43 protein-coding genes and 10 pseudogenes (1 of these 53 running past the window's edge) are annotated in these 57,671 nt (G+C 38.4%); 27 read left to right on the forward strand and 26 right to left on the reverse strand.

Annotation, left to right across the window (positions count from 1 at the left end; translation table 11 throughout):
• Nucleotides 1–3: 3 nt before the first annotated feature.
• From tal to opcA, 4 genes and pseudogenes are all read left to right on the forward strand, one after another.
• Nucleotides 4–1,152, forward strand: a complete 1,149-nt coding sequence (tal, locus tag SAGCYANO_RS37905; protein WP_202224797.1) for a transaldolase — start codon at nt 4–6, stop codon at nt 1,150–1,152.
• A gap of 252 nt (nt 1,153–1,404) precedes the next feature.
• A complete protein-coding gene (locus tag SAGCYANO_RS37910; RefSeq protein ID WP_202224751.1) occupies nt 1,405–2,613 on the forward strand; it encodes an RNA-guided endonuclease TnpB family protein in 1,209 nt (402 codons plus the stop codon).
• Nucleotides 2,614–2,915: 302 nt separating this feature from the next.
• Nucleotides 2,916–4,442, forward strand: a pseudogene (gene zwf / locus SAGCYANO_RS37915) (glucose-6-phosphate dehydrogenase).
• A gap of 476 nt (nt 4,443–4,918) precedes the next feature.
• Nucleotides 4,919–6,241 carry a glucose-6-phosphate dehydrogenase assembly protein OpcA gene (gene opcA / locus SAGCYANO_RS37920; RefSeq protein WP_202224752.1) on the forward strand — a complete coding sequence of 441 codons (1,323 nt, stop codon included), beginning with the start codon at nt 4,919–4,921 and terminating at the stop codon, nt 6,239–6,241.
• A gap of 16 nt (nt 6,242–6,257) precedes the next feature.
• On the opposite strand, the gene SAGCYANO_RS37925 is transcribed toward opcA, so the two are convergent.
• The 5 genes from SAGCYANO_RS37925 to SAGCYANO_RS37945 all read right to left on the reverse strand — a co-directional run bounded on the left by SAGCYANO_RS37925 (nt 6,258) and on the right by SAGCYANO_RS37945 (nt 9,853).
• Nucleotides 6,258–6,416: a hypothetical protein gene (locus SAGCYANO_RS37925; protein ID WP_202224753.1), complete on the reverse strand. Its 159-nt coding sequence runs from the start codon at nt 6,414–6,416 to the stop codon at nt 6,258–6,260.
• A 27-nt stretch (nt 6,417–6,443) separates the two neighbouring features.
• Nucleotides 6,444–6,686, reverse strand: a complete 243-nt coding sequence (locus SAGCYANO_RS37930; protein ID WP_237397082.1) for an isopentenyl pyrophosphate isomerase — start codon at nt 6,684–6,686, stop codon at nt 6,444–6,446.
• A gap of 170 nt (nt 6,687–6,856) precedes the next feature.
• The gene (gene pyrR, locus SAGCYANO_RS37935) at nt 6,857–7,387 is read right to left on the reverse strand and encodes a bifunctional pyr operon transcriptional regulator/uracil phosphoribosyltransferase PyrR (RefSeq protein ID WP_202224754.1); all 531 of its coding nucleotides are present in this window, start codon (nt 7,385–7,387) and stop codon (nt 6,857–6,859) included.
• A 726-nt stretch (nt 7,388–8,113) separates the two neighbouring features.
• On the reverse strand, nt 8,114–9,127 hold the full coding sequence (gene cbiB / locus SAGCYANO_RS37940; protein ID WP_202224755.1) for an adenosylcobinamide-phosphate synthase CbiB: 1,014 nt from the start codon (nt 9,125–9,127) through the stop codon (nt 8,114–8,116).
• 282 nt (nt 9,128–9,409) lie between these two features.
• Entirely contained in the window at nt 9,410–9,853 is a 444-nt protein-coding gene (locus SAGCYANO_RS37945; protein ID WP_202224756.1) for an RrF2 family transcriptional regulator, read from the reverse strand.
• 312 nt (nt 9,854–10,165) lie between these two features.
• Here SAGCYANO_RS37945 and SAGCYANO_RS37950 point away from each other — a divergent pair, with 312 nt between their 5' ends.
• Nucleotides 10,166–10,597, forward strand: a complete 432-nt coding sequence (locus tag SAGCYANO_RS37950; RefSeq protein ID WP_202224757.1) for an AbrB family transcriptional regulator — start codon at nt 10,166–10,168, stop codon at nt 10,595–10,597.
• Between the two features lie 1,287 nt (nt 10,598–11,884).
• Here SAGCYANO_RS37950 and SAGCYANO_RS37955 read toward each other — a convergent pair.
• Complete coding sequence (locus SAGCYANO_RS37955) at nt 11,885–12,793, reverse strand: MoxR family ATPase (RefSeq protein ID WP_202224758.1); 909 nt, start codon at nt 12,791–12,793, stop codon at nt 11,885–11,887.
• 1,207 nt (nt 12,794–14,000) lie between these two features.
• Here SAGCYANO_RS37955 and SAGCYANO_RS37960 point away from each other — a divergent pair.
• The 5 genes and pseudogenes from SAGCYANO_RS37960 to SAGCYANO_RS37975 all read left to right on the forward strand — a co-directional run bounded on the left by SAGCYANO_RS37960 (nt 14,001) and on the right by SAGCYANO_RS37975 (nt 15,217).
• Nucleotides 14,001–14,165: a helix-turn-helix domain-containing protein gene (locus SAGCYANO_RS37960; RefSeq protein WP_237397083.1), complete on the forward strand. Its 165-nt coding sequence runs from the start codon at nt 14,001–14,003 to the stop codon at nt 14,163–14,165.
• On the forward strand, nt 14,132–14,293 hold the full coding sequence (locus SAGCYANO_RS37965; RefSeq protein WP_202224759.1) for a hypothetical protein: 162 nt from the start codon (nt 14,132–14,134) through the stop codon (nt 14,291–14,293). The genes SAGCYANO_RS37960 and SAGCYANO_RS37965 overlap by 34 nt, the downstream gene beginning before the upstream one ends.
• Nucleotides 14,293–14,586 carry a hypothetical protein gene (locus SAGCYANO_RS46625; protein WP_237397084.1) on the forward strand — a complete coding sequence of 98 codons (294 nt, stop codon included), beginning with the start codon at nt 14,293–14,295 and terminating at the stop codon, nt 14,584–14,586. The genes SAGCYANO_RS37965 and SAGCYANO_RS46625 overlap by 1 nt, the downstream gene beginning before the upstream one ends.
• Nucleotides 14,587–14,675: 89 nt before the next feature.
• Nucleotides 14,676–14,750 (forward strand): annotated as a pseudogene (locus SAGCYANO_RS46630) (hypothetical protein); the annotation flags it as partial.
• Between the two features lie 95 nt (nt 14,751–14,845).
• A complete protein-coding gene (locus tag SAGCYANO_RS37975) occupies nt 14,846–15,217 on the forward strand; it encodes an RNA-guided endonuclease TnpB family protein (RefSeq protein ID WP_202224760.1) in 372 nt (123 codons plus the stop codon).
• 139 nt (nt 15,218–15,356) lie between these two features.
• On the opposite strand, the gene SAGCYANO_RS37980 is transcribed toward SAGCYANO_RS37975, so the two are convergent.
• The 3 genes from SAGCYANO_RS37980 to SAGCYANO_RS37990 form a co-directional block, all read right to left on the reverse strand.
• Entirely contained in the window at nt 15,357–15,665 is a 309-nt protein-coding gene (locus SAGCYANO_RS37980; protein ID WP_202224761.1) for an RNA-binding protein, read from the reverse strand.
• A 1,395-nt stretch (nt 15,666–17,060) separates the two neighbouring features.
• A complete protein-coding gene (locus SAGCYANO_RS37985) occupies nt 17,061–18,146 on the reverse strand; it encodes a bifunctional riboflavin kinase/FAD synthetase (RefSeq protein WP_202224762.1) in 1,086 nt (361 codons plus the stop codon).
• A 102-nt stretch (nt 18,147–18,248) separates the two neighbouring features.
• Nucleotides 18,249–19,151 carry an MBL fold metallo-hydrolase gene (locus tag SAGCYANO_RS37990; protein ID WP_202224763.1) on the reverse strand — a complete coding sequence of 301 codons (903 nt, stop codon included), beginning with the start codon at nt 19,149–19,151 and terminating at the stop codon, nt 18,249–18,251.
• Between the two features lie 541 nt (nt 19,152–19,692).
• Between SAGCYANO_RS37990 and SAGCYANO_RS37995 the strand changes: the two are divergent.
• Nucleotides 19,693–21,013: pseudogene (locus tag SAGCYANO_RS37995) on the forward strand (RNA-guided endonuclease InsQ/TnpB family protein).
• A 55-nt stretch (nt 21,014–21,068) separates the two neighbouring features.
• On the opposite strand, the pseudogene SAGCYANO_RS46635 reads toward SAGCYANO_RS37995, so the two are convergent.
• The 7 genes and pseudogenes from SAGCYANO_RS46635 to SAGCYANO_RS38025 form a co-directional block, all read right to left on the reverse strand.
• Nucleotides 21,069–21,423, reverse strand: a pseudogene (locus SAGCYANO_RS46635) (IS5/IS1182 family transposase); the annotation flags it as partial.
• 165 nt (nt 21,424–21,588) lie between these two features.
• Nucleotides 21,589–21,969: pseudogene (locus tag SAGCYANO_RS46640) on the reverse strand (transposase); the annotation flags it as partial.
• Between the two features lie 76 nt (nt 21,970–22,045).
• Complete coding sequence (locus tag SAGCYANO_RS46645) at nt 22,046–22,348, reverse strand: transposase (protein ID WP_237397085.1); 303 nt, start codon at nt 22,346–22,348, stop codon at nt 22,046–22,048.
• 53 nt (nt 22,349–22,401) lie between these two features.
• A complete protein-coding gene (locus SAGCYANO_RS46650; protein ID WP_237397086.1) occupies nt 22,402–22,794 on the reverse strand; it encodes an IS5 family transposase in 393 nt (130 codons plus the stop codon).
• A 7-nt stretch (nt 22,795–22,801) separates the two neighbouring features.
• Nucleotides 22,802–22,960, reverse strand: coding sequence for a hypothetical protein (locus SAGCYANO_RS38015; RefSeq protein WP_202224766.1), 159 nt, complete (start codon nt 22,958–22,960; stop codon nt 22,802–22,804).
• A gap of 325 nt (nt 22,961–23,285) precedes the next feature.
• Nucleotides 23,286–24,635 carry a response regulator gene (locus SAGCYANO_RS38020; RefSeq protein ID WP_202224767.1) on the reverse strand — a complete coding sequence of 450 codons (1,350 nt, stop codon included), beginning with the start codon at nt 24,633–24,635 and terminating at the stop codon, nt 23,286–23,288.
• Nucleotides 24,636–25,486: 851 nt separating this feature from the next.
• Complete coding sequence (locus tag SAGCYANO_RS38025; protein WP_375340071.1) at nt 25,487–26,890, reverse strand: ATP-binding protein; 1,404 nt, start codon at nt 26,888–26,890, stop codon at nt 25,487–25,489.
• A 41-nt stretch (nt 26,891–26,931) separates the two neighbouring features.
• On the opposite strand from SAGCYANO_RS38025, the pseudogene SAGCYANO_RS38030 reads away from it, so the two are divergent.
• A pseudogene (locus tag SAGCYANO_RS38030) lies at nt 26,932–27,083 on the forward strand (transposase); the annotation flags it as partial.
• A 477-nt stretch (nt 27,084–27,560) separates the two neighbouring features.
• A pseudogene (locus SAGCYANO_RS38035) lies at nt 27,561–29,145 on the forward strand (IS1634 family transposase).
• Nucleotides 29,146–30,559: 1,414 nt separating this feature from the next.
• On the opposite strand, the gene SAGCYANO_RS38040 reads toward SAGCYANO_RS38035, so the two are convergent.
• Both SAGCYANO_RS38040 and SAGCYANO_RS38045 read right to left on the reverse strand, forming a co-directional pair.
• Complete coding sequence (locus SAGCYANO_RS38040; protein ID WP_202224768.1) at nt 30,560–30,712, reverse strand: hypothetical protein; 153 nt, start codon at nt 30,710–30,712, stop codon at nt 30,560–30,562.
• A gap of 158 nt (nt 30,713–30,870) precedes the next feature.
• Nucleotides 30,871–32,814, reverse strand: a complete 1,944-nt coding sequence (locus SAGCYANO_RS38045; RefSeq protein WP_375340072.1) for an ATP-binding protein — start codon at nt 32,812–32,814, stop codon at nt 30,871–30,873.
• Between the two features lie 507 nt (nt 32,815–33,321).
• Between SAGCYANO_RS38045 and SAGCYANO_RS38050 the strand changes: the two genes are divergently transcribed.
• Both SAGCYANO_RS38050 and SAGCYANO_RS38055 read left to right on the forward strand, forming a co-directional pair.
• Nucleotides 33,322–33,528, forward strand: a complete 207-nt coding sequence (locus SAGCYANO_RS38050; RefSeq protein ID WP_202224769.1) for a hypothetical protein — start codon at nt 33,322–33,324, stop codon at nt 33,526–33,528.
• Nucleotides 33,525–33,674: a hypothetical protein gene (locus SAGCYANO_RS38055; protein WP_237397088.1), complete on the forward strand. Its 150-nt coding sequence runs from the start codon at nt 33,525–33,527 to the stop codon at nt 33,672–33,674. The genes SAGCYANO_RS38050 and SAGCYANO_RS38055 overlap by 4 nt, the downstream gene beginning before the upstream one ends.
• Nucleotides 33,675–34,673: 999 nt before the next feature.
• Here SAGCYANO_RS38055 and SAGCYANO_RS38060 read toward each other — a convergent pair.
• Together SAGCYANO_RS38060 and SAGCYANO_RS38065 are read right to left on the reverse strand one after the other, a co-directional pair.
• Nucleotides 34,674–36,563, reverse strand: coding sequence for an AAA-like domain-containing protein (locus SAGCYANO_RS38060; RefSeq protein ID WP_202224771.1), 1,890 nt, complete (start codon nt 36,561–36,563; stop codon nt 34,674–34,676).
• Nucleotides 36,564–36,712: 149 nt separating this feature from the next.
• Nucleotides 36,713–37,969, reverse strand: a complete 1,257-nt coding sequence (locus tag SAGCYANO_RS38065) for an RNA-guided endonuclease TnpB family protein (RefSeq protein WP_202224772.1) — start codon at nt 37,967–37,969, stop codon at nt 36,713–36,715.
• Nucleotides 37,970–38,888: 919 nt separating this feature from the next.
• On the opposite strand from SAGCYANO_RS38065, the gene SAGCYANO_RS38070 reads away from it, so the two are divergent.
• From SAGCYANO_RS38070 to SAGCYANO_RS38080, 3 genes and pseudogenes are all read left to right on the forward strand, one after another.
• Nucleotides 38,889–39,449, forward strand: coding sequence for a DUF3747 domain-containing protein (locus tag SAGCYANO_RS38070; protein WP_237397094.1), 561 nt, complete (start codon nt 38,889–38,891; stop codon nt 39,447–39,449).
• 122 nt (nt 39,450–39,571) lie between these two features.
• Nucleotides 39,572–39,904: a hypothetical protein gene (locus SAGCYANO_RS38075; protein ID WP_237397089.1), complete on the forward strand. Its 333-nt coding sequence runs from the start codon at nt 39,572–39,574 to the stop codon at nt 39,902–39,904.
• Between the two features lie 531 nt (nt 39,905–40,435).
• Nucleotides 40,436–40,900: pseudogene (locus SAGCYANO_RS38080) on the forward strand (ferredoxin:protochlorophyllide reductase (ATP-dependent) subunit B); the annotation flags it as partial.
• Between the two features lie 83 nt (nt 40,901–40,983).
• Here the strand turns inward: SAGCYANO_RS38080 and SAGCYANO_RS38085 are convergent.
• Entirely contained in the window at nt 40,984–41,493 is a 510-nt protein-coding gene (locus tag SAGCYANO_RS38085; RefSeq protein ID WP_202224773.1) for a hypothetical protein, read from the reverse strand.
• A gap of 169 nt (nt 41,494–41,662) precedes the next feature.
• Here SAGCYANO_RS38085 and SAGCYANO_RS38090 point away from each other — a divergent pair, with 169 nt between their 5' ends.
• Nucleotides 41,663–42,034 carry a helix-turn-helix domain-containing protein gene (locus tag SAGCYANO_RS38090; protein WP_255502864.1) on the forward strand — a complete coding sequence of 124 codons (372 nt, stop codon included), beginning with the start codon at nt 41,663–41,665 and terminating at the stop codon, nt 42,032–42,034.
• Between the two features lie 59 nt (nt 42,035–42,093).
• Nucleotides 42,094–42,318: a hypothetical protein gene (locus SAGCYANO_RS38095; protein WP_202224775.1), complete on the forward strand. Its 225-nt coding sequence runs from the start codon at nt 42,094–42,096 to the stop codon at nt 42,316–42,318.
• A gap of 282 nt (nt 42,319–42,600) precedes the next feature.
• Here SAGCYANO_RS38095 and tnpA read toward each other — a convergent pair whose 3' ends face one another.
• Nucleotides 42,601–43,014, reverse strand: a complete 414-nt coding sequence (gene tnpA, locus SAGCYANO_RS38100; protein ID WP_202224803.1) for an IS200/IS605 family transposase — start codon at nt 43,012–43,014, stop codon at nt 42,601–42,603.
• Between the two features lie 80 nt (nt 43,015–43,094).
• Between tnpA and SAGCYANO_RS38105 the strand changes: the two genes are divergently transcribed.
• Entirely contained in the window at nt 43,095–44,489 is a 1,395-nt protein-coding gene (locus SAGCYANO_RS38105; protein WP_202224776.1) for an RNA-guided endonuclease TnpB family protein, read from the forward strand.
• 75 nt (nt 44,490–44,564) lie between these two features.
• On the opposite strand, the gene SAGCYANO_RS38110 is transcribed toward SAGCYANO_RS38105, so the two are convergent.
• Nucleotides 44,565–45,536 (reverse strand): protochlorophyllide reductase, encoded by a 972-nt coding sequence (locus SAGCYANO_RS38110; RefSeq protein ID WP_202224777.1) that lies wholly within the window; start codon nt 45,534–45,536, stop codon nt 44,565–44,567.
• Between the two features lie 672 nt (nt 45,537–46,208).
• Between SAGCYANO_RS38110 and SAGCYANO_RS38115 the strand changes: the two genes are divergently transcribed.
• From SAGCYANO_RS38115 to SAGCYANO_RS38130, 4 genes and pseudogenes are all read left to right on the forward strand, one after another.
• Entirely contained in the window at nt 46,209–47,321 is a 1,113-nt protein-coding gene (locus SAGCYANO_RS38115; protein ID WP_202224778.1) for a TRAP transporter substrate-binding protein, read from the forward strand.
• 678 nt (nt 47,322–47,999) lie between these two features.
• Nucleotides 48,000–49,085 carry a TRAP transporter substrate-binding protein gene (locus SAGCYANO_RS38120; protein WP_202224779.1) on the forward strand — a complete coding sequence of 362 codons (1,086 nt, stop codon included), beginning with the start codon at nt 48,000–48,002 and terminating at the stop codon, nt 49,083–49,085.
• Between the two features lie 179 nt (nt 49,086–49,264).
• A pseudogene (locus tag SAGCYANO_RS38125) lies at nt 49,265–50,349 on the forward strand (RNA-guided endonuclease InsQ/TnpB family protein).
• A gap of 261 nt (nt 50,350–50,610) precedes the next feature.
• Nucleotides 50,611–51,693, forward strand: a complete 1,083-nt coding sequence (locus tag SAGCYANO_RS38130; protein WP_202224780.1) for a TRAP transporter substrate-binding protein — start codon at nt 50,611–50,613, stop codon at nt 51,691–51,693.
• 372 nt (nt 51,694–52,065) lie between these two features.
• Here SAGCYANO_RS38130 and SAGCYANO_RS38135 read toward each other — a convergent pair whose 3' ends face one another.
• Nucleotides 52,066–52,800 carry a hypothetical protein gene (locus SAGCYANO_RS38135; RefSeq protein WP_202224781.1) on the reverse strand — a complete coding sequence of 245 codons (735 nt, stop codon included), beginning with the start codon at nt 52,798–52,800 and terminating at the stop codon, nt 52,066–52,068.
• An 84-nt stretch (nt 52,801–52,884) separates the two neighbouring features.
• On the reverse strand, nt 52,885–53,007 hold the full coding sequence (locus SAGCYANO_RS48555; protein WP_255502862.1) for a hypothetical protein: 123 nt from the start codon (nt 53,005–53,007) through the stop codon (nt 52,885–52,887).
• Between SAGCYANO_RS48555 and SAGCYANO_RS38140 the strand changes: the two genes are divergently transcribed.
• Entirely contained in the window at nt 53,001–53,147 is a 147-nt protein-coding gene (locus SAGCYANO_RS38140; protein WP_202224782.1) for a hypothetical protein, read from the forward strand. The genes SAGCYANO_RS48555 and SAGCYANO_RS38140 overlap by 7 nt on opposite strands.
• Nucleotides 53,148–53,541: 394 nt before the next feature.
• Nucleotides 53,542–55,256, forward strand: a pseudogene (locus SAGCYANO_RS51060) (IS1634 family transposase).
• Nucleotides 55,257–56,511: 1,255 nt separating this feature from the next.
• Here the strand turns inward: SAGCYANO_RS51060 and rlmD are convergent.
• Nucleotides 56,512–57,671, reverse strand: the 3' portion of a protein-coding gene (gene rlmD, locus SAGCYANO_RS38160; protein ID WP_237397092.1) for a 23S rRNA (uracil(1939)-C(5))-methyltransferase RlmD. It continues 277 nt past the right edge of the window; the window shows 1,160 of its 1,437 coding nt (coding positions 278–1,437); its start codon lies off the right edge, out of view; it ends in the stop codon at nt 56,512–56,514.

Consider the following 57,671-nt stretch of genomic DNA (forward strand, 5'->3'; position numbering starts at 1 on the left):
GCTATGACAACTAATCATTTGCTCGAAATCAAAGACTTTGGTCAGAGTATCTGGATGGATAATCTCAGTCGTAATATCATTGAGTCTGGGGAACTCAAAAATATGATTGCCCAGAAAGGGATTCGTGGTATAACTTCTAATCCCGCTATCTTTGAGAAAGCGATCGCTGGTAATGCTATCTATGATGCAGATATTGAAGCAGGTATCAGCGCTGGTAAGTCAGTGATGGATATCTACGAATCTCTAGTTTTTAAGGATATTCGTGATGCTTGCGATATATTTATGCCAGTTTACGAACAAACCAATGGATTAGATGGTTACATTAGTATTGAGGTTCCACCTACTATAGCTAAAGATACAGAAAGTACCATCACCGAAGCAATTCGTTATTACACTGCTATCGGCCGCGAAAACCTAATGATTAAAATTCCAGGTACACCCGAAGGTTTACCAGCAGTAACAAAAGTTATTAGTGAAGGAATTAATGTCAATGTAACTTTGCTATTTTCTGTAGAAAGCTATGTAAACACCGCTTGGGCCTATATTGAAGGTCTAGAAGCAAGAGCAGCTAAAGGAGAAGATGTCAGTAACATAGCTTCTGTGGCAAGTTTCTTTTTGAGTCGCATTGATAGTAATATTGACGGTACTATTGATAGCAAAATCAAGAATGTAACCGATAAAACTGTCAAGGCCAAATTAGAAACAGTTAAAGGAAAAGTAGCGATCGCTAATGCCAAAATAGCCTATCAAGAATACAAAAAAATAATTCAGAGCGATCGTTGGAAAGCTCTATCTGCAAAAGGTGCAACAATGCAAAGGCTATTATGGGCAAGTACTAGCACCAAAAATCCCACCTACAGTGATGTGATGTATGTGGATGAATTAATTGGGCCTGACACAGTAAATACTTTGCCACCCCAAACCATAGATGCTTGTGCTGACCACTGTCATGTTGATAACAGAGTAGAGACCAATATAGAAGAAGCGATCAAACTTATAGAAAGTCTTAAAGACCCCGATATTAATATCAATATCGACCAAGTTATGGACGAACTGCTAGCAGAAGGGATCGATAAATTTATCAAACCCTTTACTTCTTTAATTAACTCCCTAGAAGAAAAAGTCAAGAAATTAGCGCCTGTTTCAGGCTAGAAAATCCTATAGCAGGGAACAGGGAACAGGGAACAGTGGGAAAAGCATACGGTTCATCATAAATCTATATTCCTAATTCCTAGGAATTAAGCAACTCGTTCCTTGCTATCTAAAATAGAGCAAGAGGACTCCCGGTAAATCAGAGATTATACCGGGAGATGAATTACGACCAAAATCAAAACAGATAGATCAAGACTAGCCAAAGTCGCACCTTAACACCACACTAAAATAGAATTATGATATAATGCGAACATGATAACACTAACCTACGAATTTAAGTTAATCCCTTCTCAACAGCAGATAGCCATCATTGAAGATATGTTGGCAGTCATAAGAAAGGTGTGGAATTATGCCTTGAGAGAGCGTAAAGACTGGATTAACAGTAGGAAGTGTGCAGTTAACTGTTGTTCATTACATCAAGAATACATAATCCCAGGAGATACACCTTACCCTAACTACAACAGACAAGCAGCTAGCTTAACTAAAGCTAAGAAGACTAACCCAGAACTCAAAAGAACAAATGCTCAAGTCTTACAACAAGTTCTCAAGACTTTAGAAAAAGCATTTAACAATATGAAACAGCAGGGTTATGGTTTTCCTCGCTTTAAAAACAAGTACAGAATGCGGTCTTTTGTATTCCCTCAGTTTAAAAATAATCCCATCTCAAATGAGTACATAAAACTCCCACAAATTGGGTTAGTTCCGATGAGATTATCTCGCCCTATCCCAGAAGGATTTAAACTGAAACAGGTAAGAGTAGTCAGACGAGCAAGCGGGTATTTTGTCATGTTATCTCTACAAAGTCCTGTTAGTGTTCCGGACACCCCTGCTTCTGGACACCCGTTAGGGATTGATGTGGGACTTGATAAATTCTTAGCAACTTCTGATGGTGAATTGATTGAACGTCCAAAGTTTTTAACCAAACTACAAAGCGAGTTAAAATTACTGCAACGTAGATTAAAGTTAAAATCTAAGGGGTCAGCAAATCGACATAAGCTGAACCAAAATATAGCAAGACTTCACCAAAAAATATCAGACACCCGAAAAGACTTTCACTTTAAACTAGCTCATCATTTATGCGACCAAGCAGGAATGATATTTGTGGAAGACCTAGATTTTAGAACCTGGGCAAAAGGAATGTTAGGTAAACATACTTTAGATGCAGGGTTCGGTCAGTTATTCAATATCTTAGCTTGGGTATGCAGGAAACGAGGGGTATATTTTGGCAAAGTAGACTACAGATATACCAGTCAAATTTGTCCAAATTGTGGAGCGCATACAGGTAAAAAAGATTTGTCTGAACGTATCCATAAATGTCCTGAATGCCAATACGAAATCAACCGGGATGTAGCAGCAGCAAAAGTGATTTGTCATCGAGGTGTTACTGCGGCCGGACAGATCGTGGTTCAAAAAATTGACGATCGTTGGCGTACTGTCGGGGACTGGCAACAGTTTAGATAAGTGCCATTCAAGCTGTCACCCTAAATCGTGAGGTTTAGGAATCTCCCGTTATAATCTTCGATTTAATGGTAGAGGATGTCAAATGTCATCAGTCATTTTCATGTCGGCGACAGCCGAAACGTGAAAAAAAAACGGTTTGACTGATGACCAAAAATTAAAATGAATGTAGCTAAAGACGCTGAATTATTAAATTATTTCCTATAAAACAATCATAGTGAATTGTTGTTAAATCATAAAATAGCACACCTCGGCAAAAACAAACAAGCTTCTATAAGTAACTAAATTAGAAGGAGTCAACATAGATGGTAGCATTATTAGAAAATCCCTTGCGGGTTGGGTTACAACAAGACCGAGTCCCAGAACCCCAGATTTTAATTATCTTCGGTGCTTCAGGGGACTTAACTCAAAGGAAACTCGTTCCAGCACTCTATCAAATGAAGCTAGAGCGGAGACTCCCCCCCGAACTAACAATAGTCGGAGTAGCACGCAGAGAATGGAGCCATGATTACTTCCGCGAACAAATGCGGACTGGCGTAGAAGAATTTGGTGGTGGATTACAATCTGAAGACCTCTGGAATGACTTTGCCAAAGGGATTTTTACTCTCCCGGTAATATCGACAAACCAGAAGATTACCAAAAACTAAAAGAATTTTTGAGTCAACTGGACGAAGAGAGGTACGCGAGGTAATCGCGTATTTTACTTATCTGTGGCACCACGCTTTTTTGGAGAAGCTGCTCAACAGTTAGGCGCAGCAGGAATGTTGGAAGACCCCAAAAAACACAGATTAGTAATTGAAAAACCTTTTGGTAGAGACCTCAGTTCAGCCCAGGTACTCAATAAAATCGTTCGTCAAGTTTGCCCAGAAGAGCAAATATATCGTATTGACCACTATCTAGGAAAAGAAACAGTTCAAAACTTAATGGTATTTCGATTTGCTAATGCCATTTTTGAACCCCTATGGAATCGTCAATTTGTCGATAATGTGCAAATTACTGTTGCAGAAACAGTAGGACTAGAAGGACGTGCGGGATATTATGAAACATCAGGTGCCTTGCGGGACATGGTACAAAACCATCTGATGCAACTATTCTCCCTCACAGCAATGGAACCTCCTAATTCCCTCGATGCTGACAGTATTCGTAACGAAAAAGTAAAAGTAGTTCAAGCAACCCATCTAGCAGACTTAGAGCGCCTAGAGCTTTCTGCAATTCGCGGCCAGTATACAAATGGCTGGATGAAAGGCAAAGATGTACCAGCTTATCGTGAAGAAGGAGGAGCAGACCCCAACTCCACCACACCTACTTATGCAGCACTGAAACTCTACATTGATAACTGGCGTTGGAAAGGAGTTCCATTTTATCTACGGACTGGTAAGCGAATGCCGAAAAAAGTATCAGAAATCGCGATTCAGTTCAAAGAAGTACCATATTTAATGTTCCAGTCAGCAGCTAAACAAGCAAATCCTAATGTATTGGCTTTGCGAATTCAGCCAAATGAAGGAATTTCTATGCGTTTCGAGGTAAAAACTCCAGGCAGTTCCCTGCGGACTCGTTCAGTAGATATGGATTTCCGTTACGATACTGCTTTTGGTAAACCGAGTACAGATGCTTACAGTCGATTGTTGATTGATTGTATGTTAGGAGACCAAACACTATTTACTCATGGTGATGAAGTAGAAGCATCTTGGCGAGCATTAACACCAATATTAGGTATCTGGGATGCTCCAGCACCACCAGAGGCAATACCTTTATATGAAGCAGGTACATGGGGACCAGTTGAATCTGAACTTTTGCTCAACCGCGATGGTCGTCGTTGGCGCCGACTGTAAGTTTCAGTTATCAGTTATCAGTTATCAGTTATCAGTACCTTTAGCTGAGGCGTTGGGATTGAAATCTGAAATATTCTCTTTTTTGATACCCAGGACTTACGTAAATTGACTGTTAAACCACCATCAGTAGGGGCGAATGGCATTGGCTAACGCCAAGCTCCGCTAACGCCCTAACCATAAGTAGAGTCTCTGCGTAAGTTCTGATACCCTTAAAATGGGAGGCTTTAGACCAGGATTTTTCGGTAATATCATGCCCGCTACTTTTACCCAATGGATAATGGATAATTGATAATTAATCAATTTGGTTTAAAGCCTCTCATAATTGATAATTGATAATTGATAATTAGAGATACTTTTCATTATCCATTGTTAAAGAGGTAATTATCCATTATCCATTGTCCATTATCAATTAATGAAAGTTCCCTAGCGCTACGCGCTACAAATAACCATCAGTAAAGCATTTACAAACAAGAAAAATGAGTACAACACTTGTTGCCTTACAACAACCAAAAGATATTTCTCTCGGAGAAATTGAAGCAGAACTTAGTAAAATCTGGCTCGGTCAAAATGGAGGAAAAGCGACTTCGATCGCAACCAGAGCAGCTACTTTCAGCATGGTAATATATGAACCCGAAGAATTTCAGCAACTTTTGGCTGGTTTAGGATTCTACAAAGGTGAAATAGATGGTATTAACGGCAATGAGGCCCGTGATGCCATCAAAGAGGCTCAAAAAGCTTATCAGTTACCAATAACAGGTAGGGTAGACTCTGAGACTCTCGCCAAGTTACGCTCAGAATGGGCGGCAAAATCTCCAGAAACTCGGCAATTCCCCAACATGGATGCTAGAGGATTTAGCATTAGTGAAGTAATTGCAGATCAAAATCCCTGTCGAGTCATCACACTATGTCCTACTTTTGGGGAAGATACAGGGGTAACAGCACAAGTTTCTGCTTATTGCCCAGTAAAGAAAAAGCAGTCTTCATTAACTTGCTGTGAATACATTACCCTACGTGGAACTAAAGAAGCACTGGAAAGGGTGAGTGATGTCGTGACATCATTGATGATTCCTGACCTGCCCAAATTTGTTTGGTGGAAAGCTACTCCCAACCCAGAACAAGAATTATTCCGAAACCTTTGTGAAAATAGCAATTGCATTATTCTGGATTCATCTTATTTTAGCGATGCAGATTCAGAATTTCTCAAAATGCAAGAGCTAATCGAAAATCAAACATATATTGCTGACTTAAATTGGCACCGTCTATCTGCATGGCAAGAGTTAGCTGCTGCTACTTTCGACCCACCACAACGTCGTGCTGCTTTGTGTGAAATTGATAAAATTACTCTTGACTATGAAAAAGGGAATGCTGCTCAAGCACTAATGTTTTTGGGTTGGTTTGCTAGTCGTCTTGATTGGCAACCCACAGCTTATACTGAGACTGGTGGTGATTATGACATCGTTCATGTCAAGTTTACCAGTCCTACGGATAAGGAGATTTTAGCTGAGTTAGCAGCAATTCCTACTGCTGATTATGGTGAAATTCCTGGAGATTTAGTGGGTGTGCGTTTGGGGTCTAGTAATCCTAATGCCGACTGTTGCACAATTTTGTGTTCTGAAGATACTGGTTGTATGCGATTAGAAGCAGGTGGTAGTGCTCAATCTTGTCGTACAGAGCAAGTCAGTGCTTTGAGCGATCAGAAAGCAGAATATTTGATGGCTCAACAGTTACAACGTTGGGGTCGGGAAGTTTTATATGAAGAGAGTTTGGCTATAACTGCTGACATTCTCAAGTTACGTTAAAGAAGTACTTCAGCGGTTAGCACCGAGAGCGATCGGCAGATTTTTTAGCTTGAAGAAACCGTAGGGGCGTTACGAAGTATGCGCAAGCAAACGGCCGTTTGCCCCTACAAACTGTTTTACAGCGCTTTTCAAATTGATGAACCACATCTTCACGCATCAAACCTTGTAGGGACATTCCATGGAACGTCCCTACTACTGTGGTCTACCCAAATGAAAACCGCTGTAAATCAACAATCTGAGCACCATTGCCAACTATTTCTCCATCTCCCCACGTTCCCCTCCAGGGAGGGGTTAGGGGTGGGTTCCCATCTCCCCATCTCCCCATCTCCCCATCTCCCCATCTCCCCATCTCCCCATCTCCCCATCTCCCCATCTCCCCATCTCCCCATCTCCCCATCTCCCCATCTCCCCATCTCCCCATCTCCCCATCTCCCCATCTCCCCACACTCCTCACACTCCTCACACTTTCTAGTGCAGGATGGCAGAAATAACTAACCAGTCACAAAATCCTAAAAGCCTTACCAATCAATACTTTTGAGGGCGTTAGCGGAGCTTGGCGCTAGCCAATGCCATTCGCCCCTACGACTTTTGACTTTTGACTTCCGCGTAGCGGCACTAGCGAAATAACTCCACACCATCTCTCCCATCAATATCTTGCACATAAACTTTGACTTTCTCTTCTCTAGAAGTGGGTAGCTTCTTACCTGTAAAATCTGGATGAATTGGTAGTTCCCGATGACCTCTATCAACCAAAACAACTAATTTAATTGCTTCTGGGCGACCATATTCAATAACTGCATTCAAAGCAGCTCGCACTGTTCGACCTTTATAGATCACATCGTCAACTAAAACTACAATCTTACCAGTAATATCACCAGGAATTTCAGTTCTAGCTGGAGTTCGCATTCCCGTTATATTCAAGTCATCTCGATAAAAAGTAATATCCAATGCTCCCACAGGTATCTTGACTTGCTCTAGCAATTCAATTTGATTTGCTAATATTTTTGCTAGCGGTACTCCTCTAGTATAAATGCCTAACAACACCAGTTGAGACAAATCTCCCGCATTTTCAATTACTTGGGATGCAAGACGAGTAACAGTACGCCGTAACTCCTGTGCTGATAAAATTTCTACAGTATTGCTCATATATTCCACCACCTTAATGAAGTCAGAAGTCAGAAGTCAAACGAAGTCAGAAGTCAGAAGTCAGAAGTCAGAAGTTGTTTTTGTAATGGTGATTTACAGCAGTTTTCATTATTAAGTAGACTAAAAAGTTCTTTTTTAGGACTTACGCAGATACGCTATATATAGTACTCATAACTATTGTCCAATAGTTACTGGAATCTATACACAGTGTCTTTGCGTAAGTCCTGTTTTTGCTTAGGGAGTAGGGAGTAGGGAGTAGGGAGCAGAAAAATGCTTTGACCACTGTATTCTATCTATATTGAAAACCTTGAAAACCGCTATAAGCTCACCTCCAAAAACATTTCGCCAATTAAGGCGGGGTATTAGACCCAATTATTTTGATAAATAGGGTTTGCTGATTAAATCTCAAATAATTACCAGATAAAGATTTTAGCCTTTTTAGGTATTGAAAAAGTACATGGTTTTCAGCTCTTCATGGTCAAAAAGGAGTGCATTTTTAGCGCATAGTTGGGCAAAAAATTCTCCCTACTCCCTACTCCCCGCTCCCCTACTCCTTAAAAAGACTTTTTCAGCAAGCCCTAAATAATATCATGTCCCCTGGGGCGCGTTTGTGTAAAACCAAGGGTGAATATCTACAGGAAATTTACGTTTTTTCATACTTTTAAGCCTTCTTCCCTCTTCCCTCTTCCCTCTTCCTTCTTCCTTCTTCCTTCTTCCTTACCTTCACTATACAATATCGGTGCTACCGGACATGATATAACAGATCAAAAATAACCCCAACCAAATTAGAAAGCAATATCGAGTTAACTGCAATGCTCGATCGATAATTTCTGGTGTAATTGGATAGATGGGGTCTCCTAATAGTGGTTTATGTTTAATCACTCCCTGATACAAGTTTGTACCACCTACCTGCACTCCCAAGGTTGCAGCATAAGCACATTCACTCCAACCAGCATTAGGACTAGGGTCTTTCACCGCATCCCTTTGACATATTCTCCAAACATATAAAGGTTTACCAGAGAGCAAAGCTATAGTCAGCACATTTAGACGACAGGGTAGCCAAGTTAAAACGTCCTCTAGTTTGGCACTAAACCATCCTATATGAGTATAGGGTGCTTCTTTGTACCCGACCATCGAATCTAATGTACTAGCAGCTTTGTAGGCAAATGCCAAAGGTACGCTACCTACACCTGGTATGATGGCTCCCACTAAAGCGTAAAATAAAGGTGCAATTACTCCATCTGTTGCATTTTCTGTTACTGTTTCAAAAATTGCTCGAAATATTTCCGATTTTGATAAATTTTCTGTATCTCTACCTACATACATACTTAATTTTTGACGTGCTTGAATTAAATTGTTACTTCTTACCAGTTCAAGTACCTCGTTAGCTGCCATACTTAAACTTTTTCCGGCAAAACAGCTAGCTAATAAAATACTCTCTGTTATTACTGTTAATAAAGAAAATTGGACAAAGTTTATTCGTAAAGCTTGAATAATTAACCAACAGATAATTCCACTGCCAAAAACAAGAGCGATCGCTAGTAGTATTCCTGCCAATCTAAGTATAAATACGCCAGAGTTATCTTGATGAGGTTTAGTGAGTTTAAATATTTGTTTAGTGTAATGAGTAATTATCCAACCTAAGATATTTACAGGATGTGGCCAACTCCAAGGATCGCCAATCAAATAATCTAGGCAAGCAGCTATGAAAAGAATAATTAAAGTATGGTTGGCATTCACAGGAATTCAATAGTTATAAATTTGTTTTAATAAGTAATCATTGTGAATCATAGTAAGCATTCAGCCGTCAGCTATTAGCTATCAGCTATTAATGTTGGGAAAGGTAAAAGCAACCTTTGAAATTGAGGAAAGAATAAAAAGTTACTGTTAAAGTCTCCAGACCTAACCTGAGAAGTAATTATTCATTATTAATTGCTTAAGTGCTGAGTGCTAATAGCTGAATGCTTACGAATAATATACTACCGATTAAGTATTACAACTTGAGAGTCAAGCTATCAACAATTAAACCACAAAACTCGTTTCTTCTCCTACTACAGCTTGCCAACTACGGACATCATAGTATAAGTCTTCTAGAGAAATATTGTAAAGTGCTTCAGAAAGTTTTTTATCTAATCTATGCCAGATAGAATAAGTAACCCAGTCTTCTGCCTGTTTATTATCAGGAACATATCTAGGTAAAGGTTTGATTGTTTCACCAACAGATTCTAGTATTTGTCCTAAAGATATTTGAGCAGGTAATTTAGCTAATTGATATCCTCCTTGAGCACCACGAACTGATTTAACTAAACCAGTACGGCGCATCTCTATTAATAACTTTTCAAGATAGGCTATAGGTATGTCTTGACGTAGTGCAATTTCTTTGACAGATATGGGAGTATTACTTTGTTGTAAACTCAAATCTAAAAGAGCCTTAACACTGTAATGTCCACGAGTAGTTAACTTCATTGTCTTATGTTTAATTTAAAGGGACTTCAGGAATTTATAGCTATAACTATATCAATAGGCCCTTCAACTAAATAGGTGAATAGTTGATAGTTGATAGCACAATGCTTAATATTACATACTATAGATATGATTGCTGACTATAATCAACACCTCTTCTCAGAATATTGTGTGAAAAATTCGATCGAATATGTGAAATAATTAGATAATTAGTGTAATATAGTTTTACGAGCAAATATTTGTTTATCGTTTCTTGGAATTTAAACAAACCAAGATAAAAAATGATAACTGTAGTAAAATGTTAGGACTGAAAATATGGCTAAAAAGAAAAATATTGAACCCTTATCTGGAGAAGATTTACTGAAAAAAGTCAAAGACTTAGGTAATCAAAGTAAGGAAAAGAAGGCGAGAGAATGTGGCTACTACACTGTTACTAAAAATGGTGTTGAAAGAGTTAACATGATGAAGTTTTTGAATGCTTTGATTGATGCTGAGGGTATTCAATTAGATAGTAAACAGAATGGTAATGGCCGTGGAGGACGCTCTGCTAGCTATAGAATTAGTGTACAATCCAACGGTAATTTACTAATTGGTGCGGCTTACACTAAAATAATGGAATTAAAGCCAGGAGATGAGTTTGAGATTTCTTTGGGACGTAAACATATTCATCTACGTCAAGTAGAAGCAGGTGAAGTTGTGGAAGAAGATGAAGATGAGGAAGAAGAATTATCAGCAGCAGCATCTTAAGTTAAGGCTACATACTTACTTAATATATTCTCTATTTCACTGATGTTCTTCACTTTAAGCATCAAGAACTATAGCTATTGATGCTTGTTGCACCAATAGCTGTACCATCACTTTTTTGTAAATACTTCTTCTGATCGTCAATATGTCATACTAATTTAGTATCTTCGTGGTCTTTGTCTATAGAAAGTGTCACAAAGATTGCGTTACAGCAGAAGGAGTAAGGAAAAGGGAAAAATATTGCGTTGTCTGAGTTTTAAGCTTTTGATCTATCTGCGCCCTTTCCTTTGACTGCTATGTATATTGGTATAATAATAATTGCGTTCACTATGAGAAGGCAAATGTTTTTTGGTGCAATCTTTTTTTATCTTCTTTTTTGACCACGATGTTTACAAGGAGTAAAAAAATTGAATAAAGCTCAGAGATGACTTTTCTCTGAAACACTCATATATTTCACTTAGCGAAATACAACTATATTTGCCGGGCAAAATATTATACCGACTAGCAAAAATCAGGTTTTAGAGTCAGAAGTCTATTTTCTTCTACTTTCTACCCTATGCCTACTGCTTTTCTTTAACAATAAATATTAATATAGCGTTTCTCAGGCTAGTGAGGTACTTTTATCTTTCTTCCCTGTTGCCTGTTGCCTAGAATTTTGTACCTCACCAGTATGGGAATTGCTATACTTACCTATTTATACTAAATCCGGCGATCAAAAATACTTGATTAGGATATAATATCAAGTCTCATTAATTAGCGATAATAAAAATGTGTTCTCTGATAAATTTCTCCCTATTCCCTGTTCCCTGTTCCCTGTTCCCTAAAATTTTTATTGTGGGCCTTAAAGAGACATGATATAAGATTAAATCCTCTCCCAATCTCCCCATTTGCACAATCATGATACTCTATAAACCGGATTTAATATTACCTGTATGTTCTAATTAGGGCTTACTGATTAAATCTAAAAGTATTTATAGATAAAGGTTTTAGCCTTTTTAAGTATCAAAAAGTGCGAGGTTTTAAGTGGTAATGGTTCAATTTAGGAGCGGATTTTGGTCAAGATTTGGGCAGAAAAATCATTCTTACAATTCTTACTTCTACCTCCTCGCTCCCGATCCATTTCTCCTGTCTTCCCCTCCCCTCCCAGGAGGGGTTAGGGGTGGGTTGTCTCCTGTCTCCTACCCCTACTAAAAGACTTTCCATACGCAAACCCTAATGAATTTGACCAAACCTAGTTAACTATCAAATAGCTAACCGTACTTCTAGCGATCAAAAACCGAAAACTCAAGCTTAGGAAACCATTACAGAAGTCAGTAATCTTTCCACAATTGTTTGAGCACGTCTTCCTCCTGCTGGTATCAAACGATGGGAAAGGACATAGGGAGAAAGAAACTTCACATCATCAGGAATAGCGTAATCTCTTCCAGCAAGAAACCCTAAAGCTTGAGCTGCTCGATGCAAAGCAACTGTTCCACGAGGACTAACACCCAGGGTAATTTCTTCATCTTCCCGTGTTGCTCTGACTAATCGGAGAATATATTTTTGTAAAGACTCATCTACTTTCACTAGACTACACAAACGACGCAACTCTTCAACTTCCTCTAAAGTAATACAAGCTTTTAACGTACTTACCCCTACTCCCTCAGAAATTCTTTGTAGCATCTGTAACTCTTCAGACTCTGTAGGATAGCCTAATGTCAGAGATAAACTAAAACGATCCATTTGTGCTTCCGGTAGTGGAAATGTCCCCTGATATTCAATAGGGTTTTGAGTTGCAATGACAAAAAATGGCTTAGGAACAGAACGTGAAACCCCATCTATAGTAACCTGTTTTTCCTCCATCACTTCCAATAGAGCAGACTGAGTACGGGGAGTAGCACGATTAATTTCATCTGTCAATAGTACATTGGCAAACACCGGACCTGGTAGAAATTCAAATTCTCCACTGCGAGGGTTCCAAATATTAGTACCAGTAATATCGGTAGGTAGTAAATCAGGAGTACATTGAACTCGCTGAAACTTTCCAGCGATCGAATAAGCTAGAGATTTAGCTAATAAGGTCTTACCCACACCGGGAACATCTTCTAAAAGAACATGACCCTCCGAAAGCAGTGCCACTAATACTAAGTTAATGGCATCTTCTTTTCCCACAATAGTCTGACGAAGATTTTGTTTCAGCTTTTCAATACTTTCTTTCATAAAATTATGATTTGCTATCTATAGAAATCCTATTTCAGTTGTAATATTTTGGTGCTAAGGGCGGACCGCAGAGAGCTTCTACGTTAGTTTTAGGGCCAGAAAACTGGGGCATAACTATCGTTCATGCTGATACAGGAGTTCAGAAGTCAAGTATGGGAGCTGTCGGATTGGCGATGTACATAATTTCAAAGTTTTCAGTTAAAATTAACTTTTATAATAATTTTCACAACCTATTTAGGATTGCTATATAAATAATTACTTCGATCACGAAAGGCAGAGGACAGGAGTCAGAATTCCCTTCTGCCTTCTGCCTTCTGCCTTCTGCCTTCTGCCTTTCCTGATAATCTTATATCTTTAGTAATGGCACTACTATAATAACTAATATTTAGTAATTTTTGTTAGTTGAATTAATTTTGGATCGGTAAATATTGGCTTAAAGTCCTAAATATCCTGGTTTTTAACTCCTAAATTACCACTCTTTCATTCATTGAAAAAATTAACAGACTTGTAGAAAAAGTCTAGCACAATCAACAGCAAAGATAAACATCAAAAAATTAAGGCCAAAAATTTTATTTTGACAATTTCTTGAGATTTAATACTTAAAAGCGCGATCGCGCTATTTACCAGAAAATTGGGTTTAAAGCCTCGCCCATAAGCGGGCGACTTTTTATTTTATTTGCAAGTGAATTGAATATATGCTACAGTTTTATTAGTTGCCGGGGGGCACGCCTCCTCCGGAAGAGCTACGAATTGCGGAAACTCGTGCGCAGACGTGGAGGGAAGCGTAACACACCCCCATGCCCTCCCGGGAGGGGAGCAAGAGGAGTAGATACAGCACCCTGTGTTAGCGGAGCTATGCCCCAGCAAAGCGTCAACCCACCGAGGAGCTACGGCTCGGTAGGAATCCCCGCACCTTTAGGCCGGGGATTATGTCAAATCAGAAAAATTATCGATCCAATTGTAATTAATACTGAAGATATAAAAGGAACAGGATGAATTCCTATCCCTTGAATTGAATCTAATTTCATCTCAACGTTGGTTGGAGACCCGCGCCCTCCTGTCACGGGAGCGTCATAAGGGAATGCCAATCAATAAGAGCGATTTTGCAGATAATCTGTTAAAATGTAAACGTTAGATAAGTAAGCAGTCAATAGTTGAAAAAGCGTACAAATTTAGGTTTTACCCAACTCCACAACAGGAAAATCTGTTGCGGAGGACGTTGGGTTGTGTACGCTTGGTCTACAACCAAGCTTTAGATGCTAGAACTCAAGCTTGGTATGAACTCCAAGAAAGAGGTAGGGGCGAACGGCCGTTCGCCCCTACAAGCAAACTTCAGCTATGCTTACGAATTGGAAAAAGCAGGAAGATTTAGATTTTCTGACACAAGTAAGCTGTGTACCATTGCAGCAAGGTTTGAGGCATCTACAAACAGCTTTTACCAACTTCTTTACTGGACGTGCCAAATATCCCAACTTTAAGAAAAAGCGCGCCGGGTGGTAGTGCAGAATTTACGCTCATCAGCGTTCAAGTGGAAAGATGGTCAAGTCTACCTAGCTAAATGTGCTGAACCATTACCGATCAGATGGAGTAGGCAACTGCCCCAAAACTGTGTACCAAGTACAATTACCGTAAAACTTGACCCCTCTGGGAGATGGTCAGTGTCCCTGAGAGTCAATGACCCTAGAGATTTAAAACTGAACTCAGTAACCAAACAAGTTGGTATTGATTTAGGAATTATTAGTTTAGTTACTACCAGTGATGGAGAAACAGTTGCTAACCCTAAGAATCATTAACAAATTACACAAAAAACTGAGGTTAGCTCAGGAAGTCTCTATCTAGAAAAAGCAAGGGGTCTAATAACTATCAAAAAGCTAGGCTTAAAGTAACTAGGATACACGCAAAAATCAAAGATTCAAGGCTTGACTATACTCATAGGCGCGCCCACTCAACTGATTAGAGAAAATCAAACTATTGTAGTTGAAGATTTAGCAGTAAAAACATGGTCAAGAATCATAACCCACCCCCATCCCCTCCCGGGAGGGAGCAAGAGGGGTGGGTAGTGATGCCAACTGGTCAGAATTAGTTAGGCAATTAGAATACAAAGCAGAATGGTACGGTCGTCAACTAATTAAAATTGACAGGTATTTCCCTAGTTCTAAGCGTTGTTCTAATTGTGGTCATGTAGTGGAAAAATTACCTCTAAATATTAGAGAGTGGGATTGTCCTGAATGTGCAGTTCACCATGATCGGGACATAAACACAAGTATCAATATTTTGCGGATGGGAACCCGCGTCGGCGTCAGACGCAAGCGGTCAGACCCCGCGCCGCCGACAGCTCGCTTGCGGAATGCTGACCAAGAGAGGGAACACCCACGCTCGAAGGCTGCGGGAGGAGCAGTGTCAGTCTGTGGAGCGTGCTTTTAGACCATCTGAGTAGTAAATCCTGGAAGGCGGGTGTTATGTCAGCGCGTCGCGGCGAGAAACACAAAGCCCCTAACAGCGATGTTAGGGAATCCCGCGCTGTCTGGTAAGAGCAGCGTCGGGAGGATGTCAATATGAGAGTTTAGTATTCACGAGGGAATTTCTCTCCTCCCCCTTTTCTTCCACCACCACCAGATGACCCTCGACCTTCTCGTGGCCTGGCCTTATTGACCTTGAGAGTACGTCCCATCCATTCAGCGCCATCAAGTGCTTCTATGGCTGATGTCTCTTCATCTTCTGTCTCCATTTCTACAAAAGCAAAGCCCCTGGGGCGACCAGTGTCACGGTCTGAAGGAACTTGAACTCGCTTAACACTACCATATTCCTTGAAGACATCTCTGATATCTTCTTCTGTTGCATCGTAGGAAAGGTTTCCAACGTAAACTGACATAATTGACCTCCAAAATAAAATGCCATCTAGAGAGATTTCGGAAGGCCAGCAATGCCAGATGAAACATCACAAAAAAGCTCACCACTGAAAGCAAAAACTGTAACCTATACCTATTTCTCGAACTAGATTATATCATAGACAGTTTTGGCTAAAAATTATACAAATTAAAACTTTAGTCCAACTTAAAACTACCAGTAAAACTTTTTAAATTTTAGCTACATAGAAGTTTGATAAAATGTCTAGGCTAAATTATTCATCAAATTTTACAAATCAAATAGGAATGCTATATTTTTTTAGCTTTGCATAATTTATTGTTGATATGTTCGACCAATAGACATTTCCAACGATCAAAAATAACATCAATTATCCCACATAAATTATCAATGCTTTCCGTCCTACTTCCTACTCCCTCTTTTCTAAAGATGTCTAATAATTAGGGTTTGTTGAAAAAGTATCCATGGGTTCGGGGAGGAGTCAACCCACCCCTAACCCCGACCGTGGAGGGGAGGGGAAGTCAGGAGTAGTAGGGGCGTTAACGATAGTTATGCGAAGCTAACGGCCGGAAAGCTGGCGCAAAGCTCCGAATGGCATCGGTACAGGAGGAACGGGGAATTATAGAAGAGATAGTAGGAAGAATCTTCAATAATTGATAATTGATAATTACCTCTCCCTAAAAGGAAGAGTATTGAATAAAAGGAAAATTAATTCATTGTTTCTCCTTTAAAGGAGAGGATTTTTACCTTAATTATTCGGTAAGAGTGATTTTTCTGTCCAACTATTGACCAAAATTCGCTCCTAAATTGAACCATTACCACCTAAAACCTCGCACTTTTTGATACTTAAAAAGGCCAATACCTTGATCTGTCAAGACTTTTAGATTAGATCGGTAAGCCCTAATTAATTAGGGTACGGGTGAAAAAATTGGTTGGTGGGCGTAGGACACGGGGACGCACCAGACGCGGGGACGCGGAGATGGGAGAACAGGCAATGGTTTTGGCAATTTTATGTGAAGAAATTTTGTTGAATTTCAGCAGGAAATTTCAGTAAATTGATGCCAATAAGAGCCAATAACTTAGGAGATAAATTGAATATAAAAAGCTCAATTACCGTAAGCTTTCTGACTTTTAGCTTTATGAGCGCAAGCCCTAATTAAAAACCAACGTTCGATTAAAGTGATACAACATTTACCAATAACTAAACTATTTTTCATTGAAACAACTACATTTTTATATAGTGAACTACCCCAACTTGCTACGCTGAAGTTGAAGCTTCTGAACTCACAGGGGAATGCCTCAAGATTTTCTGAAAGTGGTCGCTCCCGCAGATTCTTCACTGGTCGCAATTCATCCCAACTATAATGGAGGGATGGGGAATTTTTGCGACATTGAGTTAAATTTATTTAGTATTACTTACGAGTATACTTCTAGCAACTGCACAGTCTTCTTTAATCTTTGCTTTGAGTAAATCTAAAGAAGCAAATTTTTGTTCAGGTCTTAAAAACTCAATCAAATTTACTCTTAGAGTCTGACCATATAAATCTCCAGACCAATTTAACAAGTGAATTTCTGTAGTCGGGTGTAGACCATTTAGTGTGGGGCGACAACCAACATTCATTACTCCTAAGTAGGGGCGATCGCCAGAATAATTTTCCTGAAGTTGCTTCTGTTCAAAGATATAGACCTCCACAGCATAAACTCCAAAACGAGGCAAAAATTTTTGTGGCGGTAGCTGTAGATTAGCTGTCGGAAACCCTAAAGTTCTACCTAATTTTTGCCCTTCTACCACCTGACCGACTAAACTGTAGGGACGACCTAATAAACGATTGGATTTTTTTAAGTCTCCTTGTTCAAGAGCTTGGCGAATTATAGAACTACTAATGCGTTCTCCATTTTCACAAGTGTATAGAGGTACAATAGTAGATTCTATATTATAGTTAGCTGCAATAGTCTGTAAATCTGTTGCTTTTCCTGCTCTGTTTCGCCCAAAGCGGAAGTCCCATCCTACACTTACTTTACTTGCTTTTAAGTGTTTTACCAGAATTTTTTCTACAAATTGAGTAGGAGTTAAATTTGCCAATTCTTGGTCAAATTTCAGTAATACTACCTGTTCTACTCCCATCTGTTCAAAAAGAGCTAATTTTTCATCTAGTGGAGCTAACAATTTTTTTGGCTTTCCACTAAAAAACTCTTGGGGATGAGGATTAAAAGTGACAACAGTTGAATAAATTTTTGGTTCTTGGCAATCATCATTTTTGTCCAATTCTCTTTGGCAATACCATGATGAATTCAATAATTGAAGCTTTGTGTCTTTGTCTACTTCTGTATCTGTTTGTGATGGATAAACATAGAGTGAATTTTTTCTAGTATCTAATTTTAAAGTTGGTTGAACTACTTGCCTATGTCCTCGATGTAAACCATCAAAGTTTCCCAAGGCCACGGTAGTTGGAGTTAATACTGTAGCTAAAGAAGAAGTTACCCACACACCTTATATTTTGATTAATTGAATTATTTTCTACTACATTTAATCTTTGTTCATCTATATTTTTTGTCAGCTTACTCACAAAATTAAAATTAAGCTCAAACTTTACATTTTTTTGGAGTGTTTTACTACTGAATTATTGTCTTCACTATTGCTTGGACGAATTAATTGAATTGACAAACCTTCTCTTGCCATCAAGCTATTTGGAAATTTTTCTGCTACTTGCTCTCCTACTTTATCTAAGAAATCATCATTATGTATAGGGTCATGGTGAAAAATCACTAATTTTTTAACTTGAGCCGCTTTAGCAATTTTTACAGCTTCCTGCCAAGTTGAATGTCCCCAACCTATTTTACTAGATTTGTCGGAATAATATTCTTCATCTGTATAAGTAGCGTCGTAGATTAATACATCTGCTTGACGAGCCAAAAATAAAACATTTTCATCAAAACGATCAGGAAAATGTTCTGTGTCAGTAACATAAGCTGCAGTGTATCCTTGCCAGTTGATACGATATCCTACTGCTTCTCCAGGGTGGTTGAGCAAAGCATTTTCTACAACTATATCACCAATTTGAACTGGCTGACTTATTTCCAAATCGAAAAACTTAAGTTCAGCCCCCATAATTTGCAAAGGTACAGGAAAATTAGGGTTGAGCATTTGGTCATTAAGCCTCTGTTGAATAGTAGCTCCATTCGGAGCAACCGCTCCATATATATAGAAACGATTTTTTTTCACAAAAGCAGGTGCAAAAAAAGGAAAGCCTTGAATATGATCCCAGTGGGTATGGGTAAAAAACATATGGGCTTCTACGGGCATTTGAGAGAGCAGGGATTGACCCAAAACTCTTAGGCCAGTTCCACCATCAAAAATCAGGCGATGTCCACCCACTCGCATTTCTACACAAGGAGTATTACCCCCATATCTTACTGTTTCTGCTCCGGGAGAAGCAATACTACCTCTTACGCCCCAAAATTGAACTGTGAATTGATTTTGTTTAACCGACATGAGTTTTATCGCAGAATTTCTTTAGTAAGTCCATCGAGGAGATTTTACTTATGAGTCAAATTTTTGCCATAATAAAATGGCTTTATATTTAAGTTTAATTATATATTTTAATATATATTAACTTTTATCCTAAATTAATCTAGCAAAATTTTGGGTGGAAGATGAGAGCTAGGATTTTTATTTCTGCTGAGATTAAATGACTCGCTGAATTTTTATCGGCCATCTTCTACATCTACAGATTATTTAGAATTCTACTATTGTAATAACTTAGTAAATTAATTTTGACAGTAAAATTTTTTCGATCAACTCATCGCTTTTCAACCTACTTATGTATTAACAGTGTAACTTTTACCGAAAAAGTTCGAGAGCTTGAAAGCCCTGTGACTTCAGTCCAGGGATGAAAAGCGATACGGCGGTTGCCTCAAGGGGAGGAGCTACGCTATCAACCGCCAGTAAACATATTCTATTACTATTGGGTATTTTACTCTATCTGTGTTAGAGTAAATATATATAGAGAAAGGGGGTAAATGGTCGATGCCTTATGATGCATGAATTCAAGATTAAAGCTAAAAAAAATCAATATGCTGCCATTGATGAAGCAATTCGTACAGGTCAATTTATCCGCAATAAATGTATCAGATTGTGGATGGATGAAAGAGGTACAGGAAAAGCAAAATTATATAGATATTGCAGATTATTAGCTAAAGAATTTGCTTTTGCGAATAAACTTAATTCACAAGCAAGACAAGCAATGGCTGAAAGGGCATGGTCATCTATCTCTAGATTCTACGATAACTGTCAGAAAAAAATATCAGGGCTCAAAGGATATCCAAAATTTAAGAAACATTCTCGCTCAATTGAATATAAAAACACAGGCTGGAAATTATCAGAAGATAGAAAATATATAACTTTTACAGATAAGCTAGATATAGGAAAACTCAAGTTAAAAGGGACTTGGGATTTGCATTTTTATCAGCTAGAACAGATCAAACGAGTCAGGTTAATCAAAAGAGCAGATGGTTATTATTGTCAGTTCTTAATTCAAGCAGATATTAATGTAGAAACTACTCCTACCCAAAAAACAACAGGAATTGATTTAGGGTTAAATTATTTCATAGCTGATAGTTCTGGAAATGTGGTTGAATCTCCAAAATACTATCGAAAAGCATCAAAAAAACTAAGCCGATTAAATAGAAGAAAGTCTAGGAAATATCGGAATCCAGGTAAAGGAAAAAAGGGAGCAAAAATGGTAAAAGCTCCCAAACAACGACAGTCAAATAATTATCACAAAGCTAGAGTTCGATATGCACGGAAACATTTAAAAGTAAGTAGGCAGCGTGAAGAGTTTGTCAAGAGAGTGGCCAACTGCGTCATCCAGTCTAATGATTTGGTTGCCTACGTAGGCGCGGAGCGACGTGCCGGAGGAAGATTTGAATGTAAAAGGCATGGTAAAAAATCGGCATTTAGCTAAGTCGATAAATGATGCAGGATGGTCAACTTTTAGGCGTTGGTTAGAACATTTTGGTAGAAAGTATGGAAAAGTAACTGTAGCGGTTGCGCCACATAATACTAGCCAAAACTGTTCTAGTTGCGGTCAGACAGTCAAGAAGTCTCTATCAACTCGCACCCACATTTGTCATCATTGTGGGTTTGTAGAAGACAGAGACGTAAATGCAGCGTTGAACATTCTGCAAAAAGGACTTTCTACGGTGGGGCACACCGAAAGTAACGCTTGGGGAGACACACCCTCTAGTTGTGTTGGAGAAATCCTGCATGATTATGGTGAGTCGTTGTTCGCGCAGCGTTGCGACAGCAAACCAAGAATCCCCGTCGCTTTAGCGCGGGGAGTGTCAAAATCCTAACAGGCTTTGTTGCATGAATGTTGCGATCGCAACTTCTCCCCAGAAGAGAAGTTAATTAGTGAAGAGCGAATTCTACTTTGTAGCTTTCTGGCTGACAATTCTGTATCATAGGATTAAGTATGGCACATTGTAGGAACAATTCCACTGCCTGATTGTCGAATTTCCGTCGTCGCAACTTACCTCCAAATATTACTTTGAGTCTAAACATAGTTGTTTGTGATAGAGAACGTCGGTGATATCCACTCTCACATTTCCACTTTTTACCTCCAACATATACGAATCTCTCTGAGGTTATCGTCCCTAGGATGAGGTGGACTATTACAATTACCATGATGCCATAGAAGTGCATTTTTACGGGGTGGTATGGTTGGTTTGGCTCCTCTGTGACTTGCTGCGGAGTAGCACTTGCTTCAACAATGAATAATGAATAATGAATAATGAATAATTACCTCTCCTTGAAAGAAGAGGATTGACAAATTCATGAAAATTTTTCTTCTCTTGGTCGATTGGATATGGCTCCGAGACCTCGCCATCCCATCCTAACGGACTGCTCCGCAAACGACCGCTTATTATCCCCGATCAAGGGGAGGCGCATACCCACAATTTTTCGGTAATTCATAGGCTCCATCACCTGACACTTGACCTATCTCGCTTTCTACTCCCAGATCGGGCGTTCGCAGAATACTTGGTCGTCACTGACATCGTTGGTACTAACCACTGCAGTTACTATTTCCCCTGTTGCCTCATTCACACCTAGATGCAACTTACGCCATGTACGACGTTTACGCGACAACCATGAACTCTTGTTTTCCACTCACCAACTCCCATAAACTTTGACTCCCGTGGAATCTACCACCAGGTGAATTGCTTCTGTTGCTGGAATTACTGGTATTTCTATGTTCAATTTACATAAATAGACGAGAAAAAGTACTGTGGTCTGGGGCTGGTAACTCTAGGGCGTGTTTTCAAACTATAGCCACAAAATAATGCAGGCGATCGCGGTTCATGGCTGTATAATTGGCAGCAAGTAACTCAATTCCGAGTAGCGATACGTCTCCATTGCTTGAGTCGATTGATAGCGCGTTCAACAATATTGCGTTGACGATATATTTCACGGCTAAACGAGCCTCGGCGTGGTTCATTGGATAATCGTGGAATTGTCAGGCGAATACCGCGACGACTTAAATAATTGCGTATGCGACGACCTGTGTAGCCTTTGTCTCCAACTAATCGTACAGGGCGTAAACGCGGACGCCCTGGCCCTGAACGTTTCACAGCACCTTGTTCCATCAATTCTTCCAGAAACAGTGACTCGTGACGCTGGCCTGGGCTCAATAGAAAAGTCATCGGTTTACCTTTCCCCTCACAACGTATGTGTCTTTTTTGTACTAAAACCACCACGGGAACGACCTAGTTTTTCTAAGGCTTGGCCTCCTTTTTTTCCTCCTGCAGCATGTTGATGGGCACGAATCACACTGCCATCGACGATCGGGAACTTCCCAGTCTATCTTTCCTTGTTGGTCTGCCGACCCTTGTAGGCTTTCTAGGAGAGAAGGCCAAATCTGTGCTTTTTGCCACCGATAAAACCGTGTTGCCACGCTTTGCCATTTTCCATAGCGTTCTGGCAGGTCTCGCCATGGGGCTCCAGTCCTGAGTATCCAGAGAATGCCATTGACCACTTGTCGGTGGTCGTGATTGGGCTTACCTGTTCGGGGTTTCAATGGTGGAAGTAGGGGTTTCAACTTCTCCCACTGTTGATTACTTAAGTCTCCTTGGTTCATTGGCCTTTTAGTAAGCGCGATCGCCTCTACTATTTAGGATACCACGAGTTTGAAAACACGCCCTAGTCCCAAAGCGAGAAAATATAGATTCTAAAAAGCCCTCAGTTTGACGTCGTGCCAAGCTAAATAAAGTCGAAAGTGTTGCCATAAAGAGGGTACGCCACATTACTGTAAGTATTTGATGCTCCCTTGCGTCCTGTTTTCGTGATTGTTAAGCCATTGGTCTATTACCTCTTGATTAAGCCAAAATGTCAGACTGCCTCGTTGCTTTCCTTCGGAATGCTTAGCAAACAAGGATGCATCATACTCAGACCAATTCTTGACCTTGTACTGAGGCTTAGACTTAGACTTGGACTTGGACTTGGACTTGGACTTACTCATATCTACTGATTTGTATTATCCTGATGCTATTTATAGCCTAAACGTCACCTTTTGTGCCACAAAGCCGAATTGTGGTAATATTTTTAATATTAGGAAAGAGGTGCGATATTTTATCTGGGAATCATAATTGTAAAAATTGTACCTTGCCCAACTATTGAATTACAGGTAACCTGACCACTGTGTTTTTCTGTGACGATTTGATAGGCGATCGCCATCCCTAAACCCGTTCCTTTTCCTACTCCTTTGGTGGTAAATCCTTGCTGGAATATTTTCGCTTTTACTTCTTCTGGCATTCCTATTCCATTGTCTGCAATTCGCACTATTGCATTCTCTTGGTTCTCACTTAATTGTGTTCTAATAGTAATTCTATTTGGTTCTTTTTTTATTTCTTGAAAAGTTTTTCCGGCATTGCTTTCATCCAAAGCATCGATCGCATTCGCCAAAATATTCATAAATACTTGATTGAGTTGCCCCGCATAGCATTTTACTGGTGGAATATTACCGTAATTTTTAATAATCTCGATACCTGGACGGTTTTCATTAGCTTTGAGACGATATTTTAAGATTAATAAGGTACTATCAATACCTTCGTGCAAATTAAACTCGGTTTTCTTATCGGTATCCTTACGAGCAAATGTTCGCAGAGATGTGCTGATATTACGAATGATATCGTATCCGCTTTGCATTGATCCAATCAGTTTTGGGAAGTCTTCAGCAACAAATTCTAGGTCGAGGTCTTCAATTTCTGCGATGATTTCATCATCAAGGTGGGAATGTTCGCGATAGAGAGAAAGTCCTACCAATAAATTTTGCAGATATTTTTGTGCTGCCCTGACATTGCCACCGATAAACCCAAGAGGATTATTAATTTCATGGGCAATTCCAGTCACGAGATTGCCCAAGGTTACCATTTTTTCATTTTGTACGAGCTGTAGTTGTGCTTCTTCAAGTTGCAAGTATTTCTCTTTCAGCTCTTGATTTGCCTTTTCCAGTTCTTGATTGAGTGTCTTGAGTTGTCGATTTTGTTGGGCTAATTTTTGAGACTGAATAAAGTTAGTCTTTTGGAGCATTTCTCGCAAGCGAAAAAGTTGTAAATGAGTTTCAACGCGAGCTAAAACTTCTTCAGCTTGTACGGGTTTGGTAATATAATCTACTCCCCCCACACTAAATGCTTTAACTTTGTCAAAAATTTCGTTCAATGCACTGATAAAAATCACGGGAATATCTCGCCATTTTTCATCTTCCTTGAGATACTCGCACATTTGATAACCATTCATTTGCGGCATCGTAATATCCAATAAAATCAACTCCGGAAGGAAATTTTTCATTCCCATTAGAGCTAACTTAGCACTGGGGAAAGCTCTAACTTCATAGTCGTGTTCCTCCAAAAGATTGGATAATAAATGCAGATTAGCGGGGGTATCGTCAACAACAATAATTCGACCGTTATTTTCAATCATAACTAATAGACATCTCCAGCAAAAGAGGGAACAGGGAACAGGGAATAGGGAACAGGGAACAGGGAACAGGGAACAGGGAACAGGGAAGATATTTTTAGGAAAAAGGTAAGGAAAATAATTTTGTGAGGAACTTTTAGTTCTCTTGCTTATGCTAAATAAAGGGCAAGTTTCTTTTCTGAAAATATATAATCTTTTTAAGATAAAATATTTAAGATTTTGGTATTGCTGATTTGAGGTATAATATCATGTCCGGATAAGAGCGTGGTCAAAAACTTTCTTCTTCAACTCCAGTTCTTCTTCTTCCTTCTTCTTTCTTCTTTCTTCCCTCCTGACTCCTGACTTCCCCTCCCCTCCACGGTCGGGGTTAGGGGTGGGTTGACTCCTGAGGACTCCGTCGTTATTTATTTATAACTGTTCAACCGGACATGATATAATATCTTGTCCGGATCACAGGGCGAGCAAAAAACTTTCTCCTTCTACTCCTGTTTACTTCTTCTTTCAGCGTTGGTGAAAAAAGGTATGATATCTTGTCAGGATCACAGGGCGAACAAAAAACTTTCTCCCTCTACTCCTGTTTACTTCTTCTTTCTTTCCTCCTGACTCCTGAGGACTGACTCCTGACTCCTAAATAATTAATATTATACACTAATTCAGCAACGCCAAGATTTTTTCATACTCGAAGTTATAAAGAGATGTTTGTAAAGCCTCCGCTAACTCCTCGTGCTCTAGAGAAATTTTTTCTACTATACCATTCATGGCTTTGCGGTCTGAACTCAGGATAGCATCCTCTAATTCTCTTTACCATTCTTTGGGTAATGTCGCTAAATTTTCTTGCGTTAATATTTCCCTTGTTAGTTAATTTCTTTCTTTTGTACTTCTTCATAAATAAATTCTACCCCAATATGTTCTCTCATGGCCTCAAATATCTCTTCCTCTCGAAATGGCTTCCTCATAAAAGCACTACACCCTGCGGACAAGATTACCGCTTTTTCTTCTTCTAACACACTTGCAGTCAAAGCAATTATTGCTATTGCTTGTCCTTTTGTTGTCGCTTTGATCTTCCGGGTAGCTTCGTAACCATCCATGACTGGAATCCGCATATCCATCCAAATCAAATGGGGTTCCCATACCTCGAAAATTTCGATGGCTTCTTTGCCGTTACTCGCTTCTTTGAGTTCAAAACCTAGGGGATTAAGTAATTTCACTAACAACTGGCGATTCAGGGCTTTGTCATCTACAATCAGGATACGATAGCGGGGTTGGTTGGGAGCTAGGGCGATAACTCTTTGTTTGGGTTTTTGGCTTTCTACGTTTTCTGCTTTCACCTCATCAGCTTGAATCTCAAAACTGAAGATTGTCCCTTTTCCCACTTCGGAGGTTACTTGGATATCACCACCCATTAACTGCACGAATTTACGGGATATGGGCAAACCTAACCCAGTTCCTTCTTGTGCTTGTTTGCCGGTTTCAGTCTGAACAAAAGCTTCAAAGAGCTTGTCTAGTTCTTCTGGGGCAATTCCTGCTCCAGTGTCTTCCACAGCAAAGGATATCTGTTTGATATGGGAATTTTTGGGGCGATCAACGGTGCTAGCTCGCAGGATAACACCTCCTACTTCGGTAAATTTGATGGCATTGTTGAGCAGGTTGATCAGGACTTGACGTAGTTTCACTTCGTCGGTGCGCAGGTAACGTGGTATTCTTTCGTCTCTTTCGAGTAAAAATTGCAACCCTTTGCCGTCAGCTTTGAGTTGGAACATATCCTGGATGTCGTCAAGGAGTCGGTAAAGGTCAAAGTTCTTTTTGTTAAGGGTGGTTTTACCAGCCTCAATTTTGGAGAGGTCGAGGACGTTGTTGATGAGAGTCAGGAGGTGTTCTCCACTGCGGTAGATGATGCCGACGTTTTCTTGGTGTTCGAGAGGGAGGTTTTGGGAGCGAGTCATCATTTGGGCAAAACCGAGGATTGCATTCAATGGACTTCTCAACTCGTGACTCATGTTGGGAATAAATGAACTTTTGGCTTGGTTCGCCACTTCGGCTTTTTCTTTGGCGACTTCTAATTCGGCAGTTCGCTCTTGCACTCGTTGTTCAAGTTGGGTATTAGCTTGTTCTAAAGCACTAAAGGATGCTTGCAAGTGTTCGGACATTCTGTTGAAGGATGCGCCGAGATTCTCTAATTCAGCGATCCCTCGAATCTCAACTTTGTGAATGAGTTGGCCTTTATTGGCGATCGCTCCTGCGGATTCTTGCAAGCGCAAGATCGGCTTGGCTATCCACCCGGATGACAACAGACCTAGAACAGTCGGTAAAAACGACTGAAAAAGGGGGATTAGAGGTTATGATGCAGGTAAAAAGGTAAAAGGAAGAAAACGACACATATTGGTAGATACTCAAGGGTTGTTACTGAGTGTAGTTGTACATAGTGCAAATATACAAATGGAGAGAGGGAGCTAAGTTTGTATTTCTTCAAGAAGTAATCTCTGATTTTTTCAGGATTATTGACATTGAGAATATTGATCTTGAAAGCCGAATCATTCAATGTATTGAGAGTGTGAGGAATTTCGAGATAGTCACCAACATACTGGGTTGCTCTTGACGTAATTTCTTCCCGCAGTTCTTGAGTTATTTCCCGGATTGCTTTCTGACTATTTTTAAATGACAGATAACTAACAATTCCAACGGCAGAAACAATTTGAATAATAAATGGGAACACAAAAATTGTGCGAAGAGAAATGGATGAAAAGAGTTTTTTCATTTTTTATCCTTATTTTCAATCATAACTAATATCATGTTTGCTTTAATCCCACATTCCGCACGACAAAATGTAGTACATAAAGAGGGGGAAACTTGAGTAAGTATTTAGACTCAAGAAAAAAAACCTCAAAGTGTAATTTTAGACAAAAGGTGAAGATAAAAAAAGAGGAGAAAATGTCAGCAGAAGTGAGTAATATAGACCATCTAGGATTAGTAGCAGGAATTATTGATGAGATAGGGATAGAACAGAAAATTAATCAACTACTCGGAGAAGAGGTATCAGAAAAAATAACAGGGGGTCAAGCAGTCAAAGGAATGCTTTTAAATGGATTGAAATTAGCTTCATCTCCATTATATCTATTTAGTAAATTTTTTGAGGGAAAAGCTATAGAGCATTTAATTGGCAAAGGAGTAAAAACAGAGTATTTTAATGATGATAAATTAGGTCGGGTATTAGACCAACTATATCGCAGAGGATTAAATGAGATTTTTATGTCTGTGGTGTTAGAAGCAGTGAAAATTTTGAGAAACGAAACAAATACAGTCCATTTAGATTCTACATCATTTCATGTTCATGGAGATTATCACACAGATGAGGATGAATCCACGGAAGATATAGAACCAAAAACTATTAAAATTACCTATGAATATTCCAGAGATAAACGACCGGACTTAAAACAATTTATGATGGATTTAATGTGTACGAATGACGGAAATTTGCCATTGTGGATGAGAATTTGGTCTGGAAATGAATCTGACCAAAAACAATTTCTGCAAGCCATGAAAGATTTCAAAAATCAGTTAAATTTTGACAGTTTAATGGTGGCAGATAGTGCTTTATCTACTCAAGAAAATCTACAGTTATTAACAAATATTAAATGGTTAAGCCGAGTCCCGGTTCGTATAAAAGCAGCTCACAAGTTAGTTCAATAAACAGATGTGTCAGATTTTACTCCCAGTCATATTAAGGGATATAGCTATCAATAACTCTCAAAAACGGGGGAATTGAACAGAGATGGTTAATAGTGGAAAGTCAACTGCGCATCTGTATCAGATTTGAAAAGCTTAGAGAAAAAAATCCAGAAAGAACGAGCTGAAGTTGACAAAAAACTGCGCACTTTAAAATCAGAAAATTTTGCTTGTATAGCAGATGCAGAAGCAGCAACAAGGAAGCTTTTAAAAAACTTTTTATATCACGAATTGACAGAAATTAATGTTCAAGAAGTAGAGTCTAAATCTGAATCATATTTTCCTTATGAAGTTCAAGTTAAAGTGGGCTTAAGAGAGTCAAAAATAAAACTATAAAAAAAACGAACAGGTCGATTTATATTAGCAAAAAATGTTTTAGAGAAGATGGAATTAATTACAGAAGAAATGTTGCCTAAATACAATGAAAAAAAATCAGTTGAGAGAGGTTTTATATTTCTCAAATACCCCCTATTTTTAACTGATAGTATCTTCCTTAAATCTCCTCATCGAATCGAAGCTTTGGGGTTAATTATGGGTTTATGTTTGTTGGTCTACACTTTAGGTAAACGTCAACTACGCCAAACTTTAAAACGGACTCAATCTACTGTAAAAAATAAATTAGGTCGCCCTACTAATAGACCAACAAAACGATTGAATATTTCAATGTTTTCAGTCGATTCATTTATTGATTAATTCCGAAGTTAAGAGCATATCTAATCTGACTTATGAGCGTTTAGAATTATTGAAGTTTTTTCCTCCAAGTTGTCAAAGATACTATCTGCTCAATTGAGAAACTTGAGACTAAAGCAGGTAAAGCACTAAAATAATCAACAATTGAATAGTAGTGTAAAATGAAAGCACTTGGCAATTATTTAAGATGGGAGTAGTCAAGTGATAGATAGACTTTGGCAATTTTTGAATTGGTCTATTGGTGAGTTCCCTCAACTGATACCATTCTATTGATTTGCGTTGGCGGAGCAAGTGCGGCAGCTACATCGCTTCCTACCCCATACTATAAGTCTAAATACTTACTCAAGTTTCCCTCTCTTTATGTACTACATTTTGTCGTGCGGAATGTGGGTTTAATACTTACACTTTGGAGGAAGGAAGGCAGAGGACAGAAAGCAGAAGGGAAAAAAAAGGCACTTATATAGAATCCGGTGTGCGATTCGTTTGGCCTAAGCAAACCCTAGTTTGCGTTCAGCCAGCCCTGTTAAAGGGTAACTCTGATCATCATGGAGGTTAAATTCCTTCCCGCGCAGGTACCGCGTGACTCCCTAGTCCCAGGATTCTGACAAAGCGCAATGTCAATCTCTCAGTGCATGGCCTAAAAGCGCAGTAAGGGTAATGTCATCCCAACCCTCTGCAAGGGTTGTTGACAATGGTTATCGAATAGAGAATCTAGTAATATGGGTCGTTACTATAGACAGGGGAAAGACATTGATACCCCTGAACCAAAATGGTATACCTCACATAATTGGAATCAATTAACTGGAGTTGATTTCGTATCTAATTGGGGTCGGTCTAAACTAGGAGCCTAAAGTCAACGTGAAATGGTGTCAGGGCAACGTTGTAACTCCTTTTAGCCTCTCTTAAAGAGTAGGAAAAGCGTAAACCTTTGGCTATTAGGAATGAGGATTCCTCAAGAAGCAAGCCTGGAGTAATGCTCAGGATATGCAGACGTGGGGAGACATTGCTCTTAGGCGTGAAACCGAAATTGTATTAAGCCAAAACGCACGCTGCTGGGGTAAGTAGGCTCAAATCGAGAGTAGGAGACTCTTGTGAAGAAAAACCTCCAGGCAGTCAAGCCAAAGAGCAGCGAAAACCGAAGCCAACAAGCATGGACAAACCTTGAAATATAGGTGCGAAACTAGGTGTAACCAACCTTGAAGAATCCTGCGATGTCAGGAGCCGTATGAGTTGGAAACTCTCATGTACGGTTTTGGAGTAGAGGTGAGGGATAGCGATATCCCCATCGACTACATCTAAATACTTATCGTATCTACAGAAGGAAGGTAGAAGGCAGAAGAGAAAGAATAAGCTGAGAAGGTACAAAGTTTTTCATCAACTAATTATCCGGATTCCATATAACCGTATTTTAGATAAAATCTAACTTTTGAATGCATGACTTTTGACTTCATTGAATGGTGCGATTATTGTATAACCGGATCTTATATTACGGGAGAAAGTTTTATTATAGCTAATCATCCAGATATGATATCAAATCCGCTTAATTCGGTATCAAAAAATGTTCCATCTTCAACCATTACCAAATATTTCTCGATCTCCCCATCTCCCCATCTCCCCATCTCCCCATCTCCCCATCTCCCCATCTCCCCATCTCCCCATCTCCCCATCTAATTACACCGATGCTACCGGATTTGATTTGATATAATATTTTAAGATATAGCACTACGCATTAAGGTGTTTGACATTTATAAACCCTGTTTCCTGACGTATTCCGCACCGAAAAACCTTTAACAGTTTACTATTGCCTATTCCCTAGCGCGTAGCGCTATAAAATATTCAAGATTTTTTCATACTCGAAGTTATAAAGACATTTTTGTAAAGCCTCTGCTAACTCCTCGTGCTTCAGAGAAATTTTCTCCAGTATACTATTAATGGTTTTACGATCTGAATTCACAATTGCATCCTCTAATCTTCTTTGCCATTCTTCGGGTAATGTCGCTAAATTTTCTCGCGTTAATATCTCCCCTGTTAGTTTGATTTCTTTTTCTTGCACTTCTTCATAGATAAACTCGACACCAATATGTTCGTGCATTGTCTTAAATATATCTTCCTCTCGAAATGGCTTCCTCATAAAAGCATCACACCCTGCCGACAAAACTACCGCTTTTTCTTCTTCTAGAACGCTTGCTGTTAAGGCTATTATTGCCGTCGCTTGTCCTTTTATGCTAGCTTTAATCCTCTGGGTGGCTTCATAACCATCCATGACTGGCATCCGGATATCCATCCAAATCAAATGAGGTTCCCATGACTCGAAAATTTCCATGGCTTCTTTGCCATTACTTGCTTCTTTGAGTTCAAATCCCAGGGGATTAAGTAATTTCACTAACAACTGGCGATTAATGATTTTATCATCAACAATGAGGATACGATAGCGGGGTTGGTCGGGAGCCAGGGCAATAACTCTCCGTTTGGGTTTTTGACTTTCTACGGCTGTGGCTTCTACCTCTTCAGCTTGAATCTCAAAACTAAACGTTGTCCCTTTTCCTAATTGAGAGGTGACTTGGATATCCCCGCCCATTAACTGCACAAATTTACGAGATATGGGCAAGCCCAATCCTGTTCCTTCTTGTGCCTGTTTACCAGTTTCGGTTTGGACGAATGCTTCAAAGAGCTTGTCGAGTTCTTCTGGAGCAATCCCGGTTCCGGTGTCTTCTACAGCAAAGGATATTCGTTTGGGCTGAGAATTTTTTGAGGTCTCAACAGGGGTTGCTCGCAGGGTAACACCTCCTGTTTCGGTAAATTTGATGCCATTGTTGAGCAGATTGATCAAGACTTGGCGCAGTTTTACTTCATCGGTGCGAATGTAACGTGGTATTTTTTTGTCTGTTTCGAGTAACAATTGCAATCCCTTGTTGTCGGCTTTGAGTTGGAACATATCGTGGAGGTCGTCAAGGAGTCGGTACAGGTCGAAGTTCTTTTTGTTGAGGGTGGTTTGACCAGCCTCTATTTTAGAGAGGTCGAGGACGTTGTTGATGAGGGTGAGCAGGTGTTCTCCACTGCGAGAAATGATGCCGACGTTTTCTTGGTGGTCAGGAGAGAGGCTTTGGGAGCGGGTCATAATTTGGGTGAACCCGAGGATAGCATTCAATGGACTTCTCAACTCGTGACTCATATTGGCAATAAATGTACTTTTGGCTTGATTGGCAAGATCGGCTAGTTTTTTGGCTTCTGTTAATTCGTGATTGACTTTTTCCAGATTAGTTACAAGTTTGGCTGTGGTTTGATATTGTTCAAATAGTTGGAGATCGTGTTCAATGAGATTTCGCAATTCTTCCATCAAGTTCAAATAGTCTTGCTGGTAATCTGTCTCTTTGAAATCCATCACACAAATCGTTCCAAAGGGATTATTGTCAGGCCAGTTTATGGGTAAGCCATAGTAGGACATAAAACCATCTTGCGCGACTTCAGGATTATCATCCCAATAGGGGTCGGCTTTGGCATTTTTCACATAGAGCTGTTCACGAGTTTGCACGATTTTCCGGCAGAAGATATTACAGTTGAGGGGAATGACTCCACCAGGAGAGTATGGATTGGAGTCTTGCTGACTGGCAATGACAACCTGATATCCTTGGTTCGTATGCTGCACGATAAACCCTGCAGGTGCTTGAAAAATGTTAGCCATCACATTAATAGTCTTTTGCCATTTTGCAAGTGGAATTGTGTGTCCGTCGTCATTAAGGACCCAAAGATTGCGATCGTAAGCGTTCATTAATCCCTCCTAATATTGTTAACAATTTTTACCGAATAATTAATCATTATTAATTAAATAATTCAGCTTACTTTGCCTCCCCTTTCAAGGGGAAAATAAAGAAATAATATTTCCTTATCTTCAATCAAGAATGGTTTTAACCAGAGGTAATTATCCATTATCCATTATCAATTAATGAAAAGAATGACTATTGCTGGTTAAATCTAGCTTAGAGGCAGATAAATAATAAATTTTGTCCCTAATTTTAGGGAAATCTTCAAGGATAAATTCTAAATCTTTATCTTTAGTCATTTATTTTATCTGCAAGTGCTTGGCTGGGTTTTTGGAGTTATATCATGTTCGGATAATCAGTTATAAAAAAACTTCTGGCCTTGAACCTTTCTTTCCCTTCTGCCTTCTGCCTTCTGCCTTCTGCCTTCTGCCTTCCTTCCTCCAAAGTGTAAGTATTTAACCGAACATGATATTATTTTTGATAGTCTGTTACAATTTCTAATATCAATTGGAAAAATGCTGCCATATATTTTTACAGCGCTTTTGAAAGAGGCACTTGTGCGACGAAAGTATAGTGGTAATGAACATCAAGTAATTCGAGGAATAGGAATAGTTAATTGTATCTATTTTAACCCCGAAACCGAACAATTTTGGATATTAGATTACCGCATATATGATCCAGATAGTGACAAAAACTTGAGTTTGACCATGTTGAAGACATGATACTTAATGTGGTAAATAAGAATAAATTACCATTTAAAAATGTATTGATGGATAGTTGGTATGCAACACAAAGATTAATGGCATTGATAGATAATATGCGAAAAATTTATTATTGCCCCTTAAAAGTTAATCGCGCCCGTAGATGATACTGGTGGTGCAGAAAAATATAAAAGTATTGCTGCATTAAGTTGGAATACATCAGAAAGAACATCAGGTAAAATAATAAAAATTAAAGGAATTCCTTTGAGATAAAAAAGTCAAGCTATTCTGGGCTACTATTTCGGCCAATAGGACAGAATACATTGTCACTAATGACTTAAGTCAATCTTCTACAGATGATGTAGAATTCGAGTCGCTTTCCTTGATGGAAAATCGAAGAATTTAACGCCAGAATCAAGCAGTTAACAGGAATAGAATTTTGTCAATGTCGTAGGTGCAAAAATTCAAAAAAATAATATTGCTTGCGCTATGTTAGTCTGGAATCATTTGAAAAAATAGCTTAGATTCTGGGGAAAACTATTTATCAGCTAAAACATCAATTATTATCTAAATATCTAGTATCTGAACTCAAATATCCTGCAATTAAAATGACGGCTATTTAAGTTTTTCTCAATAGATAAATGCTCGGCGTTGGCGGAGGGAGCAAGTGCGGCAGCTATATCGCTCTCTAAAAATTATAGCGATCGCTTAATTTTCTATTCGCTATATATAGTGTCCTTGCGTAAGTCCTGTAACTGTTTAACCGGATTTGATATACAGCGGTTTTCATTTGGGTAGACCATAGTAGGGACATTCCATGGAACGTCCCTACAAGGTTTGATGTGTGAAGATGTGGTTTATCAATTTTAAAAGCGCTGTAATATCATGTCCGGTTGAACAGTTATAAATAAATAGCGACGGAGTCCTCAGGAGTCAACCCACCCCTAACCCCGACCGTGGAGGGGAAGTCAGGAGTAAGTAGGGAATAAAGAAGAAGGAAGAAGGAAGAAGAAGAACTGGAGTTGAAGGAAAAAGTTTTTTTATCACTAATTATCCGGACATGATATAAGAAAATTAATAAAGCTTTAATGGTCAACTAAAAGTAATAACTGATAGCTGATAGCTGATAGCTGATAGCTGATAGCTGACGGCTGAAGGCTTACGTTTTAAAGACCTAAATGCGCTTGAAAATACTGACGATATAACTCACATCTGGGATAACATTTATTACTCTGCCATTTCACCAAACCTAAACTATCTAACTTAAAACCCAACATTCCTGTTAACTGCCCATTATAATTTTCAGAAATCGCATTTTTCATCGCTTCAGTTAACTCTGGATATTCTTCTAAATTCCATAAATGTCGTCGTAAATGGTCGCTATAAATCCCAGTTTCAGCAGTTACATTCTCCGGCAAATCTTCCAGAGTTAAATCTTGTTTAGAGATATGATATAAAGCCACCCTGACTAAATAAGGATGACCGCCAACAATTGCCATTAATTTATCAACCTCTGACTCCGACCAATTCAAATTATGTCGCGATGCTAAATCCAGAACTTGTTGTGCATTAAACTCTGGTAAATCTATAGGCAGCCCTACATTAAAAGGAGATTGATTAATATTCATTGGAATATAAACTTCCGTAGAATGTACTACCAATAATCGCAATTTTTTCCAAATAACTCGTCGCTTTGATTCCTCATGCCAAGCTCGTAATAATCCCAAAAAATCTTCGGCAATATCAGGATATTGAAAAACTCTATCAATTTCATCTAAACCTAACACTAAAGGATTATCTATTTGAGCTAATAAATACTTTTCAAAATAATCCTTACAATTAACTTTACTACCAAAAATATCATCCCAATAATCATCTAATTGATTGGGCAAACGTAACTCTCGCCCCACATAAGCACAAAACCATTTTAAGAATTTATCGAGATTACTAAAAACCTCTTTATCTACTAACTGAAAACTCAAAGGTACAGTCCGATATCCTTCCTGTGTAGCATGGTGTAAAATTCTTGCCATTAAAGAAGTTTTACCCATCTGTCGTGGCGCTTTAATTCTAATCAACCCACTTGGCTGCAAAATAGCTTGATAACAACGTTCTTCTATAGGCGGACGTTCGATATAAAAAGTAGATGCCACATCAATTTGCCCCCCCGGTATTTCAGGTTCAGCAGAGGGTAAAGGAGCGCTATTTGTTGATGCAATGCTACTAATTTCTTCCGCAGGTAAAGTCTCTTGTTGTTCCTCTACTTCCGACGCAATATTCTCTGGTGGAGTAGCTAAAAGAGTCAAAACTTCCCTGAGAATAACCACACTATCTTCTGGTGATCGCCACTCCCGTTGTTGAATACGATAGAGATAACCCCGTAGATCGTGGTTGAGGGGTGTACTCAGGGAAAACCCCACCCTTATCGGCAAAATTACAGGTTTACGGTTGGGTCTGGAAAATTGTAACTCCCTTGCAAGTTGTACTTGATAGGTCAGTAATTCACTTTGCACGGACTGGGGAGGCAAAAATAACAGTAAGTAGTCACACCGCTTCAACTCCTCATTAATACGTCGAAACCAATTTTCTCCCAGACGGATGCTATCAGCGGCCATAAAAACTTGATGACCAGCAGCAGTCAGAGCAGTTTCAAACTGTCGCGCCAATTCTAGGTCTGGGTCTTGAGTGCGATAACTGATGAAAACTTGGGAACTATTGTGACTAACTATTTCTTCGTTATTTAGTAGTGGTAAAAGTTCTCCTAGAGGTTCTGTTTCATTTGAGGGTTTACCTTGTTTTCCCGAACGGTGGTCTGCTTCATCCAATGTCAGACCAAAGGAAGCAAAAAGCTGCTGAATTTTACTTAGGTCTGCACCGACTCGCCCTTGTCTAATTTTACTGATGGTGTCGGAACCGACTCCAGACTCAGCTTCAATTTCTGAAAGAGTAGCTCTGAGGTTGTACCGTTGTTTCCATTCTTCAATAGCTTCATTCAGTTTTTTCAGTCCAGAAGTTGTGAGAATTCGTCCGCGATCGCGCTTTGATTTTTTTTCCACTGTTTATCCCTTATTGTAATTTTATTGTCATTTATTTTACAGCAGTTATCGAGTTGATGAGGTATAAAGTTTTATTGCTCTAGGGAACAGGAAACAGGGAACAGGGAATATACGAATAAATAGTCTTTTGACATCCTCCCGACGCTGCTCTACGAGATAGCGCGGGATTCCCTAGCATTGCTGGTAGGGGCTTTCTGCTTCATAGCACCCGCCTTCCAAGATTTACTCTCTTCGGGTCTTACAGTCGCTCCACAGACTGACACTGCGAGTCCCGCAGCCTTCTTGGTGGGCGTTCCCTTGCGTCTATCGCCGACGCGGGTTCCCATCCGCAAAATGTTAATTGCGGCGTTAATATCACGGTCATGGTGACTACCGCACTCTGGACAATCCCATTGTCTAATATTTAGAGGTAATTTTTCTACTACATGACCACAAATAGAGCAACGCTTAGAACTGGGAAAATATCGGTCAATCTTGATTAATTCCCGCCCATACCATTCGGCTTTGTATTCTAATTGCCTCACCACTTCTCCCCAGTTAGCATCACTGATAGCTCTAGCTAGTTTGTGATTTTTCACCATGTTTTTTACTGCTAAGTCCTCAACTACAATAGTTTGATTTTCTCTAATTAGTTGAGTGGTTAGCTTATGGGTATAGTCTTCTCTTGAATCTTTAATTTTTGCGTGTATCCTAGCTACTTTCAGCCTGGCCTTTTGATAGTTATTAGACCCCTTGGTTTTTCTAGATAGAGACTTCTGAGCTAACCTTAATTTTTTGTGTAACTTGTTGAGTTTTTTTGGGTTAGCAATTTTTTCTCCATCACTGGTTGTTAATAGATTGGTGATACCTAAGTCAATACCTACTTGTTTGTTAGTCGGGTTGAGTCTCAAATCTCTGGTGTCGTTGACTCTCAAAGATATAGACCATCTACCACTTGGGTCAAGTTTGACAGTAATTGTACTAGGCACACAGTTTTGGGGTAGTTGCCTACTCCATCTAATAGGTAGTGGTTCTGCACATTTAGCTAGATATACTTGACCATCTTTCCACTTAAATGCAGATTTTGTGAATTCAGCACTACCACCGTTGCGCTTTTTCTTGAAGTTGGGATATTTAGCCCGTCCACCAAAAAAGTTGGTGAAAGCAGCCTGTAGATGTCTTAAACCTTGCTGAAGTGTTACACTACTTACTTCAGTCAGAAAATCTAAATCTTCCTGTTTTTTCCAGTTCGTCAGCATAGCTGAAGTTTGTTTGTAACCCACTCGTTCTTGGCGTTCATACCAAGCTTGAGTTCTTGCAGCTAAAGCTTTGTTGTAGACTAAGCGTACACATCCCAACGTCCTCCGCAACAGACTTTCCTGCTCCGGAGTAGGGTAAAATCTAAATTTGTACGCTTTTTCAACCATCTACTGCTTAATTTTCAACAAAAACATTCTAACATATTATGTGTAAACCCGCAACATTGATTGGTTTTCATGCCCTAGCTCCCCTGCGGGAGAGCGCGGGTCTTCAACCAACGTTGAGATAACTGTACCTCACGCTTCCTCAAAAGTGCTGTAAATGATTTTAACTAGCTATCAGCTTTTCTGTTCCGGAATACTTTCCTACAGAATGCTACGCAAACGCAAATAGCTGTCAGCTTTTATGTTCCGGAATACTTTTAAATAGTCTTATAACTGTACCTCACGCTTCCTCAAAAGTGCTGTAGATGATTTTAACTAGCTATCAGCTTTTCTGTTCCGGAACACTTTTCTACAAAATGCTACACAAACGCACAAACGCAAATAGCTGTCAGCTAAAAATTCAGGCGTTGCTGATTCTGGGTATGATTTTCCCCTCCAGGGAGGGGTTAGGGGTGGGTCCCATACTCCCCTACTTCCCTACTCCCCTACTCCCCGCTCCCCTACTATACTTAATAATAAGTATTCAACCGGACATGATATTAATAGGGGACTCAAACCTCCATTATACACCTTGAGAAGCTGATAGCTGAGTGCTGAATGCTACTTTAACGAACATAGATAACTCTTTCTAATTTAAGGAAGTTAACTAATTAACAACATTTTAACTGCTTTTACCTGGAAACTATACTGCCTAACATAATTGACACTTTTCTAGATTTTTTAAATCTTGTTTAATTAAAATCCTAATGTTCTCTACAAAAAAAAAGCCGATTTTTTTAAAGTATTTATATAAACACAAAACAGGGAGCAAGCCAATGAAAAATATTTTTCATCGTTCAATTTTTACTATTTTTAGCACAATATTTTTACTATTAATACTGCGACCTCTGCCCAAGCAAATTTTACTTTTGATGAAGTAGAAATTGACCAAAATCAAGTTATTGCCACGGCAATGCCTCTGAGCGATCTAAACGGATATTCTGGTTATAAACTAATTATTTTAGAGCAGCGTTCTAATCAAAGACCTTGCTGGAGTGAAAGTGAAGCAGGATTATATCCAATTTTAGTTGAGCCTTTGCTGTTAGACTTTAATTTTTCTGGCATTTGTGGAAGAGCTACTGATAGTAATGGTTATTCAATTCGGGTAGATGGTAATGATTTATCACTTAGTCATAGATTAATTTTGCAAAATGTTGGTGGTGAAATTAAATTATTTGGCATTTCCTTGACAGGAGATAAAAAATTGATTGGTAGAAGTCGCGGACTTAGTAATGGAATGATGAAAATTTTTCTAGAACCTGGTTGGCAATTTACTAAACGTAGTTATCAAGGAAAAGTTATTGGTCATTTTTATTTTAGTTATGATAGTTTTGCTGCTAAACAAGCTGAGATTGAGCAAAGAATATCTGAGATTGAGGCTCAAATGCCAGATAGTTTAGAGTTTGATGATAATACTAATTCAGCAATAGCAGAAGGTTCATAAACTGAAGAATCAGAAATTACAGAAGTATTTTTAATATACCTTGAAAAATTTGTACGCCCTACTTTCTAATTTTTCAAATAGTTAATACATTAAAATTTTATTTCACAAAATCAATAAAAGCTATGAAAATCAGATTAATGAACCACAGAAAAACCAATAAAGCATCTCAGAAAGAATTGAATGATTTAGAAACATTATTAACTTTAATTGGTCTAGATTTAGTCATTCAAGAAACAGAGTATTTTACAGGAGATGATTGGTTGCCTCTATGTAATGATATTGATAGTGGAGAAATTTATCGGAACTGGTTTATTTGGCAAGATACAGAAGTTACTCAAGAATGGGAAGCTTACGATCATATTACCAATCAACGAATTATTGATAGTAACTTAACTAGATTAACAGCAAAAATCGATCGAATAGAAAACCAGAGAAATTTACAAATAAATAATTAATTCAAGAAGAAAGAAGGAAGAAGGAAAAAATGGATAGGGATACTAAAATAAGCCAGTCCACATCTACAAACCCCAAGAAATTGTAGATACTTTTATACCAAGCGTGATAAATGTTTGTTACAAATGCTAGAGACGTTGCATGCAACGTCCGTACGAAAGAAGGAAGAGGGAAGAAGGAAGAAGGGGAAAATTAAAAAAAAAGGGAAAAACTATAGAAATAAATATCTAAAATGAACTGGATAGGCTATTTTTAAGCATATCCGATCGATATCTACCTTTTTGTAGCATTCTTTTTTTTAATTGGTATTAGACTGTATCAAAACTATAAACTTTACATACAAAAAATTAAGTAGGAAATTAATTATGACAGGATTAGAAATAATAATTTTTGCTTTAGTACCAAGTATTGCTTGGGGAATAGGAATTGTATTTGCCTTCCCTCCTGATGATATTCATCATTATTAAAATCCAAAAATAAGCATCTAAACTTTCATCATCATAGAAATTGATTAAATTAGTCAATCCACTACTACTGAGGATAATAGAGAGATTGGGGAAGCGATCGCTCGTGTGGAACCTTCAGCAATTTTTGGCATCCAGATGGAATGTCATGTTGGTAAGTGGTTAAATATTCCTTATGGTGTAATTACTGCACCAATTAATATTCAGAATTTTCCGATTGGTTATAAACCATTTATGGGTTATGAAGGTACTAATCAAATTGCCGATTTGGTTTACAACTCTTTTACTTTGGGAATGGAAGACCACCTATTAGAAATATTTGGTGGGCATGATACTAAGGAGGTTATTACTAAGAGTATTTCTGCTGATTCTGATTTTAATTGGACGAAAGAAGCAAAGGCAGAATTGAATAAGGTGCCTGGTTTTGTTCGGGGTAAGGTGAAACGAAATACTGAGAAGTTTGCCAGAGAACGTGGTTTTGAGCAGATTTCTTTGGAAGTTATGTATGCTGCAAAAGAATCTGTTGGTGCGTAGTTAAGTTTTGGTTTTAGTGGGGTAGGAAACCACCCCACTATTGTTTGTTAGAACTTTAATTTAGGCTGCCTTATTATTCTCATTCAAAACAACCTTATAAAATAGAGCACAAGGATTTTTGAGAGTGCTTTTGCTATACGTATTATGTACGGTAATACAGCAACGACAAGTTGCAAGTTCTTGTTTGAAAAACTTTTGAGCAAAGAAGTTAGTCTAGGAGTAGATGTATTAGGAATTCCAAAAGATTTTATGATATGAACTACATCATTTTTTCCTAATGGATGACCTGCGGCTTGAGTTGCTGTATTTAGTAACTCATTAACAGACTTAATTTTTTCGACTGGCCATTCCATGATGGCAATGACGGTCTCTTTACCAATTGAACCACCTGCTGCTTGGGTAGCTGTCCCTAAGAAATCAGTAACAGCCTTAATCTTTTCAGGCGGCCATAGTTGATCTTGTGGCTCTTTTTCGTTATAATTGAACATAGGAAAAAACATCCAGCTCATGCTGGAAATGAAAGAACAATTTATTTGAAGAAAGTCAACTGCTGTAACAGTTGGCTTTCTTTTTTTTATCTTATACCAATGCACATCATTCTGGCAAGTTATGTTTTTAGTGCGTACTAAGTATTAACTTAATAAGTTTAACTAATGTTATATAATTTTATATGTATGAACTTTATACGCATAGTGTACATTACTATGGCATTTTATTTAACCTACTTAACACAAAAAACTTATGAACAAAAAGAAAAATTCAATGATTTTTATCCACTCTGACCTAGACCTTTATGGCCTTAATCCCTATGAGTTTAGACTTTATGCCCACATTGCTCGAAGAGGCCGATGTTACTCCAGTCTGCAAACAATCTCTAGGATTTGTAAAATGAGCATTAGAAAAGCTCAGTATGGATTAAAAGCTCTTGAAAGTTTTGGACTAATCACAAAAGAAGTTCGTAAGGGTAAAACAGATATTTATGAACTCAGCGATAGAAGCGAATGGAAACCACCAAAAGATGATGAAAAGTTGGAACCAGAGCGCAAAAAAGTAAGCGAAGCATTAAGTCTACGAGAAAATCAGGCTAAAAAAGCTGAAGAGGAAACTTTAGATGTAGTTTCACAATCAAAATAACCCATTTATTTTTACTAAAAATGGAGTTAAGTTTATCTAATGAAGAGAATATATAAATTATGGAAAATATCAAGATAAAAACACATATTGGCGAAGATGGAATATTATCTCTTCGTTTACCAATTAGTAATCAAGAAATTGAAGCTATGGTTGTGTATCAACCCATTATCAAACAAAACCATCAAGAATCAAAATTAAAATTTGAACGTTTATTACAACAATATAAAGGTCAGACTTTTACTAATAGTGCTGAATTATTACGAGAGGATCGCCTGAGTGAGTAAGTTTGTTGTTGATGCAAATTTAGCAATTAAATGGGTGATTCCAGAAATTCATAAGGAATTAAAAAAGGAAAAATCATCGAGTTATTAGAAGAAGTAAATTTACCGGATAACCAAGAAATTTTAATAGAAATCAAAGAAGTTGATGGTTTTTGGTCAGCCTATCAAAAATTTAGGGCAAAAATAGAACAAGAAGGAATTACTTTTGATGACCATACTTTTAACTTCCCCGGCGGGAAGTCCCGCGCTCTCCCGCAGGGGAGCGTCGTATGGGAAAGCCGGGCGTTATCTATGTGGTTCGTCCTGATTTTCTATGTATTTTTTTAGCACTGAAACACTTACACCACCACAGCTAGCAATAAAGTATGATTCACTCCAAAAAACAGCTTTGAAATAAGCTTTGTTGATTTGTTCTGGAAACTCCGTTCTAAGTCTCCTACTGCTTACAGATTTTAGATTAGTAACAAATTTAGGCAACTCAAGCTGCGGGTAGTATTGGAATAGCAAGTGTACATGGTCAGGTTCACCATTAAATTCTATTAGTTTGCAGTGCCATTTAGTACATAGATTGTCTACTATTTCTCCTAATCGTTTGAGCATCTCCTGATTGATTACCTTTTTTCTATATTTAGTTACCAAGACCAAGTGAGCTTTCATGTCAGACACGGCTCTACCACTAGATACAAAATCTTTTTTCATAATTCTTTGGCTATAGCTGTTGACAATTAGACATACAGTCATTATAATAACAGATATATAGTGCAGGAAATCAATCCTCTATGCTGTTGAAATACAAGTACAAGCTAAAACCCCATAAAAGTCAAACGGTTATTATATCCAATTGGTTAGAAATGGCCAGGAAGCAATATAATTATCGTTTAGCTCAAAGGTTAAACTGGTTTGAAGCAACGCGGACACCAGTAAATGCTTGTTCACTTAATGTTTCAGTGGTGCCAGTAGACGAGATTTATCAGAATATCCCTGAATTTAGGATACAAACACGAGATGGTAGAAAAAAGGACAGTAATGGTAGTCCGATCACAAGGAAAGGAGATAAGCATCCGAACATAGTTAATGGATATGTTGTTTGGGAGACTGTGCAACTAGCAGATTTAGCACAGACTAAAAAACTTTTCCCTGAGTATAAGTCTATGCACTCTCAGGTGTTGCAAGATGTTATCCAGCGTGTACAAACAACAATGGATAACTTTACCAAACCCGATCAAAACGGTAAAACCAGTGGTAGACCTAAATTTAAAGGTCGGCATTATTATAATTCTTTCAGTTATCCTCAGTTATCAAATGCCAATATAGTCAAAAATGCAAATGGTCGTTTTTGTATAAATCTACCAAAGATTGGCTTAGTTCCCTTTGTCTACAATCGTTCAATACCAATAGGATTCAAGGTTAAAACAGGTACAGTAGTACGGGCGGCAGACGGATGGTATATCAGCTTAACGATAGAAGATAAAGCTGTACCTTTAGAGGTTGCAGAGATTCAACCCACCGAACAAAACTCAAAAGGTATTGATTTAGGATTATTGCACTATGCTGTTACCAGTGATGGAGAATTTCTTGAAGTTCCTAAGTTTTTTAGGTTCTCTGAAAATAGACTATCTAAACTTCAGGTGAGATTAGCTAAAAAACAAAAGCATTCTAAGCCTTGGAAAATTCTCAAGCGTAAAATAGCCAAACTTCATCAACTAATAGCTAGACAACGTTTAGACTGGCAATTCAAACTAGCTTATCATTTGTTCAGTGATTGTCAGGTGATATTTTTAGAAGACCTACAAATAGCTTCTTTAGTCCGACGTTGCAAAGCTAAATTAGGTGATAATGGTCAATTCTTACCCAATGGTCAATCAGCTAAGTCAGGACTAAATAAGTCTTTGCAAGATGCAGCTTTTGGTCAGTTTGTTCAGGTTTTGGAGTATGTAGCCTGGAAACTTGGCAAAAGAATTATCAAAGTAGACCCCAAAGGTACATCTCAACATTGTTGGGAATGTCTGAATAAAGTTTCTAAAAGTTTATCAGAACGCTGGCATTCTTGTCCTAAATGTGGACAGGAACTAGACAGAGACTATAACTCACCCACCCCTCTTGCTCCCCTCCCGGGAGGGATGGGGGTGGGTTGGATTGTTGTCAACACAGGAGGAGGACATCACTTCTGTTAAAACTGCGGTCAGGTTTTTCCTGGCTGAAGAATCCCGCGCTCTCCCGTAGGGGAGCGTCGGGAGTATGTCAAAAAACTAACTCAATCCTACCAACTTTGAACTTAATTCCCAAAGCTTAATCGCTTTATCATCATCACTCGCTTCATCAGAAACTTCTTGCACAAATGACTGACGATCTTTCTTCTGTCGATTTCCCCAACTCCAATACATTCCAGACTCCTTATACTCAGAATCTTTAACTAAAGCAGCAACCCTTTCTCCTGCCAAATCTTGAGAAACATATCCCCCAGTAATATTTTTCTGAAATAGCGGGAAAATTTTCTGGAATAAAGGATAATGATTTCGGAATAGAGGCGTATCTGCAACACATCCAGGATATAGAGAACTAAAAACAATTCCTGTTGACTCGTGATAACGTCGATGCAGCTCTCGCATTGTCAATACATTACAGAGTTTGCTATCTTTATAAGCCTTACCAGATTTAAACTTCTTACCATTAATCATAGAAATAGGAGCTTTGAAACCTGCTTCAAAACCCTGAAGATTTCCCAAATCTGGAGGTGCAGGAATTGGAATCTTTCCTCCCAACTCTTTCGGGTTAGCTGTCACAGTTCCCAAAATCACCAACCTTTTATCTGCAGCAGGAGACTGTTTAAAATCCTCTAACATAATGTTACATAGAAGAAAATGTCCAAGATGATTTGTCGCCACACTCAACTCATACCCATCTGCACTACGCATCGGTTCTTTTAATAGAGGCAAATATACCGCAGCGTTACATACCAAAGCTTCCAGAGACCTACCACTTTCTCTAAAAGAATTGACAAATCGTTTTACACCATCTAAACTTGCCAAGTCTAAGTGCATCACAGTATAGCTATCTTTTGCCATACCCACTTCTTGAGCAGCTTTTTCCGCCTTTGAGAGGTCTCGACAAGCCATCACTACATACCATTCACCTGTTTTAGCCAGAGCTTTCGCTGCGTATAAACCCACCCCTGACGATGCGCCCGTAATTACTACTGTTGATTTGTGATTTTGTTCCATTCTCAATGAGATTTTGTAAAATGTGATTGACTAATTTTATGATTTTACAACAGATTTGGCCAACTCATACCATTTCTCAAAAACTTTTCAACCCGCATCTTGAGTAGGAGAGTAGGAAAGTAGGGGAGTAGTAAACATAATTACTTCATCACCTCACCAACCTATTGATTGTGCTTTTACCGAAAAATAGGGCCTAAAGCCTCGCTCTTGTAGGGCGGCTTTTTATTTGCAAGTGAATTGAATAGATATGCTACACTACTATTAGTTGCCGGGGGGCACTCGGAAACTCTAAACGGACGTGGAGGCAAGCGTAAGACTACTGCCAAAGTAGCAGCAGCCTAAGAAGCGTCAACCCGCCGAAGAGCTACGACTCAGTAGGAATCTCCCCGTCTTTAGGCTGGAGAGGATGTCAAATTTATTGCTTTTGGTGACGCTCAATAAGAGTCTTAACCCTCGCCAAAAATTTTAACAGTATATTAATTATGCTGTATTTAAAACTTATTAGAATTAAATATAGCCCCAGACTTTTAGTTTGAGGGCTTTTTGTTTATTTTACTATATACTTGGGTAAGATTTTAGCTTCTGTTTCTACTCCCTTTGATAAGGATATCAAACCTTAAAACCTTATCTAATACTAAGCAGAAAACCTGAAAGCAACAATAATATAAAACAATGAAACGAAGAAAACTCATTAACCATATTGCAACTGCTACAAGCGTGGCAACTTTAGCCGCTTGTACTCAAAACACTTCTGAAACTACCTCTACTGATACTGATAGCTTACCCTCTATAAGATGGAGAATGACCACGAGTTGGCCTCGCTCTCTAGATACAATTTTTGGTGGGGCACAAATCCTGTGCGATCGCGTCGCAGCAATGACCAATGGCAAATTTGAAATTACACCTTATTCCGCAGGTGAAATAGTGGGAGGGTTAGAAGTTCTCGATGCTGTCCAACAAGGCACAGTACCATGTGGCCATACTGCCAGCTACTATTACGTTGGCAAAAATCCAGCCCTTGCATTTGGCACAACTGTTCCATTTGGCTTAACTGCCCAACAACAAAATGCCTGGTATTACCATGGTGGAGGGCTGGAAATAATGCACAAGCTTTATTCTGACTTTAATATTATTAGTTTCCCTGCTGGTAATAGTGGAGTACAGATGGGGGGTTGGTTTAAGCAAGAGATTAATACTATTAACGACCTTAAAGGTTTAACTATGCGTATCCCTGGTTTCGGTGGGGAAGTAATGAAAAAATTAGGAGTAAATACTCAAGTTATTCCTGGTGGTGAAATTTATCTGGCTCTAGAACGGGGTGCTATTGATGCTGCTGAATGGGTAGGTCCTTATGATGACCAGAAATTAGGTTTGAATAATGCTGCGAAATACTATTATTATCCTGGTTGGTGGGAACCTGGTCCGACTTTTGAGGTGCAAGTTAATCTGGATGAATGGAATAAGTTACCAAAAGAATATCAGGAAGCTTTTAAGACGGCTGCATATCAAGCGAATATAGATATGTTAGCTAAATATGATGCTTTAAACGGAGCAGCATTGGCAGAATTGATAGCAGGTGGTACTGAATTACGCCCTTACAGTCAAGAAATTTTACAAGCAGCACAGAAAGGGGCTTTTGAATTTTATGAAGAGAAAGCTAGTCAGGATGAAACTTTTAAGGAAGTCTATGAGCAGTGGAAAAAGTTCCGAGAACAGATTTATCAATGGAATGCTATTAATGAATTGAGTTTTGCTCAATTTACCTTCAACAACCCCCTAAATTGAATTTAGAATTTAGAATTTAGAATTTAGAATTTAGAATTCCCAGCACTGACTAAATTTGATCGGAATTGAGAATTGAGAATTTAGAATTTATAATTCAGAATTTAGAATTCCCAGCACTGACTAAATTTGATCGGAATTGAGAATTGAGAATTTAGAATTCCCGCCACTGACTAAATTTGAGAGGTGTGAGAATGTCTTAAGAGTTCTATCAGAATTTAGAATTGAGAATTTAGAATTGAGAATTTAGAATTGAGAATTCCCAGCACTGACTAAATTTGAGAGGTGTGAGAATGTCTTACAGAATTGAGAATTTAGAATAGAGAATTAAGAATTCCCAGCACTGACTAAATTTGAGAGGAGCAAGAATGTCTTAAGTGCTCTATCAGAATTTAGAATTGAGACTTGAGAATTTATAATTCCCACCATTGACTAAATTTGAGAGGAGCAAGAATGTCTTAAGTGCTCTATCAGAATTTAGAATTGAGACTTGAGAATTTAGAATTCCCACCACTGACTAAATTTGAGAGGAGCGAGAATGTCTTAACTGCTCTAGCGGTTATAAATAGATATAGCTAAGAAAGAATTGGCTGTTGACAATTACTGATGATGAATCTTAACGGAAGTGTTTTTCCCACTATTCCCTATTCCCTGTTCCCTGCTATAACACATAAATAAATCATGAAACGTCGAAACCTAATTAGTTATACTACTGTTGCTGCTACAAGTGCAGTTGCTTTACCTGCATTGAGTCAAACCGAACTCCAACAAATAAAATGGAGAATGACGACAAGTTGGCCGAAATCTCTGGATACTTTGTTTGGTGGAGCGCAGAGGATTTGCGATCGCGTAGCAGCTTTGACCAATGGCAGATTTACTATTACTCCCTATCAAGCTGGTGAAATAGTCGGAGGATTGGAAGTTTTAGATGCTGTACAACAGGGTACTGTACAATGTGGTCATACAAGTAGTTTTTACTATAAAGGCAAAAATCCTGCCTTAGCATTTGCAACTTGTGTTCCATTTGGTTTGACTGGCCAACAACAGAATGCCTGGCTATATCACGGTGGGGGTCTACAAACCATGCAAAAAGTTTATACTGATTTTAACGTGATTAACTTCCCTGCAGGTGGCATAGGGGCACAAATGGGTGGTTGGTTTAGAGAGGAAATTAATACTTTGGCTGACCTCAATGGTTTAAAAATGCGCATTCCTGGTTTGGGAGGTGATGTGATGACTAAATTGGGGGTAAATGTGCAGGTGTTACCTGGTGGGGAAGTTTATTTAGCTTTAGATAGAGGAGCTATTGATGCTGCTGAATTTACTGGGCCTTATGATGATGAGAAATTGGGTTTATATAAGGCTGCAAAATATTATTATTATCCTGGTTGGTGGGAACCTGGTCTGACTTTAGATTTATTAGTTAATTTGGATGCTTGGAATAAGTTACCAAAAGAATATCAGGAAATTTTTCAAACTGCTGCTTATGAAGTTAATTTGAATATGTTGGCTCAATATGATGTTTTGAATGGTGAAGCGTTGCCGAGATTGATTGAAAAAGGTGTCCAATTAAGGGCTTTTACCCCAGAAATTATGGAAGCTGCTCAGAAAGCTGCTTTTGAGATTTATGAGGAAAATGCTAGTAAAGATGGGAGTTTTAAGGAGGTTTATCAACAGTGGAAAAAATTTCGAGAGCAAGTTTTTAATTGGAATAAAGTTAATGAATTGAGTTTTTCTCAGTTTTCGTTCAATAACTCCCTAAAGTGAAGTCAGAATTTAGAATTTAGAATTTAGAACTCCCACCATTGACTAAATTTGAGAGGAGCATTGACTTAATCAGAGAATAACGATTTAATACATAGCATACTTTTAGACAGGTTGCACTCACCTATATATGAAATCCATGATTAACAAAGCTGAAACTAAATAATAAACAGAAAACTCTGATGGCTCAACACGCAGGCTATTCACGCTGGTGTTATAACTGGGGTTTAAGTTTGTGGAATGCAGCTTACACAGATGGTTATAAACCAAACACCCGTAGGCTTAGAGAGGTTTTTACTAATCACACCAAACCCCTCTACCCCTGGATGAAAAACTTGTCATCTAAAGTTTATCAATATGCTTTTATAAGCTTAGGTGAAGCATTTAAGAGGTTCTTCCAAGGATTGGGTAAACGTCCACGGTTTAAGAAGAAAGGTAAATCTGATTCATTTCCTACGGAATGCTACGCAAACACAATTGATAATTGTGGAAAACCCATAGAATTAAATGGATGGAATCATAAAATACCTTTTATTGGTATGGTCAAAACTTATGAACCAATTGAAGCAACTACTCAAAAAATAACTATTAGTAGACAAGCGGGTGATTGGTACTTAAGTTTGAGCTATGATAAGCGTGCAACTCCCACACCAAAAACTATTGATGTTGTAGGTGTTGATTTAGGTGTGAAAACCCTAGCAACGCTAAGTACTGGTCAAGTTTTCCCAAGCATTAAACCTTACCGTACAGCTCAAGATAAACTAGCAAAATTGCAACGCCAACTTAGCAGGAAAGTCAAACATTCAAATAATTGGCACAAAGCTGTAATCAAGCTAGCTAGACAGCACAGACGAGTAGCTAACATCCGCAAAGATGCACTTCATAAATTGACAACATATCTAGCTAAAAACCACAACCCACCCCCATCCCCTCCCGGGAGGGGAGCTAGAGGGGTGGGTGAAGATTTGAATGTTAGCGGTATGTTAGCTAACCACAAGCTAGCAAAGTCAATTGCAGACCAAGGCTTTTATGAGTTTCACCAGACAGCTTGAATATAAAACACGATGGTACGGTTCTAAATTAGTAGTAGTTGATAGGTTTTTTCCATCTTCACAAACTTGCTCCTACTGTGGTCATGTTCAAGACATGCCCTTGCATCTGAGAACTTATGACTGCAAGAAGTGTGGGTTGTCAATCTTATTGAGATTTGAATGCAAGTATAAATTTGAGAGATGCGGTCGGCTTGACCGTAAATGCCTGTGGATGAGTAGCCGCCGACGGTCTCAGTAGAAGCAGGAAGTAAACATTAAAATATCACGCTATGTGACGTTTTATATCAGTTTTATGAAGCAGCGAGAATGTCTTATACCAGTTTGATAAATGTTTGCTACAAATCTCTTTTGCCTATTACCTGTTGCCTATTCGCAGTTAAGTGTTCCCTATAAATAGAGTTTTGTAAAATTCTTTTTTCACGCTTGATATTAACCCCTTTGGTAGTTGCTATCAATAAATAACACATAAATAAATAATGAAACGTCGAAATCTAATTAGTTATGCTACTGTTGCTGCTACAAGTGCAGTTGCTTTACCTGCATTGAGTCAAACTGAACCACAACAGATAAAATGGAGAATGACAACGAGTTGGCCAAAATCTCTTGATACTTTGTTTGGTGGAGTGCAGAAAGTTTGCGATCGCGTAGCAGCTTTGACCAATGGCAGATTTACTATTACTCCTTATCAAGCTGGTGAAATAGTGGGAGGGTTGGAAGTTTTGGATGCCGTGCAACAGGGAACTGTACAGTGTGGTCATACTCCTAGTTATTACTATAAAGGCAAAAATCCTGCTCTGGTGTTTGCTACTTCTGTTCCTTTTGGCTTTACTGCCCAACAACAAAATGCTTGGCTATATCATGGCGGGGGTCTAGAAGCTATCCAAAATGTTTATGCTCAGTTTAATATTATCAACTTTCCTGCTGGTAATACTGGAGCGCAAATGGGTGGTTGGTTTAGGCGAGAGATTAATACTGTAGCCGATCTTAATGGTTTAAAAATGCGTATCCCTGGTTTAGGGGGCGATGTGATGAGTAAGTTGGGGGTAAATGTGCAGGTGTTACCTGGTGGGGAAGTTTATTTGGCTTTGGAGCGAGGAGCTATTGATGCGGCTGAATTTAGTGGACCTTATGATGATGAAAAATTGGGTTTATATAGAGCAGCAAAATACTATTATTATCCTGGCTGGTGGGAACCTGGTCCAACTTTAGATTTATTGGTTAATTTGGATGCTTGGAAAAAGTTACCAAGAGAATATCAGGAAATTTTTCAGACTGCTGCTTATGAGGCTAATTTGAATATGTTGACTCAATATGATGCTTTGAATCGTGAGGCTTTAGCTAGATTGATTGAAAAAGATGTTCAGTTGAGAGCTTTTAGCCCAGAAATTATGCAAGCTGCTCAGAAGGCTGCTTTTGAATTTTATGAGGAAAGTGCTAGTCAAAATGGGAGTTTCAAGGAAGTTTATCAGCAGTGGAAAAAATTTAGAGAGCAAGTTTTTAATTGGAATAAAGTTAATGAGTTAAGTTTTGCTCAGTTTTCTTTTCTTGATAGTAAATAAAACTCAGTTCGGTAATATCATGTCTGGTAGCATCGGTATTTTCAATAATTAATAATTAATAATTAATAATTAATTATTACCTCTCCTTTAAAACGGATAGGATTAACTCAAAGGAAATTTTTTCTTTTTATCCCCTTAAAAGAGGAGGCTTTCAACTACAATTTTTCGGTAAGCACCAAGGTAAGGAAGAAGGAAGAGGGAAGAAGCAGGAAGGTTTAGGAGCCAGAAAAAAACTTAAATTTCATATATATATCCACCCTTGGGTTTAGACAAGCGATTGCGTTCGGACATGATATAATTTCTTGAAATTACTGTAGCATCAAATTTTTGTAGCTCTACAAAATCTGATTTTTAACTTTTGACTTATAACTTCTAGTTTCGCTTTCCTACTGCCCATTGTTGAGGTAAATTTTGCTCTGGAAATACTAATTTTGCTTGTAAATAATGTTCCAGAGATTTAATTAGATTATGGGTATAATTTCCATAACAGCGAGTCTGATAAATTACAGCTAGATTGTTATTAACTATTGCCCATTCATAGGGAAAATCATTAAAATTAAATACTTCCAAAGCTAACTCGCAGCAAGCTAAAGCAATTTCTAAATTAACATCAGAGTCTCCATCTGGTAGTGCCCAAATAATCCTACTAAAGTTTACTAATGCACTAGCAATTGTAGTTGCTCTACTTTGACAAATGTTAGGAAAAACTTGCTTCGCCCACTTGCGTAAAACGTATATTAAATGAGGTTCTAATAAATCAAGATTTTCTACAATTAGAGGGTAAATTTTTTGAGGGTCGCCTTCACTTTCCAAAGTTATTTGCAACGCTTCTAGCAAAAATGGCAAAGTTTCATTGATAGGAGTAGTTAAATCAGGAATGACAATTTTAGCTTCTAACCAAGCAGCAAAATTCTGAGAATATGGCAGATTTTCATCTAAAACTATATATATAGGAAAATATGATTGCATAAATTTATATTTACTTAATTTTGCTTTTATTGGCTGTGGTTGAAAGTTAATCATTTTTAATATTTTTGTGCCTCTATTATGAGCATAATTACATTCTATTTTCCCATTCTCAAGAGCAGCTTTCCGGATCGTATTCAATTATTTTTCTAGATTTACTAGAATGTAAATGGAGAATCTAGGGTAGTTAATTATTTTTATATAGTTTAGTTGAGATTATTATAGTTATATGATGTCCGGATAATTAGTGATAAAAAAACTTTCTCCTTTTCCTCTTCTTCTTCTTTCTTCTGGTTCTCTCTTCTTGCTTCTTTCTTCCCTCCTGACTCCTGTAGGGGCGAATGCCATTAGCCCCTACTCCTGATATCAAATCCGGTAGCATCGGTGTAATTAAAGGGTGGGGAGTGTGGGGAGGTTGGGGAGATGGGGAGGTAGGGAGATGGAGAGATGGGGTTAGGGGAGATCAAGAAATATTTGGTAATTGTTGAAGATAGAACATTTTTTTATACCGAATTAAACGGATTTGATATGACTCCTCAGTTGTTTATTTATCAGTATTCAACCGGACATGATATTATCAAGAAATATTTAATTCCTACATCTAAACCGACGGCTTTTCCTGTTGGTAGGGGCGATTCGCGAATCGCCCCTACAATTTTTAAATCTATTTTGAATAGCAAACTGAGCATAATAACCGCGACTCACGTTTAACCAACCTTACTCGTTTTATTTGGTTGAGTTGATAATAGTTTAAACCCACATTCCGCACGACAAAATGTAGTACGCAAAGGTGGCAAAACTTGAGTAAGTATTTAGACTCAAGAAAAAAAAACCTCAAACTATAATTCTAGACAAGAGGTGAAGATCAAAAAAGAGGAGAAAATGTCAATAGAAGTAAGTAACCTAGATCATCTAGGATTGGTAGCGGGAATTATTGATGAAATTGGTATAGAAAAGAAAATTAATCTATTACTTGGAGAACAGCTACCAGAAAAAATAACAGGGGGTCAAGCTGTAAAAGGAATGCTTTTAAATGGGTTGGGATTAGTTTCCTCTCCATTATACTTATTTAGTCGATTTTTTGAGGGGAAAGCAATAGAACATTTAATCGGACAAGAGGTGAAAGCAGAGTATTTTAACGATGACAGATTAGGAAGAGTATTAGACCAACTTTATCGCACAGGATTAAATCAGATTTTCATGTCTGTGGTGTTAGAAGCAGTGAAAATTTATCAACTAGAAACAAGCACAGTTCACCTAGACTCTACTTCATTTCATGTTCATGGAGATTATCATACACTTGAGTATGAATCCACGGAAGATTTAGAGCCAAAAACTGTCAGAATAACCTATGGATATTCAAGAGATAAACGACCTGATTTAAAACAATTTATGATGGATTTAATTTGTACAAACGATGGAGATGTACCATTGTGGATGAGAATTGGGTCTGGAAATGAATCTGACCAAAAACAATTTTTGCAAGCCATGAAAGAGTTTAAAAATCAGTTAAATTTTGACAGCTTAATGGTGGCAGATAGTGCTTTATATACCCAAGAAAATTTACAGTTACTAACAAATATTAAATGGTTAAGCCGAGTCCCTGTTCGTATAAAAGCAGCTCATAAGCTAGTTGAAGAAATAGATGGTGATGATTTGAATCCCAGTCATATTAAAGGATATAGCTATCAAGAACTATCAAAAACTTACGGAGGAATTCAACAGAGATGGTTAGTAGTTGAAAGCCAACTGCGCCGAGAATCAGATTTGAAAAACCTAGAGAAAAAAATCCAGAAAGAACGAGTTGAAGTTAACAAAAAACTCCGCACCTTAAAATCTGAAAAATTTGCTTGTCAACCAGATGGAGAAACAGCAACAAGAAAGCTGTTAAAAAAGTTTTTATATCACGAATTATAGCAATGTGCGCTGGCATATTTACAAATTACAGGAGATGTCCAATAGCTAAAAGTCTTATATTATCAGCCTTTTATTCCCCCTGTTGCCTGTTGCCTGTTGCCAGATGAGCTGCGCACAGCGCTATAACACAAATTAATGTTCAAGAAGTAGAGTCGAAATCTGAATCAGATTTTTCTTATGAAGTCCAAGTTAAAGTGGGCTTAAGAGAGTCAAAAATAGAACTAGAAAAAAAACGAGCAGGTCGATTTATATTGGCAACAAATGTCTTGGATAGAATGGAATTAACAAAAGAAGAAATGTTGTCTAAATACAAGGGACAACAATCGGTTGAGAGAGGTTTTAGGTTTCTCAAAGATCCCCTATTTTTAACCGATAGTGTCTTTCTGAAATCACCCCATAGAATCGAAGCTTTGGGGTTAATTATGGGTTTATGTTTATTAGTTTATACTTTAGGCCAGCGTCAACTACGTCAAACTTTAAGCCGGACTAAATCTCATGTGAAAAATCAATTAGGTCGCCCTACTAATAGACCAACTTTACGCTGGATATTTCAATGTTTTCAGTCAATTCATTTATTGATTAATTCTGGAGTTAAGAGCATATCTAATCTCACTGATGAGCGTTTAGAGTTATTGAAGTTTTTTCCTCCAAGTTGTCAAAGATACTATCTGCTTAGTTGAGAAACTTGAGACAAAAGTAAGTAAAGCGCCAAAATAATCAACCATTGAATAGTGGTGTAAAATTAAGCACTTGGCAATGATTAAGATGCGATAGAACTTCGTTCCGCTTCGCGATCGCTCAAGTGATAGAGGGACTTTGGCAGTTTTTGAAGATGTCCATTAGTAACTTTAAGCAACTCATATTATTATATCAGGCATTTATGGAGTACCATAGGAGTAATTACAAGTTAAAAAGCTTTTCAGATAGACTTTTGAGCCTATATCACTTCAGAAAAATTTAGGGTGGATTTGCGATCGCCTCCTACCCCATACTATAAGTCTAAATACTTACTCAAGTTTTCCCTCTTTATGTACTACATTTTGTCGTGCGGAATGTAGGTTTAAATCATAAGTACCAATCAATTTTAAAGTACCTATATTTTTCTTGTCTGAAAAAGTAATTGCTTTCCTATTCTCTGATAAATTCCATCCAGAAGTCTTATTACTTAGGAAATGTCAAGGAAAAAAGAGGTATTTTTGCAAGGAATGAAGTCGCCCATTCACTTTTCATCCACGCTTTTAAAAACGTGGTTTTCAAGCTCTCGTCCCCTCTCAATAAAAAATTCTACTTTGTATGTTACAAATTGATGTGCCGAATGTGGGATATTAAGATATAAAATCAACAACTTCATCTCCCTATTCCCTATTCCCTACTCCCTGACTTGTGCAAGAAGGCGTTGGTAATTTGAGGTATGATATCATGTCCGGATAAGAGCGCTATAGAAGTCCATGACCTTTACGCGACCAAAAAACTTTATCCTTCTACTCGGGGTTTCTTCTTCTTTCTCCCCTCCACGGTCGGGGTTGGGGGTGGGTTTACTCCTGACTTCACCTCCCCTCCACGGTCGCAGGGCTGTTTCAAAGTATCGTAAGTTAACGATTTAAGGAGAACAGGAGATGAGGGGGTAGGGGAATAGGAAAATTTACCACGCATTTGCCTAAATTTGCCGATTTTTTAGTGTTGGAGTATGGTTAAACTCTGGCTAAATATCTAATTCAATTGGCTCAAATTACAACAATTCGTATTTTTGACCTTCAAGAATAATTGAGAAATTTTGCCTAAATCCTGACTATGTGTGCCAAAATTTACCATTTATACCCATATTTCTATCTCTTTCTCTGTTTTTCGCTCTTATTGAAACAACCCTGCTCCACGGTCGGGGTTAGGGGTGGGTTGACTCCTAAGTAGTTAAGATTAATATCATGCACTAATTTATCAACGCCTGCAAGAAGTCTTTACTAAAAATGCAGCACATTCGACATGAGCAGTTTGAGGAAAAAAGTCTGCAGGTTGTACTTTTCTCAACTCATACTTACCTGTCGAACATAGAAATTTCAAATCGCGAGCCAAGGTAGCAGGTTTACAACTAATATAAACTATACGTTCAGGTAGAATTTGTAAAAGAGTTTCTAAAACAGAGCGATCGCAACCTTTTCTCGGCGGGTCTAACAAAACCACATCTGGCTTTACCTCCAACTGAGGCAGTAAATCTTCAACTTTTCCTTCATAAAACATGACATTTGTCAAGTGATTAGTTTCAGCATTAAACTGAGCCTGTTTTATGGCCACTGATTGAACTTCTATACCAACGACCAGACCCTTTCTTCCCCCCATTTGTAACAACTCCTCACCCGCTATTTCCATAGAGTCGTTATCACAAACACCCACTTGCTGCAAATATTTTGCTAGAGGTAAAGTGAAAGTACCAATTCCACAATAAGCATCAACAATAATCTCCGATCCATTCAATGCCAACTCTTGAATCACTACCTCTATTAATTTTTCAGCAGTCTTTGTATTTACCTGAAAAAAAGTATCCGGAGTCAATTGAAAATTTAAACCACTAAACTCTTCGTTTAGATACAACCGACCAGCAATACAAACAGTCTGTTGACCAAAAATAGTATTTGTTGCCTTGGAGTTGTAGTTTACACAAACACCTACTAACCGAGAATAATCTTCCAGCCATTTTTGTGCTTGAACTTCAATACCTGGTAATAACTCTTTTGTTTTTTCCTCCTCTACATTTACAACCAAAGTCAACAATATTTCCCCTGTGTTGTTACCTATCCTCAAAGATAAGTGGCGTAAGATACCTGTATGTTTCTGTTCATCATATATTTTCCAGCCTTGCCCAGTAATATCCTGTTTTACTTCTTTGAGTAAAGGGTTCAAGCGTTGGTCTTGGATAGGACATTGATTTAGATTAATTACTTTATGGCTACCTTTTTGATAATAGCCAGCTTTAACTTGACCCGTAGTAGAAATACTTAAAGGATATGTAGCTTTATTGCGATATCCAAAAGCCGCTGGAGATGCTAGAGTTGTATCTACTGCTGATAATGTTAGCCCCCCTATTCTCTTTAAAGCTTGAA

Origin of the sequence: Okeania sp. KiyG1, assembly GCF_014132355.1 — a bacterium.
GTDB lineage: Bacteria > Cyanobacteriota > Cyanobacteriia > Cyanobacteriales > Microcoleaceae > Okeania.

Coding starts and splice junctions, on each gene's coding strand:
- SAGCYANO_RS38050 (WP_202224769.1), top strand. CDS start 33,322: ATGCTGCCATATATTTTTACAGCGCTTTTGAAAGAGGCACTTGTGCGA.
- SAGCYANO_RS48555 (WP_255502862.1), bottom strand. CDS start 53,007: ATGGCATTCGCCCCTACAGGAGTCAGGAGGGAAGAAAGAAGCAAGAAG.
- SAGCYANO_RS38055 (WP_237397088.1), top strand. CDS start 33,525: ATGATACTTAATGTGGTAAATAAGAATAAATTACCATTTAAAAATGTA.
- SAGCYANO_RS37965 (WP_202224759.1), top strand. CDS start 14,132: ATGCTTACGAATTGGAAAAAGCAGGAAGATTTAGATTTTCTGACACAA.
- tal (WP_202224797.1), top strand. CDS start 4: ATGACAACTAATCATTTGCTCGAAATCAAAGACTTTGGTCAGAGTATC.
- SAGCYANO_RS38015 (WP_202224766.1), bottom strand. CDS start 22,960: ATGTGGCGTACCCTCTTTATGGCAACACTTTCGACTTTATTTAGCTTG.
- SAGCYANO_RS37950 (WP_202224757.1), top strand. CDS start 10,166: ATGGCTAAAAAGAAAAATATTGAACCCTTATCTGGAGAAGATTTACTG.
- SAGCYANO_RS38095 (WP_202224775.1), top strand. CDS start 42,094: ATGGAAAATATCAAGATAAAAACACATATTGGCGAAGATGGAATATTA.
- SAGCYANO_RS38140 (WP_202224782.1), top strand. CDS start 53,001: ATGCCATTAGCCCCTACTCCTGATATCAAATCCGGTAGCATCGGTGTA.
- SAGCYANO_RS38040 (WP_202224768.1), bottom strand. CDS start 30,712: ATGGGGAGATGGGGAGATGGGGAGATGGGGAGATGGGGAGATGGGGAG.
- SAGCYANO_RS38090 (WP_255502864.1), top strand. CDS start 41,663: ATGATTTTTATCCACTCTGACCTAGACCTTTATGGCCTTAATCCCTAT.
- opcA (WP_202224752.1), top strand. CDS start 4,919: ATGAGTACAACACTTGTTGCCTTACAACAACCAAAAGATATTTCTCTC.
- SAGCYANO_RS38065 (WP_202224772.1), bottom strand. CDS start 37,969: ATGGTTGAAAAAGCGTACAAATTTAGATTTTACCCTACTCCGGAGCAG.
- SAGCYANO_RS38045 (WP_375340072.1), bottom strand. CDS start 32,814: ATGAACGCTTACGATCGCAATCTTTGGGTCCTTAATGACGACGGACAC.
- SAGCYANO_RS37910 (WP_202224751.1), top strand. CDS start 1,405: ATGATAACACTAACCTACGAATTTAAGTTAATCCCTTCTCAACAGCAG.
- tnpA (WP_202224803.1), bottom strand. CDS start 43,014: ATGAAAAAAGATTTTGTATCTAGTGGTAGAGCCGTGTCTGACATGAAA.
- SAGCYANO_RS37925 (WP_202224753.1), bottom strand. CDS start 6,416: ATGTCCCTACAAGGTTTGATGCGTGAAGATGTGGTTCATCAATTTGAA.
- SAGCYANO_RS37980 (WP_202224761.1), bottom strand. CDS start 15,665: ATGTCAGTTTACGTTGGAAACCTTTCCTACGATGCAACAGAAGAAGAT.
- SAGCYANO_RS37945 (WP_202224756.1), bottom strand. CDS start 9,853: ATGAAGTTAACTACTCGTGGACATTACAGTGTTAAGGCTCTTTTAGAT.
- SAGCYANO_RS38105 (WP_202224776.1), top strand. CDS start 43,095: ATGCTGTTGAAATACAAGTACAAGCTAAAACCCCATAAAAGTCAAACG.
- SAGCYANO_RS37990 (WP_202224763.1), bottom strand. CDS start 19,151: ATGTCGGTTAAACAAAATCAATTCACAGTTCAATTTTGGGGCGTAAGA.
- SAGCYANO_RS38075 (WP_237397089.1), top strand. CDS start 39,572: ATGAAAATCAGATTAATGAACCACAGAAAAACCAATAAAGCATCTCAG.
- pyrR (WP_202224754.1), bottom strand. CDS start 7,387: ATGAGCAATACTGTAGAAATTTTATCAGCACAGGAGTTACGGCGTACT.
- SAGCYANO_RS38110 (WP_202224777.1), bottom strand. CDS start 45,536: ATGGAACAAAATCACAAATCAACAGTAGTAATTACGGGCGCATCGTCA.
- SAGCYANO_RS38115 (WP_202224778.1), top strand. CDS start 46,209: ATGAAACGAAGAAAACTCATTAACCATATTGCAACTGCTACAAGCGTG.
- SAGCYANO_RS38130 (WP_202224780.1), top strand. CDS start 50,611: ATGAAACGTCGAAATCTAATTAGTTATGCTACTGTTGCTGCTACAAGT.
- SAGCYANO_RS38120 (WP_202224779.1), top strand. CDS start 48,000: ATGAAACGTCGAAACCTAATTAGTTATACTACTGTTGCTGCTACAAGT.
- SAGCYANO_RS37955 (WP_202224758.1), bottom strand. CDS start 12,793: ATGAAAGAAAGTATTGAAAAGCTGAAACAAAATCTTCGTCAGACTATT.
- SAGCYANO_RS46650 (WP_237397086.1), bottom strand. CDS start 22,794: ATGAACCAAGGAGACTTAAGTAATCAACAGTGGGAGAAGTTGAAACCC.
- SAGCYANO_RS38020 (WP_202224767.1), bottom strand. CDS start 24,635: ATGATTGAAAATAACGGTCGAATTATTGTTGTTGACGATACCCCCGCT.